Below are 57,269 nucleotides of genomic sequence, written 5' to 3'. Positions count from 1 at the left end.
TTTCGCGCATCGTTCCGGCTTGCCCGCGGCGGCGGGCGACGACCTCGAGGGGCTATATTACCAGCGCAGCGATATCCTTCTCCGCCTCAACCAGATGCCGCTCGATCCCTTCCGCGTCACCTACAATTATTGCAATTTCGGCCTGACGATCGGCGCGGAAGCCATTGCCAGGGCTGCGGGCAAGCCCTGGGAAGAGCTGGGCCGGGACTATCTCTTCAACCCTCTCCATATGTTCGCCACGAGCTACCGCTACGCCGAGTTCAGACAACGCGAGAACCGCGCCGCCCTCCACAGCTATGACGGGACGGATTTCGCGCCCAGTCCGTTTCCACGCAACCCCGATGCGCAGGCGCCGGCGGGTGGCGTGTCCTCCAATGTCGTCGACCTTGTCAGATGGATGGACCTCCTGCTGGCGCTCGGCAGGTCCGATTCCAAGCCTGCTCTCGACATCGAGCAAAAGTTCTTCGTCGAGTCGGTCACTCCGCAATCGGTGAATGCGCGATCCCCGGTCCAGAACGCCCGGTCGGGCTGTTACGGCTATGGCTTCAATGTCGGCGCGGGCGCGAATGGGCGCATGTCCATGAGCCATTCCGGCGCCTTCTTCGTGGGGGCGGCGACGGCGTTCCATGTCCTGCCCGACGCCGATGTGGGCATCGTCGTTCTCACCAATGGCGCGCCCGTGGGAGCCGCAGAGGCCATCGTCACGGAGTTCATGGACATCGTCCAGTTCGGCGACGTCACGCGCAACAACTGGTACGAGATCGCGCACGATCATTTCATGAATTTCTATAAGGCGTCCGGCGATCTGGCTGGCAATCTTCCGCCTCAAAAACCCAATTTTCCGCATCCGCTCGCCATCTATGAAGGCGTCTACAGCTCGGCCTATTTCGGCGAGGCCGAGGTCTGGGCGAATGGCGATCATCTGATCCTGCAACTCGGCCCCCGCAAGTTGCAGTTCGTGCTCAAACGCTGGGACGCAGACATCTTCCAGATGGATCCTGGCCGTGAGTTCACCGCCAAGGGATCCCTTTACTCGGTCAGGTTCGCGCTGTCCGGAGGAAGGGTGACGTCGATGACCGCCGCCTATTTCAACGACAATATCCTCGGCATCTTCCCGTTTGCGAGACCCAGGGGAAGCTGAGGCAAGGCGAAGGGAAACTGGAGTCACAGTCGATGCGTGATGCGGCGTCCACCGGTCAACGATTCCCGGTGGACGCGCGTTGACACTTCCCCGGATGGCGTCAGAACGACAATTGAACCTTCATCGCGCGGCGGCGGTCATTGGCCAGGGCGAAGGCCGCACCGGCATTGTCGAGCGCGAAGCTGCCGGTGAGCAGGGGACGCAGGTCGATCTTGCCGCTGTCGATCAGCCGTGTCGCCAGGGCGAATTCAGCATGGAAACGGAAGGAGCCGATCACCGACAATTCCTTGGCGACCACCAGGTTCTGGGGGAAGGCGACATCACCGCCCAGGCCGAGCTGCACGATGATGCCGCGCGGGCGCATCGCCTCCAGGCCGGCGCGCAGGGCCTTCTCATTGCCGGAGCACTCGAACATCACGTCGACCTGGCCCTTGTCCACCACCAATGCGGCGAGGGCCTCGGGCGTCTGCGCCGCGTTGATGGTGCGATCGGCACCGAGCCTTGCCGCAATGGCGAGCGGCTCGTCGACGATATCCGTGACGATGATTTCGGCGGCGCCGTGGAACCTGGCGGCGGCCACTACCAATGCGCCGATCGGACCGCACCCCGTCACCAGGATACGGCGCCCGAGCAGCGAGCCGGCGCGGGACACGGCATGCAGGGCAACCGAGAAGGGCTCGACCAAAGCGAGTTCGTCCGGGCCGGCATTGCGCCCGACCTCGCATTGGGCGGCATCGCAGACGAGGAGTTGGCGGAAGGCGCCCTGGACGTGCGGCATGCGCATGGCGCTGCCGTAGAAATGCATGTCCATGCAGTGATTGGGCAGGCCCTGCAGGCAATAACGGCACTGGCCACAGGGGCGGCTCGGATTGACGGCGACCCGGTCGCCGCGCCGCAGCGAGCCGACATCCGCCGCGACCTCGACGACCTCGCCCGAGACCTCATGGCCGAGGATCATCGGTTCCTTGAGCCTGACGACCCCGAAGCCGCCATGGTTGAAATAATGCAGGTCCGACCCGCAGATGCCGCCGGCCTGGACGCGGACCATGACCTGCCCATTCCGGAGCGGACCGGGGTCGCGCTCCTCCAGGCGCAGATCCTTGGGGCCGTGGATGACGAGAGCACGCATGGCTACCTCTCAAATGACCGGTGTCAAAAGGGGAACACCGGCGAAATGCGCGGCAAGATTATCCCGCACCAACTGGCCCATCGCCAGCCTGGTCTCGATCGTCGCACTGCCGAGATGGGGCTGCATCACGACATTGCCGAGCCTGGCAAAGCGGGTATCGATGTGCGGTTCGTTCCAGAAGACGTCGAGGCCGGCTCCGGCGATCGTCTTGTCCTCGAGCGCCTGCAGCAGCGCTTCCTCGTCGACGGTGGTTCCGCGCGAGACGTTGACGAGATATCCCTCGGGCCCGAGCGCCCGCAGGACCTCCGCGCCGACGACCTTCTGGGTCGCAGCACCGCCGGGAAGGGTCAGGACGAGCAGATCCGCCCAGGCTGCGAGCGCCGTCAGGTTATCAAAGAAACGATGGGGCGCATCCTTGTGCGGCGAACGGCCGAAATAGCCGATATCCATGTCGAAACCCGAAAACCGGCGGGCGACGGTCGCGCCGATGCGGCCGAGCCCGGCGATGCCGAGCTTCTTGCCGTGCAGCCGCGGCGCCAGCGGCGGATTTCCCTTTGCCCAGTCGCCCGAGCGCACATGGGCGTCTCCGGCCGGAATGCGCCGCATCGCGGCCAAGGCGAGGCCGACCGCGAGGTCGGCGACGTCGCCGTTGAGGACATCGGGCGTGTTGGTGACGCGAATGCCACGCCGGCGCGCCGTATCGAGATCGATGGCATCGACGCCGACACCGTAGCAGGCGATGATTTCCAGATGAGGCAAGATCTCCAGCGTCTGGGTGTCCACGCCCAGATCGCCGCGTGTGGCGATGGCGCGGATGAGGGGACGGGCAGAGGCGGAAAGCCCTTCGGGGCCGAACTCCCAGCGCTTGTGCAGCCGATAGGTGCTCGAGAGGACTTCCATATCCCGGTCGGGGTAGGAGCCCATCATCAGCAGGTCCGGTTTCGTCATTATCGCCTCAGGCAGTATTTTTGTTATCGATATCATAATTGATCAAGGGAGCAAGCATCTTTCGATTCCGTTCGGCGTTCGAAGGCAAAGGGAGGGGACACCCTGCAACCGCGTTGACAAGTTTTGTTATCGATATCAATTTGAAAGGGAAGAGCGTCGATGTCGAGCGGCGCCGGGAAGACGAGGGAGACCGACGTGACGCTGTTCGACCTGACCGGGCGCAGGGCCCTGATAACCGGGGCCAGCAAGGGCATCGGCTACGCCATCGCCGAAGCGCTGGCCGGTGCCGGTGCCAGCGTGGTGCTCAACGCCCGCAATCTCGATCGCCTTGAGGACGCCAAGGCAGCACTCGCCGCCAAAGCCTTTACCGTCGATATCGCGCCGTTCGACGCCGCCGATCCCGAAGCCGTCGAGGCCGGCATTGCCGCTATCGAGCAGACGCTGGGGCCCATCGACATTCTCGTCAACAATGCCGGCATGCAGCATCGGGCGCCGCTGGAGACTTTCCCGCTCGACGCCTGGAAGCGCCTGTGTGCCACCAATATCGACAGTGCCTTCCTGGTCGGGCAGGCTGTGGCCCGCCGCATGATTCCGCGAGGGCGGGGCAAGATCATCAACATCTGCTCGGTGCAGAGCGAGTTGGCGCGCCCCGGCATCGCGCCCTACACCGCGACCAAGGGCGCGCTGAAGATGCTGACCAAGGGCATGGCCACCGACTGGGCCCGCCATGGCCTGCAGGTGAACGCCATCGGTCCGGGCTATTTCAAGACCGAGCTCAATGCCGCGCTGGTCGCCGATGCCGATTTCTCGGCCTGGCTGGAGAAGCGCACGCCGGCAGGCCGCTGGGGTGAGGTGAAGGAACTGGCGGGCGCGGCGATCTTTCTCGCCTCGGACGCTTCCAGCTTCGTCAACGGGCATGTCCTCTATGTCGATGGCGGGATCACCTCGAGCCTGTAGGTTTTCCTGAGGCGGGCGAGGAGAGGGACGCTGCATCCCTCTCAGCTTCTTGCAGTGGGACGAAGGGGAGAACAGCCGATGACCGAGAGCGAGAAAGCCGCCGTTTCCGTGGTCGGAACCGGGATCATGGGATCGGCGATCGCGACGCGCCTGCTGGCGACGGGACATGCCGTCACCGTCTTCGACCTGGACACGGCCAAGGTCGCGGCGCTTGCCGCGAAAGGGGCCAGCTCCGCCGCCAGCGCTCGCGAGGCGGCGAGGGCGAGCCGCTTCGTCATCACCAGCCTCAACAGTGCCACGATCGTGCGCAGTGCCGTGTTCGGCCCGGGTGGCATTGCGGAGGGAGCGGATGCCTCGGGGCTGCTGATCGACATGTCTTCGATCGATCCGGCCTCGACGCGGGCGTTTGCCGAGCAATTGGCTACGTCGACCGGCATGCGATGGGTCGATGCCCCGCTTTCCGGTGGTGCGCCCGGGGCCTCGGCGGGCCGCCTCACCGTGATGGCCGGCGGGGCCGCCGACGATGTTGACCGGGCGCGTGCTGTCATGGACAGCCTGTGCGCCAACTATACGCATATGGGCCCCAGCGGCGCGGGGCAGACCACCAAGCTGGTAAACCAGGTCCTCTGCGCGCTCGGCTTCCAGGCGGTCGCGGAAGCCGTCAGGCTGGCAGAGGCGGGGGGCGTCGATGCGACCCGCCTGGCGGAGGCGCTCAAAGGCGGTCGCGCCGACAGCTCCATCCTGCAGGAGTTCGGGCCGAAAATGGCAAGGCGCGATTATTCGCCGACCGGCCGCATCGACAATATGATGAAGGATCTGGAGGCCGTACAGGCTTTCTCCGGCAGCCAGCGCCTGCCGCTGCCCCTGACCGGGCTGGTTGCCGATCTGCACCGTTCCCTGCTGGCCGCTGGCCTGGGCCCTCGTGATACGGCGGCCATCATGCTGCAGTTCTCCGGCTTTCGTGAGCAATCGGGGTGAAGGCTGACATCGGGATCGATCACCGAACTGGCGCCTTGACAGGATCATGTTTGTTATCGATAACATTGGAAAACCGGCCGTAGAGCCGGATGAGCTTTGCGGGGCTGAAAGGCCCTCGAAGTTGTGGAGGACGAGCGCGATGGCAGGGCAGGAAGCTCTCCGGTTCGAGAATGTCGTCAAGGCTTTCGGCGGCACCCGCGCGCTCAATGGCGTCAGCCTGGAGGTCGGGCGGGGCGAGGTCGTGGCCCTGCTGGGCGAGAACGGCGCCGGCAAATCCACGCTTATCAAGATTCTCGGCGGCATCTTCAGGGCCGATGACGGCCAGATCACCATCGGCGGCGAGGTCTATCGCCATCGCGCCAATGCGCGCGGCCAGCGCCAGAGCGTGGCTTTCATCCACCAGGACCTCGGCCTGGTCGAATGGATGACGGTGGCTGAGAATATGGGGCTGTCGCAAGGCTTCTCCCGACGCTGGCTGGGCGCCATCGACTGGCGCGAGGCGGAGCGCAAGGCCGAGACGGCCCTGAAGCTGGTCGGCTGCGACATCGATCCGACCCTGCGTGTGCACAGCCTCAGCCGGACCGAGAAATCGCTGGTCGCCATTGCCCGTGCTTTGGTGGTGGATTGCGATTTCCTGGTGCTCGACGAGCCGACGGCCAGCCTGCCGGCCGACGAGGTCGAGCGCCTGTTCGAGGCGGTCCGGCGCCTGCGCGAGCGGGGCGTGGGCATGATCTATGTCTCCCATCGCCTCGACGAGATCTTCCGCATCGCCGATCGCGTGGTGGTGATGCGCGACGGCCTCAAGGTCGGCGAAAAGCCGGTGGCGGAGACGACGCCGGACGAACTCGTCAGCATGATTGTCGGCCGCTCTACGCTGGAGCTTTTCCGTAAGGCCGAATTCCATTCGGGCCAGGCCCGTGTGGTCCTGCGCGATGTCGTCACCCCGGCCGCCGGCCCCGTCAGCTTCGAGGTCCGCCAAGGCGAACTGCTCGGCCTCGTCGGCCTGCGCGGCGCGGGCCAGGAGGATATCGGGCGCAGCCTGTTCGGGGCGGTGCCGCATCGCGGATCGATCACCATCGACGGGCAGGTGCCGGATCTCTCATCGCCCCGGGCGGCGCTGAACGCCGGTGTCGGGCTGGTTGCCCGGGACCGCATGGAGGAATCCCTCGCTCCCTCCCTCAGCATTCGCGAGAACGCCTTCCTCAATCCGGGGGCCGCCGGCCGGCCCTGGTATGCGCCGCGTTCACCCTCGCTCGAGGCCAGGCTGGCGAGCGAACTGGGAGAGGCCGTCGGGCTGCGCCCCAACGACCCGGACCTGCCGATCGAGGGGCTTTCGGGTGGAAACCAGCAGAAGGTTGTCGTCGGGCGCTGGCTTGCGACCGGCCGCAGGCTCCTGGTGGCCGAGGATCCGACGGCCGGCGTCGACGTCGGCGCCAAGGCCGAGATCTACCGCCTCATCGCGCGAGCCCTCGAATCCGGCCTCGCCGTGATCGTGGTGTCCACGGATTTTGAGGAAATCGCCCATATCTGCCACCGCGCCTTGGTGTTCAACCGGGGCCGGATCATTGCCGAGCTGGCCGGCCCAGCCCTGACCACGGAAGCGGTGATCTCGGCCGCCTCTGCCTCGGAAGCCGCGTGAGCGCAGACAGGAAAGCTCCATGTCCACCAACTCCATCAAGTCCGACGCCCTCGAGCCGACACGCGGCGAACTCAAGCAGGCCTCCGCCAGCGAACGCCTGCTGCGGCGCCTGCCGGTCTATGGCCTGCCCATCCTCACGGTCCTGTTGATCGTCCTGTTCTCGCTGCTCCTGCCGCAGACCTTCCCGACCATGCTCAATGTCCGCTCCATCATCGCGGACAAGGCGATCATCGCCATGCTGTCGCTGGCGGCCATGATCCCGATGGCAGCCGGCAAGATCGACCTCACCGTCGGCTACGGCATCGTGCTCTGGCACATCCTCGCCATCAGCCTGCAGACCATGTTCGGGCTGCCCTGGCCGGTGGCGGTGGTGGTGGTGATCCTGCTCGGCGCCCTGATCGGCCTGCTCAACGGCCTGCTGGTCGAGGTGGCGCGCATCGACAGCTTCATCGCCACGCTCGGCACGGGCACCGTGCTCTACGCCGTGGCGCTCTGGCACACTGGCGGGCGGCAGGTGGTGGCGAGCCTGCCCCAGGGCTTCCTGTCGCTCAACGGCACCATGGTCTTCGGCCTGCCGATCACCGGCTTTTATGTGCTGGGCCTCGCCCTGGCCCTGTGGTTCATCCTCGAGCACCTGCCGATCGGGCGCTACCTCTATACGATCGGGGCCAATCCCAAGGCGGCGGCGCTCAACGGTATCCCCGTCCAGCGCTACACCATGGGCGCCTTCGTGGCTTCTGGCGCCCTGACGGCGGTGGCCGGCGTCCTGCTCGCCTCCAAGCTGCGCATCGGCCAGGCCAGCGTTGGCCTCGAATATCTGCTGCCGGCCCTCGTCGGCGCCTTCCTTGGCTCCACCACCATCAAGCCCGGCCGCGTCAATGTCTGGGGCACGGTGGTGGGCGTTGCCATCCTGGCGGTCGGCATCGCCGGCATCCAGCAATTCGGCGGCTCGTTCTGGGTCGAGCCCATGTTCAACGGCGTGACCCTGCTGATCGCGATCGGCATCGCCGGCTATGCCCAGCGCCGACGCGGCTCGGCCACGCGAAACTTCAAGAAGACGGGCAGCTGACGACCCGTCGCATTCAGGAGGAGAGATCATGTTGAGACGAAGTGTGTTGATGGCGGCTGCCGGCCTGGCGGCCCTGGCCCTGGCACCCGCCGTGGCCCGGGCGGATGCCTTTGTCGACGAGGCGAAGGCGGTCGTCGCCAAGGCTGCGGCCCGCGCCGACAAATGGGACGGGCCGACCTCCGGTCCCAAGGCCGTGGCCAAGAAGACCGTCGTCTATGTGGCGGGTGACATGCGCAATGGCGGCATCCTGGGCGTGGCCCAGGGCGTCAAGGAAGCGGCCGGCGTGATCGGCTGGACCTATCGCGAGATCGACGGGCAGGGCACGGTATCCGGCCAGGCCGCAGGGCTGAGCCAGGCCGTTGCGCTCAAACCGGATGCGATCATCGTCGGCGGCAGCGATGCGGTCGAGCAGAAGGCGGCGCTGGAGGAAGCGGCCAAGCAGGGCATCACCATTGTCGGCTGGCACTCGGGTCCCAAGCCCGGGCCCCTCGACGGCACGCCTGTCTTCGCCAATGTCACCACCGACGCCATGGAAGTCGCCAAGGTCGCGGCCATGAAGGCGATCGCCGATTCCGACGGCAAGGCCGGCGTGGTGATTTTCGCCGATTCGACCTATGCCATCGCCATCGCCAAGGGACGGGCGATGGAGGAAGTCATCAAGAAATGCCAGGGCTGTGCCGTGCTGTCCTTCCAGGATACGCCGCTTTCGGATGTTTCGACCCGCATCCCCCAGCTGACCACCACACTCCTGCAGCAGCAGGGTGCCAAGTGGACCCATTCCCTGGCGATCAACGACCTCTATTACGACTTCATGCCGCCGTCGCTGGCCGCGGCCGGCATTGCCGGGGATGGCGATCCCCAGAACATCTCGGCAGGTGACGGCTCCGAGGCCGCCTATCAGCGCATCCGCGCCAAGGACCATCAGGCCGCGACGGTGCCCGAGCCCCTGGCCATGCAGGGCTGGCAGCTGGTCGATGAACTGAACCGCGCCTTCGCCGGCGAGAAATGGTCCGGCTACGTTCCCGGCGTGCACCTGGTCACGCCCGACAATATCGGCTTCGACGGCGGCCCCAAGAACGTCTTCGATCCCGACAATGGCTACAGGGATGCCTACAAGAAGATCTGGGGCGTCAACTGACCCGAAGACGTGGCGGGGGCGCGTAGGTGTCCCCGCAATTATACAGTTAGAACAACAGCTTACAGCGTCCGGTTCGCGCGTTGAAACGGATGCCTCGACTTTCGCTTCACCTCAATGGTAGCTCCGTCATGTATATACGCTGCGCCTTTTTTCGGGGCCAAGTCCGGCCAGGGTCGGAAGAGGCCTTCACGCAATTCGTGCGCGACAGGCTCGTGCCGCTCTGGACTCGCTTCCCGGGAGCCGAGGAGGTGCGTGTGCTGCGCCAGGAAGAGGCCGATGTGCAGGAGCCGCATTACGCCATGGTGCTGGCCATCCGCTACCCCTCGCGTGCCGCCATCGAGGAGGCTCTCGCCTCCGAGGTCAGGACCAAAAGCCGGGCGGTCACCGCCGAGCTGATGCCCCTGTTCGACGGCGACATTTTCCACACGATCTTCCGCGCCGACGAGTTCCCGATGTCGTCGGAACGGGGCTGAGGGATGAGCGATTACGAGATCCTTGACGATCGTTTCGCCGCCCTGATCATCGGCCACGCCCGGCTCGAAAAGCTCTGGACCGGATGCCGCTGGGCCGAAGGGCCCGTCTATGTGCCGGCCGCCAAATCCGTGTTGTGGTCCGACATTCCCAATGACCGTGTGATGCGCTTGGACGAGACGGACGGGTCGGTCAGTGTCTTCGAAAGCCCCTGCGGCTATCACAATGGCCACACGCTGGACCGGGCCGGCAGGGTGATTGCCTGCGAGCATGGCGGTCGCCGCGTGACGCGCCTGGAGCCGGACGGGCGCTGGAGCGTGCTGGCCGACAGCCATGACGGCAGGCGCTTGAACTCCCCCAATGACGTGGTGGTGAAGAGCGATGGCTCGATCTGGTTCACCGACCCGACCTACGGCATCGACAGCAATTACGAGGGCCATGCCGCCGTCTCCGAGATCGGGGCTTCGCATGTCTACCGGGTCGACGCTGCCACCAGCGCGGTCCAGCCCGTCATCACCGATCGCATCAAGCCCAACGGCCTGGCCTTCTCGCCGGACGAAAGCCTGCTCTATGTCGCCGATACCGGTGCCAGCCACGTTCCCGGGCTGCCGCGGGCCATCCATGCCTATGATCTGTCTGCGTCAGGCGAGGTCATAGGTCCGGCAAGGACCTTTGCCGTGTGCGAGGCCGGTTTCTTCGATGGGTTTCGTGTCGACCGCGACGGCAATCTCTGGGCCTCCAGCGCCGACTCTGTCCGTATCTATACCAGGGACGGCAGCCTGATCGGGCGCATCAAGGTCCCGGAGATCGTCTCCAATCTGTGCTTCGGGGGCCCGAAACGCAATCGCCTCTACATCACGGCGCAGAGCTCCCTCTATGCCATCTACGTTAACAATCACCCGCCGGGCTGGTAACGCTCCCGCTATGGCGATTGCGCCAGAACTGCCCTAACGGATTGCTTGATGCCGCGCGACAACGACAGACTGCCCAAAAGCCAGCCGACCATGGCCGATGTCGCCGAGCGGGCCGGTGTCTCGACCATGACGGTTTCGCGGGCCTTGAAGAAGGGCGGCTCGATCTCCGAGAAGACCCGCGGCAAGATCATGGCCGCCGTGGACGAGCTCGGCTATGTGCTCGACCAGATGGCAGGCACACTGTCCTCCAAGCGCTCCGGTTTCGTGGCCGCGCTGGTGCCCTCGATCAACAGCTCCAACTTTGCCGACACGGCGCGCGGCATCACCGAAGCCATCGAGGGTAGCGGCCTGCAACTGCTTCTCGGCTATACCGACTATCAGATCGAGAAGGAGGAACGGCTGGTCGAATCGATGCTGATGCGGCGTCCCGAAGGCATCATCGTCACCGGCGGCCGCCACACCGATCGCACCCGCAAGCTGCTCGAGGCCGCCGGCATCCCGGTGATCGAGACCTGGGACGTGCCCGACAAGCCGATCGAGCATGTCGTCGGCTTCTCCAATGCCGCCGCCACGAATGCGCTCGTGCATCATCTTCATGGCCGGGGCTATCGCAATATCGGATTCATCGGCGGCACCAGCAATCGCGACACCCGAGGCGCCGATCGGCGCCAGGGCTACATCCAGGCGATCGAGCAACTCGGCTTGCCGCGCGGTCGGGTCATTTCGTTCGGCAAGCCGCCGATCTCGATGGAGCAGGGGGCCCAGGCCATCGTGCACCTGGTGTCCCAATGGCCTGATGTCGATGCCGCGGTCTGCGTTTCCGACCTGTCGGCCTTCGGCGCCCTGATGGAGTGCCATCGCCGCGGCTGGGCGGTGCCGGGGCGTATCGCGATCGCCGGCTTCGGCGATTTCGAGGTTGCGCGCTGCGCCTACCCGAGCATCACTACGGTTTCCGTCGACGCCAAGGAAATCGGTCGGGCAGCGGGGAACCTCCTGCTGCGAGCGATAGAGGCCCAGCGGTCGCAGCAGCAAATTCCACCGGAAATGATGCTGATGCCGTTCGTGGTGATAGCACGCGAAAGCAGCTGACAGGCTTCTTCAGCGTCCGCCGGCCGGCGAGGGCTCTGTTGCAAACCCTATGCTGTCCGGCTCGGCACCACGAGATCCACCGCATGGCTCGATGGTCAATGGCAGGAAAACGAGGGCCGACACGTCCTAAGATTCCAGTCTTTCGGCAAAGGCTTCCTGCATCGCCCGCAGAATGATCAGGGCGGACGCTGCGCCGGGATCCATATGGCCCAGGGACCGTTCTCCAAGCCGGGCGGCGCGGCCGCGGGTCGCGACCATGGACCTTGTCGATTGCGCGCCTTCTGCGCCGGCCTCCACGATATGGCGCCACATCTGCCCGATGGTCAGGCCGTTTGCCTTGGCGTGAACGGCGACCTCCATTGCCGGAACCCATGTGTCGAGCATCGTCTTGTCCCCGCGCTGCCCTTTGCCACGCGATTGGATACCCTTGGTAATGGCTTCGACGATGGCGACCTGTTCCGGCAGGTCGAGGGACTGTTGGTTTTTCAGGGCCTTGGAGGCGTTTTGGAAGCCCGTTGCATAGAGGGGCCCGGTGGACGCGCCGACGGCATCGAGAAAGGCGGAGGCCGCTGCCGCGAAGACGTCGGAGGGCGATGCCTGCTCAAGGTCGAGTTTCGCTAGCGCGCCGTTGACGGCCGAAAACCCCAGCGCCATGCTGATGCCGTGATCGGCGTCGCCGATGGCGCCGTCGAGGTCGGACAGATATTCCTTCTCTGCCTTTATCGACAGGGCAATCAGCTGGAACATCCAGCTGAGGCGGCGCGCTGCGGTTTGCGGCATTGCATTGATCTCCCGATCAGCGTGGAATTCTCATTGGACCGCAGGTGGCGACCCTGCCGGTGACGCCCCTTTTTCGGTGACCCGAAGAAAGGCGGTATCGCAAGGATGCGACAGGAGATCGGACAGTTCCTGATCCAGGTGCAGGATGGATATGGATGCACCGTTCATGTCGAGCGACGTGCAGTAATGGCCGACCCAATTCGCCACGATGCCGATCCGCTTGGCGCTGAGGCGCTCTTCCACGCGCTTGAACAGGATGTAGAGCTCCATCAGGGGGGTCGAGCCGAACGAATTGACGAGAACTGCCACTCGGTCGCCCGGGCCGGCGGTCATCTCGGAAAAGACCTTGTCCATGATGCGGTCGACGATTTCGTCGGCTTGCATCATCTTCTCCCGAATGACACCCCGCTCGCCATGAATGCCCATGCCGATTTCCATCTCGTCAGGGCCTATCTCGAAGTTGTGTCGGCGGGTTTGGGGCAAGGAACACGGTTCCAATGCGACCCCCATCGTATAGGTGCGCCTGTTGGCCCTGCGTGCAATGGCTTCGCATTCCTCGAGCGACAACCCGCGGTCGCAGGCGGCGCCGGCGATCTTGAAGACAAAGAAATTACCCGCCACGCCACGCCGTCCGTCGCGATCCTCTACCGGTGAGGAGGAGATATCGTCAGTCGTCAAGACCGTACGTGTGGGTATGTTCGCCTCCTGCGCCAGTTCGGCCGCCATTTCAAAGTTCATCACGTCGCCGACATAATTGCCGTAGACGAAAAGAACCCCGGCTCCGCCCGAGGCAGCCTTTGCGCATTCGAGGATTGGAACAGGGGGAGGCGAGGAGAAGACGTTGCCGATCGCCACTGCGTCGGCCAGCCCCTTGCCGACATAGCCGAGAAAGCAGGGTTCGTGGCCGGAACCGCCGCCAATGACCAGGCCGACCTTGCCCGTACGCGGACCATTGCGCGCGACCAGTGCACGCTTCGAACCGTTGATCGGCGCGATATGAGCGGCATGCGCCTTGACCACCCCGTCAAGCATTTCATCGACAACGTCATCGGGGTTGTTGAGAAATTTCTTGATATGGGTGCGATTGTGGCTGGGCGGGGCGGCCGCAGCTTCCTGCCGCAAGCGGTGGGCAGGTTTGCTGTGGATCTGCGTTACGCCGTCGGCATTGAGGATGCCGCGTCCGGTCGCCGCATCGGTGATCAGCACGCTGACATAGCCGCCTCGCAGCGCCGCCAGAATTGCCGGCACCTTGTCGAAACCGCCGGCAACCGCAATGCGCATGTTGCTGTCTCGCAGCCGATCGAGGGAAATGCCGATGGTGCGGTCGTCCAGAGGTCCGGAAACGGGGTGGCCATGGGCGTCGATGAAACGGCCTGCAATCACGCCGACGGCATTTCTGGCCAGATAATCCTGGATCGACACGTCCTCGAAAAATCCGCTGGTGTGGATCGTCGAATTCGGCCGAAGGGACGAAATGCCGAAAAGTGCCTTGTTGGCCCGGGTCAGTGCTTGAAATTGCTCGGCAATGACCGGTTCGTCCAGAAAAGCTGATTTGACCTGCGCATTCGACACGATAGCCGGCGCGGTGATGTTGATGAGATGGGCATTCGTGGCTTTGGCGACCGCCGCCGCGCACAGCTCCGGCGTGTAGGCGAAACCGGCTCGAGTGCCGCCGGTGGCCTGGACGACCGTCACGTCCTGCAGATTGGAGATATCCAGGTTTTCGGCGATGGACAGGACTGTGCGCCCCCATGCGACAGCAACCGTATCGCCGGATTTCAGCAGCTTCGCAACGGCTTGCGCGCCGGCGCCTCCCAGGCGGTCGATCAACGTTCGCGATCCGTCGTCGTCGGGCACGACGAGGCAGTCGGTCAATCCGAAATGCTGTTTCAGCTCCTGCGCGACGACCAGCGAACTCAGCCGCGAAGGTTCGATGGAAATGCTGACGATGCCACGGCTGCGTGCTTCGGCAAGGTAGCTGTTGACCGTTGCGCGCGAGATTCCCATTATCTCGGCGATATCGCCCTGTGTGCGCCCGTCCTCGTAATAAAGCCAGCAAGCCCATACATAGGGATCGTCGCCATATCGCAGCGGTATGACATTGGCCAATTCCGCCTGACCAGGCTTGGCCACGGCGGTTTTTTTACTCGGCGCCATCTTGTTTGCCATTGCTCCTGCGTCGGTCGGGAAGGCTTGCAGGACAATGCCTTTGTCTCGTTTCGCGAAAATTCAAAACAAAGGGCGGCCCAACTTTCCAAGCATAAAGGGGGGCCGCCATGTTGCGCAAATCGGCCGTCTCTTATTGCAGTTTTTCGCGGGCGCGGAGTGACAATTCTCTGAGAATGATGGCGCAGGAGGTTGCTCCGGCGTCCAGGAAGCCGCGGGAACGTTCGCCCAGACGGCTGGCGCGTCCGATCCTGGCCACCAAATCTATTGTGGAATCTCGCCCCTTTTCTGCTGCTTCGACGAGCGCTTCCAGAGCTTCGGCAAAGGATCTGCCGGCAGTGTTCGCGTCATCGAACGCGGCAAGGGCCGGAACGAATGTGTCGAGAAGCGTCTTGTCGCCCACCTTGGCGGCGCCGATCGACTGAATGCCTTCGAGGCCCGCATGCAGCATGCGGCTGAAGGCGGCGGCATCGACGAGGGCGACGCCGTCGATCTTTTCGGCGAATTCCGTAAACATGACGCCATAGAGCGGTCCCATCGAACCGCCGATTTCGGTCATCAGGATGGTGCCAAGCGTGTCGAGCGCGCTTGAAAGGGACGCGTTCTTGCCCTTGAGCCGCTCGGCAGCCAGGTTGAAGCCTTTCGCCATGTTGACGCCGTGATCGCCGTCGCCGATCTTGCCGTCGATTTCGCTGAGATAGGCCCGATTTTCGATAATGCGTTCTGCCATGGCCAAAACGATGTCGCCGGCTTCCGCATTGTTCAGGGTTTGCATGAGGCGTTCTCTTTACAAGATTGCAGCGCAGCGCACGTCCGTATCGAGCAGTTCCTTCAGTTCGTCGTCAAGAGCCATGACCGTCAGGGTTGCCCCGATCATTTCCAGCGAGGTGAAGTAATTGCCGATATAGGTGCGGTGGATTTTCAGGCCGCGTTTGACGATCTCGGATTCGATCGTGTCGTTCAGGATGTAGAGTTCGTTGAGCGGCGTCGCACCGAGACCGGAAACCAGCACGGCGACTTCGGTGCCTTCGGGAAGATCGTGGTCGTCGAGAACGATCCCGCACATGTCGCGAGCGATCTCGGCCGCGGGTTTCAGCGGTTCCACGCGGACCCCCGGTTCGCCGTGATGGCCAATGCCGACCTCCATCGTACCCGGGGCGATCTCGAAATTCGGATGGCCGACGGCAGGCAGGGTACAGGGACCGAGGCCCACGCCGATCGAACGGCAATTGTCGATCGCCCTTTGGGCCGTCGCGCGAACGGCTTCGAGCGAAGCCCCCGTTGCCGCCTTGGCGCCACCAACCTTCCACATGAAGATTTCGCCGGCAACGCCCCGGCGTTTTTCGCGCTCTTCGCTGGAAGCCGAGCAGACATCGTCGTTGGCGACGACGGTCGCCACTTCGATGCCATCCTTGGCTGCGAGCCGGATCGCCATCTTCACGTTCATGTTGTCGCCGGCATAATTGCCGTAGAGCACGACGACCCCCTTGCCACCATCGGCTTCCCGGATGGCGTCATGGAAGCTTTTGGCTGTGGGGGAGGAAAACAGCTCTCCGACAGCGACGGCATCGAGCATGTTCTTGCCGGTATAGCCAATGAAGGCCGGCTCGTGGCCGGAGCCGCCGCCCGTGATGACACCCACCTTGCCGGCATGGGGGGCATTCCTGGCGGCGATGACACGGGGATTGTCGGCGAGGCGAACGATATCGGAATGGGCCTTGACGAAACCCTTCACCGTGTCTTCGACGACTTCGTCGGGATTGTTGACGAAACGCTGCATGATTTCTCCTATGGGTTCCTGGAGCGCTTCGGCTCAAAGGATCGTATAGCCGCCATCGATCAGTAGATCGGCGCCGTTGATCATATCCGCACCGGCGGAAGCGAGGAAAACGGCCGCAGCCGCGATTTCCTCGGGAAAGGCGAACCGGCCGGCGGGAATGCGTTTTCGGGCGGCATCGCCCTTCTCCCCCGCCCAGGCTTTCTTGCCCAGTTCGGTGAGTACGATGGTGGGAGAAAGCGTGTTGACGGTGATGCCGTATTTGCCCCATTCGGCCGCAAAGGTCTTGGACATGCCGATGACGCCGAATTTCGAGGCGCAATAGGCCACATGCTCCTCGATGGCGACAGTGCCCGCCTGGGAGGCGAGATTAATGATCCTGCCGCCCTTGCCGGCGCCGATCATTTCCCGGCCGACAGCCTGCGTGACCAGGAAGCTGCCCTTGAGATTGATGTCGATCGTCCTGGTCCAGTGATCCAGGGACAGATCCTCGGCCGGAGCCAGGAACACGACCCCGGCGCTGTTGACCGCGATGTCGATGCCGCCAAAAGCCGCCTTCGTACCCGCGATCGCGGCGTTGATGGACTCAGGATCGGTGACATCGCACGCGAACGCGTGCGCACCATTCCCAAGCTCGGCCGCCTTCGCGGCGGCAAGTTCGGCGTTGATGTCGAGAACGGCGACCCGGGCTCCCTTGGCGGCGAAAGCCCCTGCAATGGCCGCACCGATGCCGGAAGCGGCTCCGGTGACGAGGGCGACCTTGCCGGAGAGCGGGAAGGTCAGGTCGATTTGAGGCGCGATATCGGTCATGTCGATGGGTCCTGGCGGCGGAAGGCGCGGGGCAAGCCGATGCCCCGCGCGTAAAAATCACTTGCTGCGGTCGGCGAGCAGCTTGTCGACATTGTCGGCGGTGACCGGCGTCCACGGCACGTTATATTCCTTGGCCTTACCGTCGTTGAACGGCATGCTGGGATACTGGGCCCAGATATCGGATTGCGGCTTGTAGTCGCCCTTCCTGGCCTGGAAGATGGCAAGGTCCAGGGCTCCCTGCGCCTGAGCGCGGGCATCCTGCAGGATCGAGGTCATCGTGCCTTGCTTGACCGCATGGAGCGCATCGGTGACGCCGTCGATGCCGGCAATGGCGAAGTCCTTGACGTTCAGCTTGGCTGCCTTGATGGCCTCGATCGCGCCGAGCGCCATCTCGTCATTCTGGCCGATGACGCCGTTGATCTGGCCGGGATGGGCCGTCAGCCAGTTCTCCATCAGGGTCTGCGCCTCGGCACGCGACCAGTTGGCGGTCTGGTCCTCCAGGATCTTCACATTCGGGCATTCCGCCAAGGCCTTCTTGTTGCCTTCGAGGCGGGAGATCTGCGCCGACTGGCCGATCGGACCCTCGATGATGACGACATTGCCCTTGCAACCGATCTTGTCGAGCACGCTCTTGGCTTCCAGATAGCCCGAGACCGCGTCGTCGGAACCGACATAGGACGACAACAGGTCGGAGTGGACGCGTGTGTTCGAGCCGACGACGGGAATGCCGGCATCATGCGCGGCCTGGACGGCGGTGGCGCCGGCCTCGATGTCGATGGGCACGAAGATGATCGCGTCGAATTTCTGCGTGATCATCGTGTTGAACTGTTCCTGCTGCACGAGCGCATCATAGCGCCCGTCGAACACGGTCAGCTCCACCTCCCCGTTCTTGACGGCGGGATGCTCCTTCAGCGCCGCCGTCCAGATCTGCATGAACTCGGCGTTGAGGCCGTACGGGGCCGCGCCGATCTTGATCTTCTTGTCCTGCGCCAGGGCAGGCGTCACCAGCAACGCCGTGGCCGCGGCCAGGGCGACAAGCAGTTTCCTCATGGTCGTTCTCCTCCGAAAAATGCCGCAGCCATGTCGGCACGCGGTTCTGGATCGCGGGCGCGAGCGTCCGGATGGCGGGGGGCTTACTCGCCCTGGTTTCTCTTCTGATCCAGCATCACGGCACCGATGATCAGGGCGCCCTTGAGGACCTGCTGGTAGTAGGATTGGATGCCCATCAGATCGAGGCCGTTGTTCATCACGCCGATGATCAGGGCACCGATCAGCGTGCCGGTGATACGGCCGACACCACCCGACAGGCTGGTGCCGCCGATCACCACGGCCGCGATGGCATCGAGTTCGTAGGCGATGCCGGCTTGCGGCAAGGCGGAACCGGTGCGGGCCGCCAGCATCATGCCCGCCAGGCCCGAAAGTCCGCCGGAGATGACGTAGACGCTGAAACGGATGCGGGCAACGTTGATGCCGGACGTCTTGGCGGCGTGCGGGTTGCCGCCCACCGCATAGATATAGCGGCCGAAGCGCGTACGGTTCAGCACCCACCAGGACAGGGCGAACACCACAGCGAGCAGCACGACCGGCGCAGGAATGCCGAACAGGCTGCCGGTGCCGATCCAGCGGAACTCGGGCGTGAGAGCGGGCACGGGCCGGCCTCCACCATAGATCAGCGTCAGGCCGCGCGCCGCCGAGAGCATGCCAAGCGTGGCAACGAAAGCCGGAACTGCGAAACGCGAGACGATGACGCCGGCCACGGCGCCGCAGGCGATGCCGACGAGGAGGCCCGCCGCCAATGCGAGGTAGAAGGGATAAGGCGCGCCCGGCAGGCCCGCCGTTGCCGAAGTGGTGGCGAAGCTGGCGGCAACGATGCCCGTCAGCGCCGCTACCGAGCCGACGGACAGATCGATCCCCCGCGTCAGGATGACGAAAGTCATGCCCACGGCCAGCACGCCATTGATGGCCGTCTGCAACAATACGTTGGAAATGTTGCCCGCGGTGAGAAAGTACTGGTTGGAGACCGAAAGGACCAAGGCAAGCAACAAGAAGGCGATGAAGATGCCATATTCCTGGATGATCAGCCGACGATGTTCCCTGCCGGGCCAGATGCTGGTCGAGGGATTCTGGTTAGCGGACACGTGGATTTCCTTCTTGTGCCGGGCGATACGCCAGGACGCCGATCTCAGGTGGACAGATGCACGAGCGACTGCGCGTCGGTTTCTTCGCGCCGATGGATCCCGGCGGAGCGTCCCTGCCGCATCACCAGGATGCGGTCGGACATGCCGAGCACTTCATCTATTTCGGATGAGATCATCACGACCGTGCCGCCCGCCGCTGCGAAATCGCAGATGATGCGGTAGATCTCGCGCTTGGCGCCGACATCGACGCCACGCGTGGGCTCATCCAGCAGGAGAAGCTTGGGCTGGCGCAAGAACCACTTGCCGAGCACGACTTTTTGCTGGTTGCCACCGGATAGGCCGGAAACAGGCATGGTATCGCGCGCAGTCTTGATGCCGAAACGCGCGATCATGTCTGCCGAGGCGGCCCGTTCCTGCCGGCGCTGCATGGTGAAACCCGGGCTCAACTCCGGCAGGCTCGCCAGGCAGATGTTGTTGCGCACGCTGTCGGAGAGGTTGAGGCCGGTGAGCTTGCGGTCCTCGGTGACCAGCGCGATACCCGCGCGCATGGCATCGGCGGGACGGGAAATGGCCAGCTTCTCGCCGTCCAGGGTGATGCTGCCGGCCGTCGGCTTGTTCAGGCCAAACAGGCAGTCGAAGATCTCGGTACGGCCTGACCCCATGAGACCGTAGATGCCGAAGATCTCGCCCCGTCGCACCGAAAATGAAATGTCGTCGATCTTGCCGGGCGCTGAGAGGCCGCGAACCTGGAAACTGATCTGCTCGTCGGGATTGTTGGTCTTGACGTATTCTTCCCCGAGTTCCCGGCCGACGATCATGCGGATCAGGTCGGGACGGGTGATATCGGCCAGGGCCCCGCTGCCGACATAGCTGCCGTCCCGGAAGACGGTATAGGAATCGGCGATCTGGAAGATCTCCGACAGCCGGTGGGAGACATAGACGACGCCCTTGCCGGCGGCCTTGAGCCGCTCGATGGCCGAGAACAGATGCTGGGCTTCCTTCTCGCCGATGGCGGAGGTCGGCTCGTCCATGAAGATGACCTCGGCATCGTGACTGAGCGCCTTGGCGATCTCCACGAGCTGCATCTGCGCCACCGAGAGATTCATCATATATTGGCTGGCACGGATGTTGAAGCCGAGTTGGTCGAACAGCGCCTGAGCCTCCCGGTTCATCTTGCGGAAATCGATGCCGCCGAAGCGTGCCGACGGTTCGCGCCCGAGGAAGATGTTCTCGGCCGCCGTCATGTGGGGGACGGGGCTGAGCTCCTGTTCGATGATGGCAATGCCGGAGGCCAGCGCCTCGGCCGGACTGGAGAACTCCACGGCCTTGCCGCGCCGGCGGATCGCGCCGGCGTCTCTGCGATGCAATCCCATCAGGATCTTCAGGAAGGTGGACTTGCCCGCGCCGTTGCCGCCGCACAGGGCATGGACGGAACCCGCATGGAGCTTGAAGGCGCCATTTCGCAAAGCAGCAACGCCGCCGAAGGACTTTTTGAGCCCTTCCACCTCAAGCAAGAGATCCACGCTTCCTCTCCTCATTTGCGCTCGCCGCCTGACCGGCGGGGCACGTCGACGTCACGAGATCCAAATCCGAGCGTCGATATTGACAATTGTCAAATAAGGATCGACAAATGTCAAGAACTGCAAAACGAACAAGAGCCATGGCCGTCGGGCACCCGGCTTGCCTCGGGAGGGAACCACCAATGAAGATTGCGCTTGGCGCGGATGGCGCAGGCAGGCCCCTGCTTGAGGTCATCGCGGATCATCTGGCCGGTAGGGGCGACATTGCGGTTACGGATCTGAGCCGGCCGGGCTACTACGCGGACATCTCGAAGGTTCTCGCCGAAAGCGTGGTCAACGGCGAACATGATCGGAGGCTGTTGTTCTGCGGCACCGGAATCGGCGTATCGATTTCGGCCAACAAAGTGCCAGGCATCCGCGCCGCCCTGACCCATGACACCTATTCAGCGGAACGAGCCGCAAAATCCAACAATGCTCAGATCATCACCATGGGCGCCCGTGTGATTGGCCCGGAACTGGCTAAAGCCATCGTCGACGTTTTCCTCGCATCCAGCTTCGATCCAAACGGGCCATCGGCGGACAATGTCAAAGCGATCGATCGTTTGGACGCGAGGAGGGGAGATGCCTCCAGTACATGAGGCTGCTGCACCTCAGCGGGTGAGTTGACCCATCCGCATTTGTCATAGCGAACGATGGAGTGCGGCAATGGACTATTGCGCAATCGACAAAGAAGCTGCTCCGCCGGCGGAATTGGCCGGCCTCGCCGGTAAAACACGCCCTTCGGAGACGGGAGGAAAAAGTGTCGTCATATAGCCTGAACCGGCAGGCGCCCTTTCTGCTGTTGATCAATTGCGCGGTGCTCGCAGCCGGGGCTCTGTTGGCGGGCTCCAGTTTCATCGACAGTTACAATCTGCAATCCATGGCGTCGCAGGTTCCCGAACTCGGTCTTCTGGCGCTGGGCGTCATGCTGGCCATGGTCTCGGGCAATGGCGGCATCGATCTGTCGGGCATCGCCCTGGCGAACCTTGCCGGCATCGCCGCCTTTCAGGTGACAAGCCATTTCATCGTGGCCGATGACGCACCGCTGCTGTTCTTCTGGGGTTTCATCGGCCTGGCGCTTCTCGTGGGCCTGGTCGGCGGTTTCGTAAATGGCAGCGTGATCGCCTATGCGCGACTCACACCCCTGATCGCCACACTGGGGACGCAGCTGCTGTTCACCGGCATTGCGGTGTTCCTGACCAACGGCTCCGCGATCACCATGGGCTTTATCGAGCCGCTGGATGATTTCGGCAACATGCCGGTGCTCGGCATTCCCCTGTGCTTTGGGTTGTTTCTGGCAATTGCGGCCGGCCTGGCATTTCTTTTGAGATATACGCCGTTCGGCATGAAACTCATGTTGCTTGGAAGTAATTCCAAGGCGGCACGGTATGGCGGCATCAATGAAAAGCGCATGCTGCTTGTTACCTATACCCTCTGCGGCGTGCTGTCTTCCGTTGCCGGCGTCATTATCGCGGCCCGCAATTCCTCGGTGAAATGGGACTATGGCGGCTCTTATGTGTTGATCGCCATTCTGATTGCCGTCCTGGCAGGCGTTAAGCCCGAAGGCGGATACGGCAAGGTGATCTGCGTGCTGCTGGCTGCGACGGCGCTGCAGATTCTATCGAGCCTGTTCAATTTCATGAACATTTCGAATTTCTTCCGAGACCTTGCCTGGGGCGTCTTGCTGTTGGCCCTCCTGGCCTTCTCGAGGGTGCATCTGGGCGCCTGGCTTGCGCCGAAGCGACGATAGCTCGGTTCGCGATCGACTCGGTACCGTGAAGATCCCATAGGACCGGCAGTGCCGATCCCAAAAGACGATTTTGCTTAAAATGGAGGAAACTATGAGCAAAATTACCAAACTGGCAGCTTGTACGATGCTAGCAGGCGTGTTGATGGCCGGGGTTTCGTTCGCCCAGGACAAGCCATCCATCGTGACGGTGGTCAAGGTCACGGGCGAAAACTGGTTCATCCGCATGAACGAAGGCGTGGATGCGTTCGGCAAGGACAACCCAAGCTTAAGCGCCAGCCAGATCGGCCCCGCCAAGGCAGACGCGGCTCAGCAGACCCGCATCATCGAAGATCTCGTCGCCAAGAAAGTGTCGGCGATCGCGGTCGTTCCGATGGACCCGTCGGCACTCGAAGGTGTTCTTCGCCGCGCTTCCCAGCGCGGGATCAAGGTCATCACCCATGAGGGGGACAGCCTCAAGAACACCGATGTCGACATCGAAGCCTTCGACAACAAGGCCTTCGGTGCGCGTATCAACGAAAAGCTCTCCGCCTGCATGGGCAAGTCAGGCAAATGGACGTCGTTCGTTGGTTCTTTGGGCAGCTTGACGCATAACCAGTGGGTCGATGCCGGCGCGGAAAACGCCAAGAAATATCCGGGCATGGAACTGGTTGCCGCCAAGAACGAATCCTTCAACGATGCCAATCGCGCCTACGAAAAGGCCAAGGAGATTCTGCGGAAATATCCGGACATCAAGGGGTTCCAGGGCTCCTCTGCCATTGACGTGATCGGTATCGGCCGTGCCGTGGAAGAAGCAGGCCTTCAGGGCAAGGTCTGCGTCTATGGCCTCGGCCTTCCCAAGGATACCGGACCCTATCTCGAAAGCGGCGCGGTCAATCAGATCTTCTTCTGGGATCCCAAGGATGCCGGCTACGTCATGAACAAGGTTTCCGAAATGGTCCTGAAGGGCGAGGAGATCAAGGATGGGGTCAATCTCGGCGTGCCGGGCTACGAAAAGATGACCGTCATCAAGGGACCGGGCAAGGGCATCATCATGCAGGGCCAGGCCTGGGTTGATGTCGACAAGTCCAACTACAAGCAGTTCCCATTCTGACAACGAGCATCGCTCACTGACGCGTCTTCCCCCGGGCATCGATCCCGCGCCGGAAGACGCGTCGGGGAGTTCTGGAGCAAACCGCGTTCAGGTGTGAACGCCTATTTGCTCTATCTCTTTGTTTCGACGCGTCTTTGCGATTCTTGGTGCCTCCGTCTAGTCGCAAAACGCTATAGGATTTTTCCATGCACGCGACCGATCCTACGCCGCGCCCTTTGCCGCCGTTTCTCGAGGTCAGAAACGTCAGGAAATCCTTTGGCGGCGTCATGGCGCTGAAGGATGTCAGCCTGACGATCGAGGCGGGGCAGATCTATCACCTGATGGGGGAGAATGGCTGCGGCAAGAGCACGCTGATCAAGATCCTTTCCGGCGCCCAGCCTGCCGATGAGGGGCAGATTCTGATCGATGGTCGGCCGACCGGAAGCAGGGCCGGAGATCTGGGCGCGATCGGGGCGCTGCGGGCCGGTATCGAGACGGTCTATCAGGACCTGTCGCTTCTCCCCAATCTCTCGGTTGCCGAGAACGTCGCGTTTACCGAGCAACTCGTCGAGGCGTCGGGGCGTCTGGCCCGCAGGCTGAACGTCACGGCGCTGCATGAAACCGCGCGTCGGGCCTTGGCGGAGGTGCATCTTCCGACCGGCGGTGATTTCCTCACGCGTCGCACTGATACGTTGCCGCTCGCGACGCGCCAGTTGATCGCCATCGCCCGCGCTGTCGCGTCCGAAGCACGTATGGTCATCATGGACGAGCCGACGACATCGCTTACCCGGCAGGAAGTCGAAAACCTGCTTGGCGTTGTCGAGCGATTGCGCGGCAAGGGCGTCGCGGTTTTGTTCGTCACGCATAAGCTCGACGAGTGCAAACTGCTCGGAGGCCGCGCAATCATCATGCGCGATGGGTTGAAGGTCGCCGAACTCGACGTCGCCGATCACAGCAAGGCTGAATTCAGCCGGTGGATGACGGGCCGCGAAATCGGCGAGACGCGCTACCGCACCGATCCAAAGCTTGGCGACGTCCTGCTCCAGGTCGAGAATCTCGATGACGGCCGGGCTTTCCAGAATATCTCGCTGAGCGTGAGAAAGGGCGAGATATTGGGCGTCACGGGGCTGCTGGATTCCGGCCGCAACGAGCTGGCTCTCGCGCTGGCCGGCGTGAAGCCGGCGTTGAGCGGCCAGATACGCCTGGCCGGCAGGACGATCGCGCCCCAATCGGCGCTAGAGGCCATACAAAACGGCGTTGGCTATGTTCCTGAAGACCGGCTTACCGAGGGCCTGTTTCTTGAAAAGTCGATCCAGGACAACATAACGCTGCCGATCCTGGATCGCCTGCGCAATGCGCTCGGCATCATCAGTTCTCGCAGGGCTCGCCGCACTGCGGAAACCAGCGTTGCCGACCTGCAGATCGTCGCGCCGGATGTAACGGTTCCGGTTCAGTCCCTTTCCGGCGGCAACCAGCAAAGGGTGCTCATCGGACGGTGGCTTACCATCAACCCGAAACTCCTCATCCTGCACGGGCCGACCGTTGGCGTGGATGTGGGATCGAAAGACACGATCTTCCGGATCATCCAGCGTCTGGCCGACGACGGCATGGGTGTCATCATCATCAGCGACGACTTGCCGGAGCTCTTGCAGAATTGTGATCGCATTCTCGTCATGCGTCACGGCTGCATCGTGGCTACGCACAAGGCCGAAGGGCTGACCGAAGACGCGATCTATCAATCCATGGCCGGCACGTCGAAGGAGATTGCGCAATGACCGAGATTGCGTCCGCGACCACTGCCGCCTCCCAGCGCGGCGGCCTCTTGCGCCGCTGGTGGGACTTGATGGGCCGCCGGCCCGAGCTCTTCACCTTGCTGCTGACCATTGCGACCTGTTTGGTCGTGATCGCCGCCAATCCCGACTTCCTCCAGATGAGCAATATCGTCGACATATTGCGTGCGTCGGTGGTGCGCGGGCTGTTTGCGATGGGGGTGCTGGTCGTGCTGGCGTCCGGGGGCATCGACGTATCGTTCACGGCGATTGCCGCCTTCGTGATGTATGTCCTGACCATGGTCGTCACGAACTGGTTCCCGGGCATGCCGATGACGGTGATTTTGATCCTTGCCGCCTTCGGCGGTGCGGCTTTTGGAATCGTAAACGGAGTGCTCGTTCAAAAACTCCAGGCGCCGTCGCTGATCGTCACGATCGGCACCCAATATGTCATCCGCAGTTTCTTGCTGACATTCATCGGGACCGCCCTGTTCATGAACATCCCGTCCGCGATGGATGCTTTCGGCAAGGCCTCGCTGTTCACCCATCGCGCCTCGAATGGCGTTGTGTCCGTGTTGCCGGCGACCGTTCTGGTTCTGGCCGTTGCCGCTTTCGTCACGTGGTACATCCTCGAGCGCACGCTGATGGGCCGCGCCATCTTCGCCATCGGCGGCAATTCTGCGATTGCCGAACGCCTGGGTATCAATCTGTTCCGCGTGCGGGTGTTCGTGTTTGCCTATGCCGGGCTGCTCGCCGGCATTGCCGGTGTGATCCATGTCTCGAGCAACCGCCTCGCCAATCCATTCGATCTTGCCGGCATGGAGCTTGAAATAATCGCGGCCGTCGTTCTGGGCGGCGCCCGGATCACGGGCGGCTCCGGATCGGTGATCGGGACGCTGCTCGGCGTGCTCTTGATAACGCTGGTCAGCAACGTGCTGATCTTCGTGGGTATTCCAAGCACGCTGCAACTGGCCATCATCGGCATTTTCATCCTGATCGCAGGAACCATTTTCGCCCTGCGCAATCGCAGCTAGCGGCGCCTGCGGCGCTGCGATCGGGGGCGCCAGCCAATCACGTGTCTTGTTTCAAGAGGTTTCCATGTCTCATGATGTATCGGTCATCGGGCTGTATATTCTCGACGTGCTCGGGCGGCCGGTCGATGCCATTCCCGCCGGCGGCAATGTGGAGTTCATTGACGAAATCAGGCTGACGGTTGCGGGTACCGCCGGTGGAACGGTGGTGGATCTTGCAAAGCTCGGGCTGAATTGCCTTGCGGTCGGTGCCGTGGGCGATGACGAGAAAGCAGATTTCGTTCTTGCAACACTTCAGCGTTTCGGCGTCGATACGGCCCAGATGCAGCGCTTGGCGGGCGTGCCGACATCGGCAACCATTTTGAATATCCGGCGCAATGGCGACCGACCGGCGCTCCATGCTCGGGGGGCTTCCGATCATTTTGAGGTTGCCGAGAGCGCTCTCGATACGGTGCTGGCTCCGCCGATCATTCACCTGGGTGGTACCGGATTGCTGGCCAAGCTCGACGGCGAACCGAGCCGCAAATTGCTGGCCGAGGCAAAAGCGCGCGGGCGCACGACAACGTTCGACCTGCTCGGCGCCAACGACGGCACGCTCGATCTTATCGCGCCCCTGTTTCCCCATATCGACTACTTCATGCCCTCCATCGAGGAAGCGCGGCAGATTTCCGGCACGTCCGGTATCGAGAGTTCGGGCCGGTTCTTTCTCGATCGCGGCGTGAAACACTGCGTATTCACGCTAGGTGGCGATGGCGTGTGCTTCATGGACGCTCACGGCGAGATCGTTCGCCAACCGGCTTTCCAGATCGAGGTGGTGGACACGACCGGGTGCGGCGATGCGTTCGATGCCGGTTTCATCACGGCCCTGCATCGCAGGATGGATCTGAAAACAGCGTTGAACTTTGCCCAGGCATCGGCGGCACTGGTGGCGACGGGTCTCGGCTCCGATGCAGGCATTCGGTCGTTCGAGGACACCTTGGCCTTCATGAACACCATGCCGATCAAACACTGAAACTGAAAAGGAAGCGTGCCGGAAATCCGGCCCTTTACGACCTCCGAAGCCGACGGCCGCCTCGGGCAAGAATGTGCCTCGTTCGGAAGAGCAGGGGCGGTTGCCGAAAGGCTGGCCGCCAGGCTCGGATCCTCGCTATCGAGGATCCGCAGACCGTCTGCTCCGCGCCTGCTGTGCGGCCGGACGATGTGATTCCACACCACCCCGGTCAACGGCCGGCGTCGGATTGAAACGGTCTCGAAGCATCCGGCGCCGAGAGCAAAGCGCGATTTCTTCGAATCGCACTTTCTCACTAGCTCTTTGTTTTGACGCGTTTTCTTAATTGAAAAGTCTGTCAATTTTTCTGGAAAACGCTCCAGCCCGAGCAAGTCCGGCGAACGCGAACTTTCGCAACATTTCCAGAGCTTTGGCACGGACGTCTCGTGGCGTTGCCGCATTGATGGCGGCGTCGAGAACAGGACTCCAGCTTGGTACTTCGTATCCGCTCTCCATGGCGCCAGTCCGTCTGGGAAAACGTCAAACGCCCCTGCAAGGCCGCGGGTAGAGCGAGGCGATCCTTTGCCGAATCCTGCAACTCGACGACCCGGGCTTTCCTGCCGCGAGGCGCCTGATGGCTCTCCCGGACACCTCTATCGATGCGCTTCTATAACTCTTGTAAAAATGAAAATACATGTGTATCGATTGCTGAAGGCGGCCGGAACTGACTGCAGTCAGACGGCACGCCGCAGGCGGATTTGCCCTGCCTGTCGACCATAGAGGGAGGACTCCATGAATAAGCTCGCGACGCTGATCGCATGTGCCGCTTTTGCGCTGCCCGCTGCAGCCCTGGCCCAAAGCGCGCCCGGTACCGTCAAGAAGGACAGCTATCGCTTTGTCATCGTGCCGAAGGTCGTCCATCCCTGGTTCGACAAGGTAAATCAGGGCGCCCAGCAGGCCGCGGCGGCATTGAAGGCGCAAACGGGCGCCAATGTCGAAATCGTCTATTCCGCTCCCCAGTCCGCGGATGTCGTGCAGCAGAACCAGATCCTGGACAGTGCGCTCGCCACGCATCCCGATGGCCTGGCGATCGATCTTCTGGATCCTTCGGGCAATCGCGCTTCGCTGGAAGAAGCCCAGGGCCAGAAGATCCCGCTCGTCCTGTTCGATTCCGTGCCGCCCGAAGGCATGTCGATCACCCATATCGGATCGGATTTCTGTGAGCAGGCCAAGATCGCTTCGCGCCGCCTCGTCGAACTTCTCGGCGGCAAGGGCGAAGTTGCCATCATGATGGGTGTGCCGACGGCGCCCAATCATGCGATCCGGGCCGACTGCCATCGCAAGGTGTTCGCCGAAAACCCCGGCATCAAGGTTGTGGCCGAAGGGATCGACAACGACAGCATTCAGACGGCGCAGCAGCAGGCCGCTGCCATCATGCAGGCGCATCCCGATCTCAAGGGCTGGGTTGCCTCCGATGCCGCGGGGCCGATCGGCATCGGCCAGGCCATCGTCGAGGCTGGCAAACAGGGCAAGGTCACGCTTGTCGGGCTCGATAACCTGCCGGAAATGCTCGACATGATCCGCACCGGCGTCGCGGAGAGTTCTTCGGCGTCCCAGCCTGAACTGCAGGGTTACTGGTCGGTGATGATGCTGTGGGCCAAGGCGACCGGGGCGCCCGTTCCCGATTTCATCGACACCGGCAACGCCTTCCTGACCAAGCAGAACGTGGGCGGCTGAGTATCTCGCACAAAGAGTAGACAGGCGCGGGCTCCTTTGCCCGCGCCTTATTCGTCAAAAGTGAAAGACTTGGTCCATGGCCTATCTTGAAACCACCGGACTGGGCAGGGACTTTCCCGGCGTGACTGCGCTCAATGCTGTTGATCTCAAGGTCGAGCTCGGGCGCACTCATATCCTGGCCGGCGAAAACGGGGCCGGCAAATCGACCCTGGTCAAGATTCTCACCGGCGCGGAACACCCCTCGCGGGGGACCATCAGGATCGATGGCCGTGATCCCGCCGAAGAGCCCTCCCTCTATCGAAATATCGCCTATGTGCCTCAGGAGCTCACGCTGTTTCCCCAGATGAGCGTTGCTGAGAACCTCTTCATGCCCCTGAACCGCACGGGTCATGGCGGCATGCTGTTCAACCGTCGTGCCTTGATGACGGAGGCGCAGGCCTATCTCGACCGTTTTGGCATCGAGGCTCGCCCTCAGGATCTGGTGGCCAATATCTCGGTCTCGGATCAGCAACTGCTGCAGATCGCGCGCGCTTCCACGAACAAGGATATGAAGGTTCTCATCCTCGATGAGCCGACTTCCGCGCTGACCGGTGTGGAGGTCGAGCGGGTCTTCAAGGTCATGCGCGGCTTCCTCGATCGCAACCATGCGATCGTCTTCATCAGCCATAAGATGGACGAGGTTTTCGCCATCGGCGACGACTATACGGTTCTGCGCAACGGCGAGAAAATCGAAAGCGGACGGATCGCCGATATTTCGGAGCCGGATCTCATACGCGCCATGTCCGGCCGTCATTTGGCGCTGGACGAGCATTTTCGTCCCGAGGGCCATGCGACCGATACGATCATGGAAGTCAGGGGGCTGACCGGTCCGCGTTTCAGCGACATCTCATTCGATCTTCGCCGCGGCGAAATCCTCGGTTTCGCCGGCCTGGTCGGGGCAGGGCGCTCCGAAATCATGCAAACCATCTTTGGGTATCGCAAGGCGAGCGCCGGCAAGGTCATGGTTGCCGGCAAGGACTGGCGGCTCAACGATACGTCCCGCTCCGTCGAGGCGGGCATGCTCTATCTGTCCGAGGAGCGCAAGCTTCACGGCATATTCCCGCAGCTGTCGTTGCGCGAGAATGTCGGTATCTCGATCCTGTCTCTCACCGTCGGCCCCTTGGGCATCAGCCAGAAGCGAGAGCGCAGCGCGGTCCAGACCATCATCGACGACTACGGCATCCGCACCGCCGGCATGGGCAAGCGTATCTCCCATCTGTCGGGCGGCAATCAGCAAAAGGCGATCATCGGCCGCGCTTTGGCCACGCGGCCGCAGATCCTGATTTTCGATGAGCCGACCAAGGGCATCGACATTCGTACCAAGACGGAAATCTACCGGATCATGAAGAGGCTGGCCGAGGAAGGCGTCGGCGTCATCCTCATTTCGTCCGAGATCGCCGAACTGCGCAAATGTGCCAACCGCATCATAACCATGCATAACGGGCGCCTGACCGGTCAATATGTCACGGCCGACACGGCCACGGAAACGCTGGTGGGCGCCATATTTGGAACCGAGATGAACGCCGATGTCGTCTAAATCACTTGCCACGGTCCTGCGCGATCCGCTCGCGGGAGTCCTTGCGGCCCTTGCGGTCATCTTCGCCTTGTCGGCGATCGTCTCACCTTATTTTCTCACCTCCTACAACATGTCCGTGGTGGCGCGCGGCATCGCCTTCGTCGGGCTCATCACCATCGCGCAGTCCATGCTGATGGTGCTTGGCGAACTCGACCTGTCGCTGGGCGTGATAGGCGGCCTCTGCGGGATCGCCTCCGGCGTCCTGATGATGAAGTTCGGTATCGAGCCCTATACGGCAATGGTGCTCGCCATCGCGCTCGGGGCCACCCTGGGGCTTGCGAATGGGCTGCTCGTTACCGGCTTGCGGCTGCACTCGCTCGTCCTGACGATCGGCACGGCGGGCATTTACGGTGGCGCGAATCTGGTCCTGACGCGCGGCGTTGCCATCACCGGCATCCCGCAGCACATCCAATATCTCGGCCGCGGCGACGTCTTCGGCGTCCCCGTTCCCTTCGTGGCGATGATCGGCGCCCTCCTCGTTGCCACCTTCGTCATGGTGAAAACGCCGTTCGGCCGCTACATGTATGCGATCGGCAACAACCGGAGCGCCGCGCGCATGCTCGGGATCCGTGTCGACCTCGTCCGGCTGATCGTGTTCGTGGCGGCCGGCGCTCTCGCGGCGCTGGCGGGCGTCCTCATGGTGGCCCGCCTGGGAACGGCCCAGCCATCCATCGGCGATACCTGGGTGCTGGCACCCATCGCGGCTTGCGTGATCGGCGGCGTCGCCACCACGGGCGGCGTGGGCAGCCCCATCGGAGCCATTTTCGGCGCCGGCATCATTGCCATCATCGAAAACATCATCGTCCTGTTTGGCGTATCGCCCTACTGGCAGGGCATTGTCTCGGGTGCGATCGTCGTGCTGGCAATTTCCTTTGATGCCATCTCTCGTCGCTATCTGCGCGGCGAAGCTGCTTGAACGGACATGATTGAAGAATTCGCGGAACAAGAAACGATGAACGAACAAGTCTCCACCAAGAAGCTGATCAACGCGCCCGACCAGATCATCCAGGAAATGATCGAGGGCATGACCGGCGCACATCCCGACCTGCTGCGCGTGGAAGGAGAAACGGGCCGCGCCATCGTCGCCGTGGACGGACCGCGCGCGGGCAAGGTCGGCATCGTGATCGGCGGGGGATCCGGCCATGAGCCTGCCTTCGCGGGCTATGTGGGGCGCGGCCTGGCGGATGCCGCAGCGGTGGGCAATGTCTTTGCCTCTCCATCCCCGGCGCACATCGTCGAAGCGGCGCATGCTGCCGATGGGGGCGCCGGCGTGCTGCTGCTCTATGGCAACTATACTGGTGACGTGCTGAACTTCACCATGGCCGCGGAGGAACTGACCGGGGAAGGCATGAATGTGCGCCAGGTCGCGGTGGCGGACGACGTGGCTTCCGCGCCACCCGAACGCAAGAACGAGCGGCGCGGCATTGCCGGCGATTTCTTCGTGTTCAAGATCGCCGGCGCTGCGGCCGATCTCGGCGAACCCCTCGCACGGGTGGAAGCGCTTGCCCGCGCGGCGAATGACGCAACCTGCTCCATGGGCGTGGCGCTCAGTCCTTGCTCCCTGCCGCAAACGGCCAAGCCCAATTTCACCATCGGTGCCGAAGATATGGAAATCGGCATGGGCCTGCACGGCGAGCCGGGCATTCGGCGCCAGAAATTGGCGACGGCCGACGTCGTCACCGACGAACTGATGGACAATCTGGCCCGGGAGCTCTCACTCGCGCCAGGAGATCGTGTCAGCGTCCTGGTCAATGGTCTGGGCGCAACCTCGCAAATCGAACTCTATGTGATGTTCCGGCGCGTCAAGCAGCGCCTCGATGCCCTCGGTGTGAGGATCCACGCATCCTGGGTAGGCGAATACGCGACGTCGCTGGAAATGGCAGGTGCCTCGGTGACGCTGATGAAGCTCGACGACACGCTTCAGGCCCTGCTTGACCATCCCTGCCGGACTTTGGCCCTCACCGTCGGCGCAATGGACCCGGTCGCCGAGAAGGGCACGGTGCGTCGCCAGCCGGAACGGACAGCCGATCGTGGTGCGACGCCAACGGAAGCCGCTCCAGAACTCATCGCCGATGGCGACATCACGCCTGCCCTGTTCCGAGCCATGATGCAGAATGTCGGCAACCAGATCATCGCGGAAAAGGATTGGCTCTCCGAGCTCGACGGTGTCATTGGCGACGGAGACCACGGCGTCACCATGGAGGTCGGCTGGCGCGCCGTGCAGAAGGCCCTTGACGAAGGGCCGGACAATGAGGCGATCGAGGGCATATGCAAGCGCATGGCCAAGGCCTTTCTCGATGCCGTCGGCGCTTCTTCCGGGCCGCTTTACGCCACTGCTTTCCTGCGGGCCGGCACGGCAGTCGGCAACCGTCTCAATCTCGATTCCGAGGCCTTGGCGGCCTGGCTTTCCGCGGCCTGCCAGGGGATTCGGGATCGTGGGCGCGCCGAACCGGGCGACAAGACCATGATCGATGCCTGGGTACCCGCCGTCTCCGCGGCGCTGGAGCAAGCGCGGGAAAAAGGCTCGACGCTCGATATCCTGATCGCCGCCAGGGACGGCGCCAAGGATGGCATGGAGGCGACGGCTGCAATGGAGGCCCGACGCGGCCGTGCAGCCAAGCTCGGAAAGCGCTCGATGGGGCATATCGATCCGGGTGCGGCGTCGACCTATGTCATGCTGAGGGCCATGTCCGAAGCGCGCCAGCGCGCCCTCGGCTGAGGGCCGATGGAGCGGTGCGCACGCCTGGATCCGCTTGGCCGAAGAGTTGGAAGACGCGGAACCTTTGCCGCTGCCGGGCTTGCCCCGGCGGCCTTGCGGGTACCGTCTGGCCAAACGTCGCAGCGGCGAGATCTCGCACGAGCTGAATATCTGCCGTCTTCGTGACGGCCGGGCGTTAGCGTGGCCCCTGTAGCAGGGCTCGGGCAACCGATTCACTGGTTACGAGGCGGTTGACATATCCAGCCCGCAGGATCGCCCGGATAATCGGGATCTTGTCCGTGCCGCCCGAAACGAGCACCGAGATCGGCTTTATCTTGAGCTTGTCCGGCGGCAGGGCGATGATCGACTCGTTGAGAAAGTGGTCGACGGGGCGGCCCTGGTAATCCAGGAAGCATCCCATGAATTCGCCGACGGCGCCCAGATTGAGAATGGCATCGAGATGATCCTTCACGACCCGTATCTGCGTGAGCGAAGTGTCATGCGATAGCGGGCCACAGGAAACGAGGCCGATGTCGGCGATTTCCGTGCGTGCCAGGACGTCGGTCAACTCCTCGTTCAGGAGGACCGCATCGCGGCTTTCCGGATTGGCGCAATAGATCGGTGCCGTCAAATAGTGGCATTCCACGCCGAGGGAACGGGCGAAGGCCGTCGCCACTTCGAAGGTATTCGTCGACGAGCCGCTGGTAACGCCGCCCGTCAGTCCGACCACCCAACTCGTCGGCCGCAGTTTCGCCGTCAACGCACGCACCGCATAGCTCAGCGTGCGGCCCGAACCGATGCCCACGCCCATGTCCTGGCCATTGATCAGGGAACTGGCGAGCATGCCGGCCGCCTCGCCGATGACACGCTTCTGCTCGAGATAGTCCGCCACGTCCGGCACCACGACCGACTCGACCAGGCCGTATCGTGCCGAGACCCTTTCCGCGAGATCGATGCAGTCGCTCAGCGGCAAGCTGACACGGATCTGCACCTTGCCTGTATCCCGAACCTGGCCGATGATCTTGTTCACCTTCAGCCGGGTGATGTTCATGCGCTCGGCGATTTCCTGCTGGGTCTGGCCGCCCACGAAATAGAGCCAGGCCACGCGGGCGCGCTCAAGTTCCTCGGCAAGATTCGCCCCGGCTGGCATGGTGTCTTCGATCTCGCTGCTGGGCACGGATTGGTCCTGTAGAATGGGGCATTCGGTATAGCCGTGTGGCATGAGCCGTTGCAAACCTTGTCACAGGCGATCCAGTGCCGAAACAGGGTTTTCGCTTCTTTCTACCGATGCATCGCCCGGCCCGGCGCAACCTTTGCCGCCCAATATGCCGCCTTGCACGACGCGTTCCACGCCGAACGCCCCGCCCCCGGGGAAAGACCGTCGATCGGGTTGGTAACGAAGGATCCGCGATCTGGCTGTCAGAGCTGCAGCACATTCGCGCCGATCGCAGGATCGAACGCGCGCTCTAGTCGCGTGGGAAAGACCGACACCCGGATCTCCAGCGAGCCACGGCCGACCTCGAGCGCGAGCAGATGGCCGCCGAAGGCATGGAAGTGGTCGTCCGCCGCCACGCCATGGGCATGGATCGCGGGCTTGCCATCCTTCCACGCCAAGGTTCCGGTCATGTTGGCGAGCTCGAGATTCTCGATGGTTTTCGGACGATAGGCCTTGTCGTCGAAATCGAAGAACCCGAAGGTCGCCTGCCGGAGAAATCCGAAGCCGACAAAGCTGGCAGCCGGAACCGCTTTCTCCTTCATCAGGGCCTCGAGCCGCGCGAAGACGTCGTCGCCCTGCCGCAGGACCATGAAATAGCCGTCCGGCGTTTGTATGTAGCGCCTGTGCTCGGTCATCCCGGACCTCCTGAACCGTTGCTGCAGGCTGGTCGCGCCGTCGGCGCCAGGGCTGCCACCCCTATGATGCAGCCAGCGGCTGCAGGCTGCCTTCCAGGCGGAAGAACGTGCCATCCGGCGTCGTGAAAAAGGCGAGCGAGTGCCCCGCCTCGAAGTCGTCGATGTGGACGACCGTGGAGCCGTCGGCCTCCTGCCAGGAGATGGCATAGGACTGTCCGCACAGATGCTGCCACTCGAAGCCGACGGTCGCTCTGTTGCCGGTCAGCGGGCCCTTGGTAATCTCATAGTGGAGTAAAGGGGCGTCCGCCGCATGGGCATTGGTGGCGACGAGGTCGCCGTAGTCGACCTCGAAACGCTGCCCGGCCAGGGGAAATGCGATAGGGTTCATTTGGTTTCACCTTTGTGAGCGTTGCCTCAGGCATGGCAGGCGAGGGCCGTCCGCGTCCGGCCGAGCCACACCAGCGCCAGGCCGGCCGCGGCAAGCGCGCCACCGGCGACGGGAACCGCCGCGTAGCCCAAGCCAAGGCTGATGACGCCGCCGCCGACAGCCGCCCCGACCGCATTGCCGAGATTGAAGGCGCCGACATTGATGGAGGAGGCCAGGCCCGGTGCTTCCGCCGCCGCCTGCATGACCCGCATCTGCACGGGCGGGACGATGGCGAAGGTTGCAGCGCCCCAGGCAAGCAGCCCGATCGCCGCCCCGACATGGCTCGTCAGCACCAAGGGCAGCAGCACCATGATGAGCGCGAGGGCGGCGAGGAAGATCTTGGTGGCACCATCGAGCGACCAGTCGGCGAGCCGTCCGCCCAGGCCGTTGCCGAGGGTGAAGCCGACGCCGATCAGGACGAGCGCAAGCGTGACGAAGGTATCCGAGGCGCCGGTGAGGTCCGCCAGCACCGGCGCGACGTAGGTGTAGAGCGTGAACATGGCGCCGGCACCCATCACGGTCGTCGCCATCGCCAGCAGGACGGCCGGCCGGCTGAGCACGCCGAGTTCGCGCTTGACGTCAGGCACCGTGCCGGGCTCGCCCTTGGGCAGCGCCAGCCAGAGCGAGGCGATGGCGAGGAGGCCGAGTACTGCCGTACCGGCGAAGGCCATGCGCCAGCCGATCTGCTGGCCGATCCAGGTGGCCGCTGGCACGCCGCCTATATTGGCGATCGTCAGCCCCATGAACATGGTCGCGACCGCGCTCGCCTGCTTCTCCTTGGGCACGACACTGGCGGCAACCACGGCACCGAGGCCGAAGAAGGCGCCATGGTTGAGGCTGGTGACCAGCCGCGCGAGCAGCAGGGTGGTATATCCCGGTGCGAGCGCCGACAGGATGTTGCCGACGGTGAAAATGCCCATCAGCAGCATCAGTGCGGTGCGTTTGCCGAAGCGGCTGAAGGCGAGCGTCATAATCGGAGCACCCAGCATCACGCCGATCGCATAGGCGCTGACGAGCATGCCCGCCGTCGGGATCGAAACACCGACGCCGTCAGCGATGACGGGCAGCAGGCCCATGGGCGTGAATTCGGTCGTCCCGATGCCGAAGGCGCCGATGGCCAGGGCGAGCAGGGGCCAGTTGAACCCCTGCCGGGGCGCACCGCTTGAAGCGGCCGAACCGTTCGTGTTCATCATCGTCCCTCCTTAGTCGTCCCAGGCCGGGGCCAGACCCGGAGGACTGACGAGGCGGCCATCCGGGCGGGCGAGCGTGCCGATCGCCGCCATGTCGTCATCGCTCAGGGCGAAGTCGAAGATGGCGATATTCTCGGCCACCCGCTCGGGCCTGGCGGTCTTGGACAGCGCCACGAAGCCTTGCTGGACCAGCCAGCGCAGCGCGACCTGCGCGGCGCTCTTGCCATATTTCGCGCCGATGCGCTGGAGCAGCGGATCGCGAGGCACGGCGCCGTCGGCCATGCCGTAATAGGCGCTGACGGCCACGCCCATGGACCTGGCGGCCGCGGCGAGGGCGCGCTGGTCGAGATAGGGGTGCAGTTCGACCTGGTTGGTGACGATGGGTGCCTTGCTTAGCGCGATCGTCTCCTGCATCTGGGCGATATTCTGGTTGCTCACGCCGATGAAGCGGGTCTTGCCGGCAGCCTGGACGGTGTTCAGCATCTCGACCTGATCGGCGATGGCGACCTTGTCGCCCGGCCAATGCAGCAACAGGAGGTCGACCTGGTCCACTTTCAGCCGGTCGAGGCTTTCATCGACCGAGGCGGCGAACCTGGCCTGGCTATAATTGTCGACCCAGACCTTGGTGGTCAGGAACAGATCCTCGCGACGGGCGCCGGCGGCCTGGAGGGCGCGGCCGAGCGCGGCCTCGTTCTGATAGATCTGGGCGGTGTCGAAATGGCGAAAGCCGGCTTCGAGCGCGGCGGGAACGACGCGCTCCACTTCGGCGTCCGACATGCGGAACACGCCGAAGCCGAGGGCGGGAATGGCCGCGCCGTGGACATTGATGGTCTGCATTTTCGTCTCCTGGGAGTGTCAGGCGGCCAGCGCCGCGGGGTTCCTGGTCAGCATCGGCATGACATCCGATGCGAGTTCCTCGAGGACTTCGGCAAGCGGGCGGGCCGACTGCCGCAGATTGATGGCGATGTGGTCGATGCCTGCCGCAGCCAGCGCCCTGAAATGCGCGACCAGGCCCTCGCGGCCGACGCGGGCGCCGAAGCGGATCGGCGTGGCAGGCGCATCGGCCCGGTCGAGCAGGTCGAGATGGAATGCGCTGATGAAGGCGCCGCGCCCGGCCGTCGCGTCGGCCCAGCCGCGCGCCTGCTGGGCCGTCTTGTCGAGGCTGCCCGGATAGACGAAGCGACCGTCCATATGGGCGGCGAGCCAGGCGTCGTCCTGCCGGGCCTGGCCGGCCACGACCAGAGGGATCGTCGGCTGCACCGGCCTCGGCAGCAGGTCCAGCGCAGGGACACGCTCGCCGTTCACCGGCAGGCCGCCGGGCTGCCAGGCCGCACGCAGATAGGTGACCGCCTCCCGGAAAGCTTCCCCACGGGCCTCGAAATCAAGGCCGAGCAGAGGATATTCGACCGGCCGGTCGCCCGAGGCCACACCGAGGATCAGGCGGCCGCCGGAGAGGGCGTCCACCGAGGCCGCTGCCTTGGCCGTCATCAGGGGATGGCGGATCGGCAGGACGACCGCGGCGGTACCGAGGGCCGCCTTGCGGGTCACGCCGGCGAGAAAGCCGAGCAGGGTGAAGACATCGTGGACCGAGCCGGCATCGCCCATGTTCACCTGGTCGAAGACAGGCACGTCGCGCATCCAGATCGCCGAGAAGCCGAGATCGTCGGCCTTGCGGACGAGATCGGTCTGCGCATCGAGATCGGGAACGCCGCGCGGGCGCCCTTGCGCTGCCCGCTGGGCCTCGCCGGCAGGTGACCAGTCATTGTCGAGCGGCAACTCGATGCCGAGGGTCATGTGATCCGGCTTGCGGATCAACTCCAATGCGGAAATCTTTTTCATGAGTGGCTAGGTATCTCTTTAGATCCGACTTGATAATTGCCTCGCCTTCCACATTATCTGTGAAACCAGTTCATAGACGGAGCCTCGCATGGACAATCGCGTCGGCGAGATGCAGGTCTTCCTGCGCGTGGTGGAGAGCGGTAGCTTCTCCGAAGCGGCGCGATTGCTATTGATGACGCCCTCGACGGTCAGCAAGCTGATCGGCCGCATCGAGGAGCGCCTGGGCGTGCGCCTGCTCGAGCGTTCCACGCGCCGGCTGTCGCTCACGGCCGAGGGGCAGATCTTCTATGAGAAGAGCCTCGCTTTGCTGGCGGAACTGGACGAGATCGAGCGCAGCCTGTCCCAAGGCGCGGCCAGTGCCGGCGGCACCGTCCGGGTCAACGCCTCGGTCGCCTTGGGCGTGCTGGGCCTGGAACCGCTGCTGCCGGCGTTCTGGGCGGCCCATCCCAATATCGTCGTCGACGTCTCCCTGTCCGACGAGATGGTCGATCTCTATCTCGACCGTACCGATGTCGCCTTCCGGGTCGGCACGCTGCAGGATTCCGCCATGGTCGCTCGCCGCATCGGCGTAGCCCGGCGCAAGATCGTTGCTGCTCCGCGCTATGTCGAGCGCCGGGGCGAGCCCAGGACCGTAGAGGATCTCGCCGGGCACAATTGCCTCGGCTTCAATTTCCGGAGGGCCGCGCCGGTCTGGCCGTTGCGGGAAGGGGCGCGTATCGTCGATCGCGTCGTCGGCGGGCCCCTGCTGGCCAATAATGGCGAGACCGTTCGGCGCATGGCAGTGGCGGGAGCCGGGCTGGCGCGGCTCGGCGAATATCATGTCCGGGCCGATATCGCGGCCGGCCGCCTCGTCGAGGTTCTATCGGAGGCGGTCGAGGGGGACGAGGAACAGATCCACGCCCTCTATCTGGGCGGCCCGCATCTGCCCTATCGCGTCAGGGCCTTCCTCGATTTCATTTGTCCGCGCCTGACGGCGTTCATCACGGGCAAGGACGCGGCCGTGGCGTGACGAAGAGGTGCCTGGGCTGGAATGCTGACGGCAGGACCGCCGAGGAGTGCCAGCCCATTGGGATGATCAAATCTGATCAAGACTCCTCGTTCAATCCAATCGGTTTTCCTGCACATTTCGCGGCACGGAGAAGACGCCATCGCGTCGCCGGCGAAGGCGGAATGGAACCATGAGCGAGCATATGGTCATCATCGGTGCGGGCGAGGCGGGCTGCAGGGCTGCCTTCGCATTGCGCGAACTTGGCTTCACGGGCTCGGTGACGCTCATCGGCGAGGAGGCCCATCTTCCCTATGAGCGGCCGCCCTTGTCCAAGGATGCGTTGACTGGCGAGGCTGCGCCCGGTCCCAAGACCATCGCCACCGCCGCTCGCTTCGAGGCCTGCGCGATCAGGTGCCTCACCGGTATCAAGGTGCAGGGCATCGACCGCATGGCAAGGCAGGTGTATCTGTCCGATGGCCAGAGCCTTGCCTATCACAGGCTCCTGCTCGCCACCGGTGCGCATGCGCGGCGCATCGCGCTTCCCGGCGACGCCATTCATCACTGCGTGACATTGCGTCGCTTCGAAGATCTAGAGCGTCTGCGCAGCCATTTCCGGCCCGGCGCGAAGATCGCCATCATCGGCGGCGGTTTCATCGGGCTGGAACTCGCAGCCAGTGCAATCCAACGCGGTGCGGGCGTAACGCTGGTCGAAGTTCAGCAACGCATCCTCAGCCGGGGCGTGCCTGAAGAGATCGCCCGCATGGTGGAGGCGCGTCATTTGGCGGCTGGCGTCCAACTGGTGTGCGGGATCCCTATCCTGTCCTTGCAGGACAAGGGCAGGCAGGTCGTACTGCGTTTGGCGAACGGACAGGAGATCGCTGCCGATCTCGTGGTCGCCGGTGTCGGTGCCCTGCCGGCGACGGAGCTTGCCGAAGCAACCGGGTTGGCGATCGAAAACGGCATAGCCGTCGATGTCCGGCTTCGCACCAGCGATCCGTCGATCTTCGCCGGCGGCGATTGCTGTTCGTTCCCCTTGCCGGTCTATGACAACCGGCGGGTGAGGCTGGAGTCCTGGCGCAATGCGCAGGATCATGGTGCGCTGGCGGCCCGCAACATGCTTGGCGCCGATGACGCGATTTCCGCCGTGCCCTGGTTCTGGTCGGATCAATATGATCTCAGTCTCCAGGTGGCCGGATTGGTCGATCAGGGATGCTCGCTCGTGCGGCGCGACCTGGGACCAAATGCCGTTCTGCAGTTTCATCTGGATGAATCGGGCCGTCTCGTTGCGGCGAGTGGCATCGGGCCTGGCAATGCAGTGGCCCGTGATATTCGCCTGGCGGAGATGTTGATCGCTAGGCGTGCCAGGCCTTCGGTGGATGCCCTGTCGACGCCAAAGGTCAATCTGAAGAGCTTGCTTGCGGCGTGACCACGTCGGTCGGCCTGCAGGGCCGAGGCGGTGATATGCGACCGGGGAGGTCGCGAGCGCCTGATCAATTTTGATCAAGTAATCCGGCGACGGCTTTCGGTACGCCGGCTATCATCAATGCGAGAAAAAGGGAGGCAAGGCGATGGACCGTCGGCCGTCGGTTTACGATCTGCGGAGCCAGAAAGGCCTGCAAAAGTGGGTACAACTGCATGTCGATACGCCGGCCGAGGCCACCGCCGCGCAGGCGGCGGGTATCGTGGTTCTTTCCTGTGAGCCCGATCATCAACTCGAAGCCGTGCGCAAGGCCGCGCCCGGCGCTTTCCTGTCGGCCGGAATGCCGCATGGCTCGGTCTCTTCGCCCCGGGACGCCATCCGGCTCGGCTTCGAGATCCTGCGCCGCGGTGCCGATGCCGTCTACTGCTCGCACTCTCCGTTCTTCATCGAGGCCATGGCACGTGAAGGCATCCCGGTCACCGGCCATGTCGGCCTCGTGCCAAATCGAGCAACCTGGACGAATTTCCGTGCCATCGGCAGGAAAGCCGAAGAAGCGGCCCAGGTTATGCGCGCCGTCAAGGACATCGAGAATGCGGGAGCGGCCTTCATCGAGGTCGAGGTGGTCCCCGTGCGCCTTGCCGACTTCATCACGCGTTCAACCCGATGATCACGATGGGCATGGGATGTGGATCGGCCTGCGACACGCAATATCTGTTTTCGTCCGATGTGCTGGGGACGAATACTGGGCACTACCCCCGTCACGCGAAGAAATATGCCGATTTCACTGCCCTCGAGGCGGAGTTGCAGCAAAAGCGAGTGATGGCGTTCCAGGCCTTTGCCGCTGATGTCGAGAATGGCGCCTATCCGGAAGCCGGGCATCAGGTCGACATGGACGATGACGCCTTCGAACGTTTCCTGACCCTTTCCAACAAGCTCTGAAAGGAGGCCGCCATGGACGACCTTTCCTATGGCGCGCGCAACAAGCGCGGCGACTGGGCTCCGAACGAGCCTGCCTCAACCGCGCCGGTCTTCGTGTTCCCGCCGCAGCCGCTGAAACTCCTGAAGTGGCTGCCACATTATTTTCTCCCCTACAACGTCCTGTTCGCGCTCTCGGCCGTCGGCTGGTGGTACTTTGTCCTGCCTGAACCCGAGGTGATGAAGACTTTGGCCTGGGGCTGGGTGCTGAAGCTCTTCGCCGCCAACGTCGTCGCCGTCTTCCTGTTCTTCGGGGCTTTCGAACTGAAGCTCTATGTTCTGCGCAGCCAGAGCAATCGCTTCAAATATAACGGAAAGTTTCCGGCCGAGCAGCGTTCGAAGGCCTTCTTCTTCGAGCGCCAGAATGTCGACAACATGCTGCGCACCTTCGGAACCGGCCTGCCGATCTGGACGGGCATCGAGGTGTTCGTGCTCATGGCCTTCGCCAATGGCTGGGTGCCATGGCTCGCCTTTGCACAGAACCCGATCTACCTGTTCGTGCTCGCGCTTCTGGTGCCGATCATCCACGAGACCCATTTCTTCCTGCTGCACCGGGCGATCCATTGGGCCCCGCTCTACAAATGGGTGCACTCCGTCCACCACAATTCGGTGAATCCTTCGCCCTGGTCGTCCCTCTCGATGCATCCCGTCGAGCAGTTCTGCTATCTCGGCACCATGTTCTGGCACCTGATCATTCCATCCAACCCGATCATGGCGCTCTACCAGCTGCATTTCGCCGGCTTTGGCGCCATTCCCGGCCATGTCGGCTTCGACAAGGTGGAACTGGGCGAGGACACCGCCGTCGATAGCCATGCCTATATCCATTACCTCCACCACAAATATTTCGAGGTGAATTATGGCGACGGGCTGATCCCCTTCGACCGCTGGTTCGGCACGTTCCACGACGGCAGCAAGGAAGGCGAAAGGCAGATGCAGGTTCGCTACGAGAAGAAGAAAGCCCGCCTCAATGCGAAGGCCGAGGCCAAGAAGTCCAATCCCGACCAGGCAGGAGCATAGAGATGGCCGACTGGATCACCGCCTGCAAGCTTGCCGACATCGAAGCTGAGGGCGTCATTCGCTTCGACCATGGCGGCAGGACGTATGCGATCTATCGCTCGCCCAGCGACGAGGTCTTCTGCACCGACGGGCTCTGCACCCATGAGGCCATTCATCTGGCCGATGGTCTGGTCATGGACTACGAGATCGAATGCCCGAAGCACTCGGGCGCCTTCGACTATCGAACCGGCGAGGCGTTGCGGATGCCGCCTTGCGTCAATCTGAAGACATATCAGGCCGAGACGGACGGCACCGATGTGAGGGTGCGCTTGTAAGGTTGTCAGCGCTTGGCGCTTTCATTCGAATGAAAAGGCCGGCACCTCGCGTGACCGGCCTTTTTCAATGGCGCCATTCCTTGCTCGCCCCATAGCGTTTTGCGATTTGATGGAGTCACCAAGAATCGCAAAGACGCGTCGAAACAAGACACGAAAGCAAAGCAGCGGTTACGTGTAAACGCGCTTTGCTCTGGGCAGCTTCGACAGCCTGCCTACCAAGATCAAATTTGGTCAAATCATGCGTTGAGCAGCCTTGGAGCCCCTCTAAACTGAACAACTGAGCGCGGCTCCATACCGAACACAAACGGGCCGGCCGATCCAAGGGAGGGTTCAATGAAGGCATGGCTCAAGGCCGCCATCGGCGCTTGCGCGCTGTTGATGTCGACCGCATCCGGTTTTGCTGCGGAACGGATCGTGTTCGTCGGCCATTGGTCGGAATCGGATTCGGCCTTCAACGTCATCCGCAATTCGGCCCAACTGGCCGCGGATCAGCTCGGCGTGAAGATCGAATTCCGCAATCCCACTGGCGGCGATCTCTCCGAAATGGGACGGCTGATCGATCAAGCGGCGGCGTCGAAGCCGACGGCCATCATCGCTACGGTTCCCGACGAGAATATCGTGAGCGACCCGCTCTCCAATGCCGTTGCTGCCGGCATTCCCGTGGTGATCGTGAATTCCGGCTCGGCCGAGATCGCCAAGAAGATCGGTACGTTGCGCTATATCGGCCAGGCCGAATATGACGCCGGCAAGGCTGCCGGCGAACAGGCCAAGGCCGCGCAGGTCAAGAGTTTCCTGTGCGTGAACCATTTCTACCAGCACCCGGTCTCGCACCAGCGCTGCAAAGGCTTCGCCGATGGGCTCGGCGTGCCACTTGGCGACCAGGAGATCGATTCCGGCACCGATCCCAATGACGTCGTCAATCGTTCGGCGGCCGTCCTCAAGGCACATGCCGACACCCAGGTCATCCTGACGCTCGGCCCGACCAGTGCCGATCCGATGATCAAATGGGTGAAGGACCAGGGCGCCGGCGACAAATATTTCTTCGCACGCTTCGATCTCAGCAAGGATATCGTCGCAGCCATGAAGGATGGCAAGGTCAAGGTCGCCATCGACCAGCAGCCCTTCCTGCAGGGCTATGACGCGGTCACCGTTCTGACGAATTATGCGCGCTACGGCGTGCTGCAGGCGAACGACGTCGCCTCGGGGCCCGGCTTGATCACCAAGGCCAATGTCGATCAGGTCCTGGCGCTGGCCGGCAAATATCGCTGATCAATTATCGCGCGAAAAGCGGGGGCGTATGCTGCCCCTGCTCATGGCCCCTAGAGCAAAGCGCGTTTAGACGGAAACGGCGCATTGCTCTCACTCGTTGGTTGGACGCGTCTTTGCGATTCTTGGCGATTCCGCCAAATCGCAAAACGCTTTAGAGGTTCTCGGCGGTGATCGTATAGAACCGCACGGGTTCGGAACTGACCTCGGCCGTAATGAAGCCGATCTTCCTCAAGACCGTATCGATGGCGCGCCGGGCCTGCGTCTCCGGAGCCTGGTCCAGGACGATATCCATCAATCCCGATTGCAGCCAGAGTCGGGATTCATCCGTCAGTTCATGGCCGACCCACATCAGGGGCGGGGCGGATTTGCGGCGTTCCAGCACGAAGGCCACGCCGGCATTGGCGCCACCCGCATTGTAGAGGCCGATGATCTCGGGATCCCGTTTCAGCGCCGTATCGAGAACCTCGGCCGATCGCTGGTCCTGGTCGAGCCCGAACAGCGTTTCCGAGAACAGGAGGCCACCGCCCGCATGCTCGGCGAGGTAGTCCGAGAAACCGCGGATGCGTTCCCGGTGCACTTCGTAGACGCCGCTGTGGCAAAGCGCAGCCAGATGCCCGGAAGAGCCTTTCAGCATTCTCGCCATCAGCATGGCGGCCGTTCGGCCCGCCGCATAATTGTCGATGCCGACGAAGGCATCGTGGGAGCCGTCGATCCGGGACACGATCTGGACGATGGCGACGCCCTTTTCGCGCTCTTGGGCGAGCCTGGCCCTGACCTCGGGATGGTCGGGAGCGACGATGATCAGCCCGACCCGGCGAAAGCCGGGCTCGGCGATCCGCTGGGCCACGCTGGCAGGGGCGTTCTCGTCCACGAAGGTGCGGTGTAGCAGGATGCTCGGATCGAGCGACTCCGAGATGCGGATGAAGGCTTCGTTCAACCGCGTGAAGAAGGGAGTCTCGCGGCGCACCATCAGGACCTCGACACGCAGGACGCCGCTATATTTCTGCGGCAAGGCGCGCGTGCTGCCGAGCTGGCGCATGGCCTGCACGACTTTTTCAATGGTGGCAGGCGTGACATTGCCGCGCGAGTTCAGGACGCGCTCGACCGTCGCGGTTCCGACCCCGGCTTCGCGCGCAATGTCCGCCAACGTCGCCTTTTTCATGGCAGCTCCGGGATTGACGGGCTGTTCCGTGTCTCTTGATCAAATATGATCATAATTGTTGTCGCCTGGGAAGGGACCCCTCCCTACCATGATCCCATGCCCGGACAGGAAGATCTCAGCGGGAAAACTGCAGCGAACCGGGCATCCATGGTGGGATGCAAGGATCCTGGAAGATGTTTCGGGCTGACGTTCCGTACAGCTCCAAAGCAAACTCGACTGATTACAGCCGAACGCCGTTCCGACCGGCAAAAATTACAAGGCTGAACTTTCGAAGGTTCAGACGGCTTGTCCGCCTGACGGATCAGGGAGGAAGTAATGAACGACGCCAAGGGGGCCGCGCCGCTCATGGCCGATGCCCGACTGCGTCGCGTCTCGCCATTTCGCAGGGCCTTGATCAGGCCCGAACTCGGAGCGATCTGCGGCACGATCGCCGTGTTCTTGTTCTTTCTGACGCTCGCGCCTGCCTCCGGTATATTCTCCCTGGAAGGGACGATGAATTGGGGCACGGTCTCGGCTCAGTTCATGATCATTGCCGTCGGCGCTTGTCTCTTGATGATTGCGGGCGAGTTCGATCTTTCCGTCGGCTCGATGATCGTCTTCTCCGGCATCGTGATCGCCTTGCTGTCGACCTCGTTCGGCTTTCCGATGTGGCTGGCAATTCTCGCGGCCTTCGCCGTTTCGCTGGCGATCGGGGCGCTCAACGGCTTCCTGATCCTGCGCACGGGACTGCCCTCCTTCATCATCACCTTGGCGGCACTCTTCATCCTGCGCGGCCTGACGACCTACATCCCGATCCTGACCAACGGCTCGACCATCATCGACGGGCTCAAGGCCGCATCCGCCGGCAACTGGCTGGCGCCGGTCTTCGGAGGCAAGATCTTGCAAGGCCTGTTTGTCTGGTTGGCCGAGCACGGCGCGATCGGCACCTTCAAGGCAGGCCCCAAGGCCGGCCAGCCGATCGTCGACGGCATCCCGATGCTGATGGTCTGGGCGCTTGGCCTGGCCATCGTCGCCCATGTCGTTCTCACTCGCACCGTGTTCGGAAGCTGGATCTTTGCCGCCGGCGGCGATGCCAATGCCGCGCGCAGCGTGCGGCAGACCGCGAACGTCCTGGCCACGATCGACAGGGTGCGGTCCAAGGGGGTAGGCGTGGTGTTCATCACCCATAATGTCCGCCATGCCCTGGCGATCGGCGATCGCTTCACGGTGCTCAATCACGGCAAGACGCTGGGTACGGCGCTGCGCGGCGAAGTCAGCCACGATGAATTGCAGAACCTGATGGCCGGTGGCCAGGAACTCGTCGAGCTCGAAAGCTCCTTGCGGGGCCGCGTCTGAGCGAGATCGATGTCGCTTCGCTTCCCTCGATCTCACGCAGATAAGTCAATTCGCGAGGCAGGACATGGAACGGCCAGAGCATCCAAGAGACCTTGCCGAACTGTGCCAGCGGTTTGCGGAGATGCGCGTAGGGTTGAAACCCTGGGCGCAAACGGCCATGGACTATGCTCTCGACAATTGCCTTCAGGTCGCCTTGGGTTCGGCGCGTGACATGGCAAAGGCTTGCGGCATCCCGATATCGGCCGTCAGCCGCCTCGTGAGGCTGTTTGGATTCCGCTGCTTTGCGGATTTCCGCAATGTCTTCAAGCAGGAGATCCGCTTCCATCTCAGTCTTCAACGTCGGTGTTTTGTCGAACGGTCGTGATCAGTCTCAGTTCGTCGGCAGCGATGGCCGGCAGGAGAATGCGTAAACATGTGCTTGGATTGAGTTTCGATGCCGGTGATGGCGCGCCGGCGCTTCGTTGCCGCTGCTCAGACCGCTCGACCTCCGCTATCTAGGCCCGTGTTTCTGCCGCCAAGGGAAAGTCTCTCGGGCCTCGCCAGCGCAGCGCTTCGATAAAAAGGGCAAAGGCAGCCGAGTGTTGCCGCCGGCTCGGGTAATAGAGGTGATAGCCCGGAAAGGGGGGGCACCAGTCTTCGAGCACCCGGACAAGCTGCCCGGCAGAGATGGGATCCTTCACCATGTCATCCGGCAGGCAGGCAAGTCCAAGCCCATTCGATGCTGCGTCGATGATTAACAGAACATCGTTGCAGGTGAATTGCCCCTCCACCCTGACATTGAGCGGCCTGCCATTCTTTTCGAATTCCCAGGCATAGAGCCCGCCTTTGGTGGGCAAGCGCAGATTGATGCAGTTGTGGCTGGTCAGGTCATGGGGCATTTGGGGCTTGGGGTGCACTTCAAAATAACCCGGCGACCCGACGACCGCCATCCGCAAGTCCGGGGAGATCCGCACGGCGATCATGTCCTTCTCGAGCTGCTCGCCCAGGCGGATGCCGGCATCGAAACCGTCCCCGACAATGTCCGTAAGCCTCTGGTCGATTGAAATCTCGATGTTGAGGTCGGGGTAATCCACCATCAGCTTGCGAGCCGCAGGCATCAGAATGGCATCGGAGGCACTTCGGCTCGAAGTGATGCGGATCGTGCCGGCCGGCTTCTCGCGCAATTCGTCCAGGACCGCCAAGCTGCCGCGAATATCATCGAAGGCGGGAGTCAGTGCGGCATATAGCTTGGCCCCGGCCTCGGTCATCGAAATATTCCGCGTCGTTCGACTGAGGAGGCGCAGCCCCAGCCGTTCCTCCAAGCGTCGAACGGTATGGCTCAGCGCAGACTGGGATGTGCCCAATTGTGCAGCGGCGCGGGTGAAACTGCGTTCCTCGGCGACGGTCAGGAAAGCGGCAAGATCGCCGTACTCGCTGCGATGCATTCATGAAAATCCAATATAGGCCTATACGCAACTTTGCATCTAATGAAGGTAATGCACCAGTCCTATTCTTTGAAAAAGGGAACCGGCAGGAACACGCTTCCACCTGCCGGCGCCGAACGCGCTCTTGTCATCGCGGCGGTCGAGCGCGGGCCTGTGGCGCGTCCCCTTTTTGAAAAGGAGAGAAGACATGCAAAAGCGTATGCTTGGCAAAAGCGGCCTTGAGGTTTCGGCTCTCGGCTATGGCTGCATGGGGTTGGACTTCGGCTACGCCCACAAGCTCGGCAAGCAGGAGGGCATCACGTTGATCCGCCAGGCGGTGGATCGCGGCGTCACCTTCTTCGACACGGCGGAGGTCTACGGACCATTCACAAACGAGGAAATGGTCGGCGAGGCGCTGCGTGCGGTTCGCGACCAGGTCGTGATCGCCACGAAGTTCGGCTTCAACATCGTCGATGGCAAGCAGTCGGGGCTGAACAGCAGGCCAGATCACATCAAGGCGGTTGCCGACGCATCCCTCAAGCGGCTCGGCGTCGAGCAGATCGATCTCTTCTACCAGCATCGGGTCGATCCCGGCGTGCCGATCGAAGACGTGGCGGGTGCGGTGAAGGAGCTGATCGCAGCCGGCAAGGTAAAGCACTTCGGACTGTCGGAACCGAGTGCGCAGACCGCTCGTCGCGCCCATGCGGTACAGTCCGTGAGCGCTTTGCAAAACGAATATTCGCTTTGGACGCGGGGCGTTGAAACGAACGGGATCCTGGAGACCTGTCAGGAGTTGGGGATTGGCCTCGTGCCCTACAGCCCGCTCGGCAAGGGCTTCCTGACGGGTGCGATGGACAAGGACACCAAGGTCGCTGATGGCGATTTCCGCAGTATTTTGCCGCGCTTCACGCCCGATGCGATGGCAAAAAACCAAGCTTTGGTGGATCTTCTGAAACGGATCGCAGCCGACAAGAACGCCACACCCGCACAGGTTGCGCTTTCGTGGCTGCTGGCACAAAGGCCCTGGATCGTGCCGATTCCCGGTACCACCAAGCTTAGTCGTCTCGAAGAGAATCTCGGTGCTGTCGATGTCGATCTGACGGCTGCAGACCTTTCCGAAATCCAGGCTGCCGCAGCCGCAATCCGGATCGAAGGCGAGCGCTATCCCGAGCAGCTTCTCAAGACGACGGGGCTTTGAAGGGCAGTCTACACAATCGAGCCGAGAACGGTCGTCGTCATCGCGGGCGCCGCGAGCGGCCTTGCGGACGAGACAGCGCTCCGCTCGCCAAGGAAGGCCTGAAGGCCGACCTAGCCGCTACTGTGTATCGAACAACAACGAGGTCCCTCCATGAAGAAGATCACCGCATCCATCGCCATTTCAGCGCTGGCCGCGACCGGAGCCGGGGCCCAGGAACCTCGCCGCGAGCGTGTTGCACCCGCAGTCGTCTACGAGGTCGCTCCGGGCCTCGGTCACTTCACTGACGACGTGTTGTTCGGCGAGGTCTGGAAACGCGCCGAACTGCCTCCGCGCGACCGTAGCCTGATTACGGTCGCGGCCCTGGTTTCGACTGGAAAGGTGGCGCAGATCGGCAGCCATGTCGCTCGTGCACTGGACAAAGGCGTGAAGCCGGAGGAGATCGGCGAACTCATCACCCAGCTCGCCTTCTATTCCGGCTGGCCGAACGCGATGTCGGCTGTCGGCGAAGCAAAGAAGGTCTTCGACGCGCGCGGGATCGGCGCTGCCGCCAACAGCCATGCCGCGCCGATTGAGCTGGATGCAGAGGCGGAAGCGGCTCGCGCCAGCGCGGTGAAGGGCGCGGTGGGGCCGACCTCTCCGATGTTGGCTGAGTTGACCAATCGCGTCCTGTTCGGCGATCTGTGGCGGCGGCCAGATCTATCGCCGCGCGATCGCAGCCTCGTCACCGTCGCCGCCCTCATCGCCATCGGGCAGCCCGAACAGCTTCCTTTCCACGCCAATCGCGCCATGGACAATGGCTTGACGCAGGCGGAAGCCGCTGAGATACCTGCGCATCTTTGTTTCTATGCCGGCTGGCCTCGCGCCATGTCTGCCATTCCCGTGCTGGAAAAGGTGTTTGCCTCTCGCCGGGAAGAGCAGCGCTGAGAGGTAGGGAAGGGCCGGCCGATCATGTTGCCGGACAGGTGCAAGCCGGATCTCACCGAGGCTGCGGGCCCGCGAGACCCGCACTGGCTTCCTTGATATTGCCGCCGCCTCTCTTGGCACCGGTTTTGTGGATGCGTGCGTCCCGAATGAGGGCCTTGTCGCCCGGGTCCTGAGCCCGTTGCGCGGAAGCGACCAATGCATTCCGCCTCTCTGCGGGAGGCTAGGGCAGGGCGGCACCGGCATGCCGCAAAAATAATCCGCATTGCTTGTTGACAATATATGTTTTTTGCAATGATCATTGCAAAAAATCAGGGAGGATTTCCGTGCTCAGGATTGCCGTATTGGGATGCGGACGGATCGGACGGATGCATGCTGCCAATATCGGGGCCCATCCCAGGACCCGGCTCGCGGGTGTCTTCGACGTTTCAAGGGAAGCTGCCGCCGAGGTGGGAGCCAGAGAGGCAGTACCCGTCTTCGCCACCGACGACGAGGTTATTGCCTCCAAGGAGGTCGACGCCGTGCTCGTCGCCAGTTCCACCAGCACGCATGCCGACTACATCGAAAAGGCCGTGGCGGCCGGCAAACCGGTGTTGTGCGAGAAGCCGATCGACCTGAGCCTGGAAAGGGTCGATCGCTGCGCCAGCATCATCGGCAAGACATCTGTGCCCATCATGCTCGGCTTCGTCAGGCGTTTCGACCCCACGCATAGGGCGACGAAGGCGGCGATCGCGAATGGCGATATCGGCGATGTACACCAGATCGTCATCACCTCCCGCGACCCGGGAATGGCTCCCGCCGCCTATATGGAAGTATCGGGCGGCATTTTTCGCGACATGACGATCCACGATTTCGACATGGCCCGCTTCCTCCTGGGCGAGGAACCGCAAACGGTGAGCGCGGTCGGAAGCCGCCTCGTCAATCCGGGGCTGATGGCACGCTGCGAGGACTGGGACACCGTCTCGGTGGTTCTTGCCACGTCCTCGGGAAAGCAGTGCGTGATCTTGAATTCGAGGCAGGCCGTCTATGGCTACGACCAGCGTGTCGAGGTGTTCGGCAACAAGGGCATGGCCATTTCGGAAAACCGGAGAGTGCATGATTCCGTACGCTTCGCCGCGGAATTCACGGCCCGCGGAGCACCCTATCTCGACTTCTTCATCGAACGCTATGCGGAAGCCTTCAATGCCGAGATCGGCGCCTTCGTCGACGCGGTCGAAAACGCCACGGCGCCGGAAGTCGGATTTGCAGATGGCCGTGCGGCCCTGGTCCTGGCCGAAGCGGCCGGCCGGTCGATCCGCGAGGGACGGCCGGTGAACACCAGCGAGGTCGGGTGAGCATGTATCAGGATTTCGGCCTTTTCATCGACGGTCAATGGCGCCAGGCCTCCGACAAGGGCAGCTCTCCGGTCATCAGCCCCGTCCACGAGCGCGCGTTGGGCGAAGTCCCGCTCGCGACTTCCGCCGATACTGAAGAGGCCCTGGCCGGCGCCGCTAAGGGCTTTGCGCTGTGGAAATCGAAGACAGCCTTCGAGCGTGCGGACGCCCTGCATAGGGTCGCCGACGAGATGCTCCGCCGCAAGGCCGACGCCGTCCGCATGATATCGAGCGAAACCGGAAAGCCCCTTGTGCAGGCCGAGCGCGAATGGGGCCTCGCCACCGACCAGTTCCGCTGGTACGCCGAGGAGGCGCGCCGCATCTATGGCCGCGTCATCGAGAGCCGGGTGCCCGGCGGACGCTTCGAGGTTCTGCACGAGCCCGTCGGCATCGCCGCCGCTTTCACGGCCTGGAACTTCCCGGCTGCCCTGGTCGCGCGCAAGGTCGCACCGGCGCTTGCAGCCGGTTGCTCGATCATCGTCAGGCCCTCCGGCCAGACGCCGGGAACGGCCATGGTCATGGTTGACTGCACCCGGGCGGCGGGCATTCCTGCCGGCGTCGTGAACCTCGTCGTCGGCCCGACCAATACGACCTATGATCCGATCATGGCTTCCGCGGCGGTGCGCAAGGTTTCGCTGACGGGCTCGACGCGCGTCGGGCAGCAGATGATCCGGGATGCCGCCGAAACGGTGAAAAAGGTTTCGATGGAGCTCGGCGGCAATGCCCCTCTCATCATCTATGAGGATGCCGACCTGGAATTGGCCCTCACCCTGTCGGTGCCGACCAAATACGCCAATGCCGGCCAGGTTTGCGTGACCCCCGATCGCTTCTTCGTGCATGAGAGCCTGCACGACGCCTTCGTGGAGGGTTTCGTGGCCAGGGCCGGCGCCCTCAGGCTGGGTGACGGCCTCGACGGTGAAACGCAGATGGGGCCTCTCATCAATGCCAGGCGTCGCAGCGAGATCGAGGCCATCGTCGCCGAGGCCGAGAAGGCCGGTGCTAGGCTGGCTTGCGGCGGCCGCGCTCCCGCATCCTTCAACACGGGCTTTTTCTTCGAGCCGACGGTGCTTACCGAGGTCGAGGACGGCATGCGCGTGTTCGCCGAGGAGAATTTCGGGCCGATCGCCGCCATCGCTGCGTTTTCCACCGATGACGAGGTTATCGCGCGGGCCAATGCCAGCGACATGGGATTGTCGGCCTATGCCTTCACGCGCAGCCCTGCACGTGCCAGGCGGACCGTCGCCGAGTTGAAGGCGGGCATGGTCGGCATCAACAGCTTCGCCCTGGCAGCCGCCGAGGCCCCTTTCGGTGGCACCCGGTATTCGGGGATGGGGCGCGAGGGGGGCACCGAGGGTATCGCCGATTATCTCGATACCAAGCTGGCCCAGATCGTATTTTGAGGAGGCGCCGTTGATCAGGAACAGGCTGAAGCAGAGCTGGGCCGAAGGGCGGCCCACCATCAATGGCTGGCTCTCGATCGGAAATCCGTTCACCGCTGAGATCATGGCCGCGCAGGGTTATGACAGCCTCACGGTGGACGTGCAGCATGGCGCCCTCGACTATTCCATGCTGTTGCCGATGCTGCAGGCCATGCGCGCTTCCGGCGTCGTCCCGATGGCGCGCGTGCCCTGGCTCGAGCCTGGCATCATCATGAAGGCACTGGATGCCGGCGCCTATGGCATCATCTGCCCGATGGTGAACACGGCCGAGCAGGCGGCCGAGTTCGTCAGCTACATGCGCTATCCGCCCCACGGCCAGCGCAGTTTCGGGCCGACACGAGCCAACTTCTCGGCCGGCGCCAACTATGCGGCCGAGGCCAATGACGAGATCCTCGGTTTCGCCATGGTCGAAACCGCCCAGGCCATGGCCAACCTTGAGGCCATCGCCGCCACGCCCGGACTGGACGGCATCTATGTCGGGCCGGCCGATCTCACCTTCAGCCTGCATCAAGGGCGTCTCGCGCCGGGCTTCGACCGCGAGGAGCCGGAGATGATCGACGCCCTGCAGAAGATCGTCGCGGCATGCAAGAAATCGGGCAAGATCGCCGCCCTGCATTGCGGTACGCCCGACTATGCCACGCGCGCCATCGCCTGGGGCTTCGACATGACCACGGTGTCGGGCGATTCCAGGTTGCTCGCCGCTGCCGCGCAGGCCAGCGTCGCCCGCTTTCGCGAGCTCAACGGCAAACCGGCTACGGCATCCCCGGTGGTGAAATCGGCCTATTGATCGCGTGCCTGCAAAGGTCCCATGCCAGGGAACATAAAGGCTGGCCCGTCATTGCGAGCAAAGCGGTCCGAGTTTGAAGGCACAGAGTCCACCGCCCTCGGATTGCTTCGCTTGCAATTACGGCGCTGGTGTATCAGCCATAAAGTCGAGCTACAGGCGTGGCGGGAATATCCTCGCGGCGCCCGGAGGCGAGCGACCGCAGTCCCGCCTCGGCCACGAGAGTGGCGGCATATCCGTCCCAGGCACTCGCACCGGTGAGCTTGCCGTCCCTGATGCCGTCGATCCACCCCTGCGCCTGCAGGCGGTAGGCATCCTGAAAGCGTGGGCGCCAGTCCAGCGGATAGCTCGCACCCTGTGACAAAGCGTGATTGACGAGCGCGTGCACCGGCCGTTGCAGCTCGACCGTGCCCTTCTCGCACACGAGTTCGCCCCTGACGTCATAACCATAGGCAGCGTCGTTGAAGACCTCGATGGTCACCAAAGTGCCGCCGGCGCCGTCCAGCACCAGAAAGACGGGTGCGCCGGGCGATTGGGCGGAACGATTGCCGGGCCGGAATACCGAAATGGTGGTCAGCTCGCCGGCAAGCATCCAACGCACGATGTCGAATTCATGCACGGCCGAATTGGCAATGGCCATGCCGCCATCGAACCACGGTGGCGCTGCGACATTGCGATGAACGCAATGAAACAGCAGAGGTTTGCCGAGCCTGCCCGCCAGGAGTTGCTCCTTCATCGCGACATAGGAGGGATCGAACCGGCGCATATAGCCGACCTGGACGAGGCGCACGCCTGCGGCCATCTCGGCATCGATCAGTTCGAGGCATTCCTGCGAGGTCGAGGCCAGGGGCTTCTCGCACAGCACCGGCTTGCGGGCCATGATGCAGGCAAGGGACAGCTCCTTGTGGGTGCTGTCCGGCGAGGCGATCAGCACGGCATCGACCTGAGGATCGCCGATGAGACGGAGAGGGTCGCCGGCAACATCGGTAGCGCCGACCTCGTCGGCAATCTGCCTGGCGCGCTCGGCATTGGCATCGTAGATGCTGCGAATGCTGGCTCCCGCCACCTGCGATGCGATCGTGCGTGCATGATCGGCGCCCATCACGCCAACGCCGACAATCCCCAACCTGACACTCATTCCTTCCTCCCGATTCCACCGTGGCCCTGCAGCACCGGACTCGATTTCGGAATCGAGTCCGGTGCTGCAGGTTATTGCTGTCGCATCGCTTTTGCCGAATACCGGCGTCCACTTTTCGGCACGATGCTTTAGGCCAGCCAGCACGGCGCCCAGACACCACCTTTTTCATGCGATTCCACGGCAGCGTGGATGAAACCCACACCGCGGGCGCCATCCTGCACGGTGGGAAATTCGAGCATGCCCTCCGGCAGTGAACGCTTGGCAGCTCTCGCCTCGATCGCCACGGCGAATTCGGTGTAGAGATTGGCCCAGGCATTGCTAAGCGCCTCGCCATGCCCGCTCGGCAGCGTGGACATTTTCCCGACGCCAGGCAGCATCGCCCCTTCCTTGCCGCGGACGATTACCTCATCCGGTCGCCCGAGGGAGCTGACCCGCAGATATTCGGGCTTCTCCTGGTCCCATTCGATGCCGCCGCGCTCGCCATAGACCCGCAAGCGCAGCGCGCAATAATTGCCGGGCGCGACCTGCGTTACCAGGAGCGTGCCGGGGGCGCCACCGGCAAGTCGGATATTGATGAAGGCCGTGTCCTCCAGGCCGCGCGCGGGGCCGCACACATGCAGATCCGCTCTCAGTTCGACGATCGGTTCGGCCGTGACATAGCTCGCCAGATGAAAAGCGTGCGTGCCGATGTCGCTGATCGCCGACGCCCTGCCGACCCTTGCCGGATCCTGGCGCCAGGGCAGCTCTCCGCCAGCCGGCTTTTCTTCCAGGCAGGACCATTCCTGGAAATACTCGACATGGACCTGGCGGACCCGCCCGATCCGGCCTGCGAGGATCATGTGCCGCGCCTGCCGTACCATGGCGTGAAACGCGAAGGCATAGGTCACGCCGAAGACCAATCCCGTATCCCTCTCGAGGGTCATCAGGGCCTTGGCCTCGTCCAGGCTCGTCGTCAGGGGCTTGTCGCAGATGACGTTGACGCCCGCCTCGAGGAAGGCACAGGCGATGTCGTAGTGGGTGTGGTTGGGCGTACAGATGGAAACTGCATCGATGCCGTCCGGGCGGGCTGCTTCATGCCGCGCCATGGTGCGATAATCGTCGTAGATGCGGTCGTCGGCCAGGAACCAGTCCCGGCCCGATGCCCGGGCTGTGGCCGGATCGGCCGAGAGCGCTCCTGCGACGATGTCCCACCGGTTGGAGAGACGAGCGCCGGCGGCGTGCCAAGCGCCGACCTGGCCACCGCGCCCGCCGCCGACGAAGCCAAGCCTCAGTCGACGATCGGCCCTGGGATAGGCCTCCATCCGAGATTGCCTGGCTGTCATGGTTTCCTCTCCCTGCACCTGCTGGTGCGATTTTTGCAATGATTATTGATAAAAATAATTTTAGTCAATTATCATTTCGACAGCCCTTGACGGCCGCGCCGGCTTTGCAATAATTGTTGCAATCAATGTAAAAATGAAATAGAAATTGCAAAAAACAATAACAACTGCAGCAGGACGGGGAAATTCGCAATGCGTGCCAGGCGTCACGAAGGCATCCTTGCTTCCAGCAGGATCGCCGAGCGACGGATCTTTCGATCCCCATGAAATCGATGCTCTTCCAGCCCGGGCGGCTGCCTTTTTCCGGTGGCATCTGCCGGCTGATGCGTCATGAATAGGGCAACAAGAAAAGAAAGAGGGAGCGAGGCATGACATTGCTGCAGCTGAAGTCAGTCTCAAAGAGCTTCGGCGCCATCAAGGCATTGACAGACGTCGAATTGACGATTGGCAGGGCCGAGATCGTCGGCTTGATGGGCGACAATGGCGCCGGCAAATCCACCTTGGTCAAACTGATCGCCGGCAACTTCCCTCCGACCTCCGGCGAAAT

The 57,269-nt window shown here is 63.0% G+C and carries 52 protein-coding genes and 1 pseudogene (2 of these 53 running past the window's edge); 33 read left to right on the top strand and 20 right to left on the bottom strand.

All coding sequences use genetic code 11. The annotated features are described in order from the left end of the window. Positions 1-1,141, top strand: partial view of a serine hydrolase gene (locus U1R88_RS20815; protein ID WP_322432958.1) — the 3' portion only. It extends 371 nt beyond the left edge of the window; 1,141 of the gene's 1,512 nt are visible here — the last part of the coding sequence; the start codon falls outside the window, past its left edge; its stop codon occupies positions 1,139-1,141. Positions 1,142-1,241: 100 nt separating this feature from the next. On the opposite strand, the gene U1R88_RS20810 is transcribed toward U1R88_RS20815, so the two are convergent. Together U1R88_RS20810 and U1R88_RS20805 are read right to left on the bottom strand one after the other, a co-directional pair. Further along, positions 1,242-2,270: an L-idonate 5-dehydrogenase gene (locus tag U1R88_RS20810; protein ID WP_322432957.1), complete on the bottom strand. Its 1,029-nt coding sequence runs from the start codon at positions 2,268-2,270 to the stop codon at positions 1,242-1,244. Between the two features lie 9 nt (positions 2,271-2,279). Beyond that, positions 2,280-3,218 (bottom strand): 2-hydroxyacid dehydrogenase, encoded by a 939-nt coding sequence (locus U1R88_RS20805; RefSeq protein ID WP_322432956.1) that lies wholly within the window; start codon positions 3,216-3,218, stop codon positions 2,280-2,282. A 159-nt stretch (positions 3,219-3,377) separates the two neighbouring features. On the opposite strand from U1R88_RS20805, the gene U1R88_RS20800 reads away from it, so the two are divergent. The 8 genes from U1R88_RS20800 (at position 3,378) to U1R88_RS20765 (ending at position 11,473) form a co-directional block, all read left to right on the top strand. Continuing rightward, the gene (locus U1R88_RS20800; protein WP_322432955.1) at positions 3,378-4,175 is read left to right on the top strand and encodes an SDR family oxidoreductase; all 798 of its coding nucleotides are present in this window, start codon (positions 3,378-3,380) and stop codon (positions 4,173-4,175) included. Positions 4,176-4,253: 78 nt separating this feature from the next. Then, positions 4,254-5,153 carry an NAD(P)-dependent oxidoreductase gene (locus U1R88_RS20795; protein ID WP_322432954.1) on the top strand — a complete coding sequence of 300 codons (900 nt, stop codon included), beginning with the start codon at positions 4,254-4,256 and terminating at the stop codon, positions 5,151-5,153. A 139-nt stretch (positions 5,154-5,292) separates the two neighbouring features. Then, positions 5,293-6,792, top strand: a complete 1,500-nt coding sequence (locus U1R88_RS20790; RefSeq protein ID WP_322432953.1) for a sugar ABC transporter ATP-binding protein — start codon at positions 5,293-5,295, stop codon at positions 6,790-6,792. A 19-nt stretch (positions 6,793-6,811) separates the two neighbouring features. Continuing rightward, on the top strand, positions 6,812-7,861 hold the full coding sequence (locus U1R88_RS20785; RefSeq protein ID WP_322432952.1) for an ABC transporter permease: 1,050 nt from the start codon (positions 6,812-6,814) through the stop codon (positions 7,859-7,861). 28 nt (positions 7,862-7,889) lie between these two features. After that, positions 7,890-8,999, top strand: a complete 1,110-nt coding sequence (locus U1R88_RS20780; RefSeq protein WP_068281698.1) for a substrate-binding domain-containing protein — start codon at positions 7,890-7,892, stop codon at positions 8,997-8,999. 128 nt (positions 9,000-9,127) lie between these two features. Further along, positions 9,128-9,472 (top strand): hypothetical protein, encoded by a 345-nt coding sequence (locus U1R88_RS20775; RefSeq protein WP_322432951.1) that lies wholly within the window; start codon positions 9,128-9,130, stop codon positions 9,470-9,472. A gap of 3 nt (positions 9,473-9,475) precedes the next feature. Continuing rightward, complete coding sequence (locus tag U1R88_RS20770) at positions 9,476-10,384, top strand: SMP-30/gluconolactonase/LRE family protein (RefSeq protein WP_322432950.1); 909 nt, start codon at positions 9,476-9,478, stop codon at positions 10,382-10,384. Positions 10,385-10,474: 90 nt separating this feature from the next. After that, the gene (locus tag U1R88_RS20765; protein WP_322433075.1) at positions 10,475-11,473 is read left to right on the top strand and encodes a LacI family DNA-binding transcriptional regulator; all 999 of its coding nucleotides are present in this window, start codon (positions 10,475-10,477) and stop codon (positions 11,471-11,473) included. 126 nt (positions 11,474-11,599) lie between these two features. Here U1R88_RS20765 and dhaL (U1R88_RS20760) read toward each other — a convergent pair whose 3' ends face one another. The 8 genes from dhaL (U1R88_RS20760) to U1R88_RS20725 form a co-directional block, all read right to left on the bottom strand. Beyond that, a complete protein-coding gene (gene dhaL, locus U1R88_RS20760) occupies positions 11,600-12,253 on the bottom strand; it encodes a dihydroxyacetone kinase subunit DhaL (RefSeq protein ID WP_322432949.1) in 654 nt (217 codons plus the stop codon). Between the two features lie 30 nt (positions 12,254-12,283). Further along, the gene (locus U1R88_RS20755; protein ID WP_322433074.1) at positions 12,284-14,410 is read right to left on the bottom strand and encodes a bifunctional sugar-binding transcriptional regulator/dihydroxyacetone kinase subunit DhaK; all 2,127 of its coding nucleotides are present in this window, start codon (positions 14,408-14,410) and stop codon (positions 12,284-12,286) included. Between the two features lie 142 nt (positions 14,411-14,552). Continuing rightward, positions 14,553-15,194 (bottom strand): dihydroxyacetone kinase subunit DhaL, encoded by a 642-nt coding sequence (gene dhaL / locus U1R88_RS20750; protein WP_322432948.1) that lies wholly within the window; start codon positions 15,192-15,194, stop codon positions 14,553-14,555. A 12-nt stretch (positions 15,195-15,206) separates the two neighbouring features. Continuing rightward, positions 15,207-16,199: a dihydroxyacetone kinase subunit DhaK gene (locus U1R88_RS20745; RefSeq protein ID WP_322432947.1), complete on the bottom strand. Its 993-nt coding sequence runs from the start codon at positions 16,197-16,199 to the stop codon at positions 15,207-15,209. A 33-nt stretch (positions 16,200-16,232) separates the two neighbouring features. Beyond that, positions 16,233-17,006, bottom strand: a complete 774-nt coding sequence (locus tag U1R88_RS20740) for a GolD/DthD family dehydrogenase (RefSeq protein WP_322432946.1) — start codon at positions 17,004-17,006, stop codon at positions 16,233-16,235. 57 nt (positions 17,007-17,063) lie between these two features. After that, on the bottom strand, positions 17,064-18,056 hold the full coding sequence (locus tag U1R88_RS20735) for a substrate-binding domain-containing protein (protein ID WP_322432945.1): 993 nt from the start codon (positions 18,054-18,056) through the stop codon (positions 17,064-17,066). Positions 18,057-18,139: 83 nt separating this feature from the next. Beyond that, positions 18,140-19,144 (bottom strand): ABC transporter permease, encoded by a 1,005-nt coding sequence (locus U1R88_RS20730; RefSeq protein ID WP_322432944.1) that lies wholly within the window; start codon positions 19,142-19,144, stop codon positions 18,140-18,142. A gap of 44 nt (positions 19,145-19,188) precedes the next feature. Then, positions 19,189-20,667 carry a sugar ABC transporter ATP-binding protein gene (locus U1R88_RS20725; RefSeq protein ID WP_322432943.1) on the bottom strand — a complete coding sequence of 493 codons (1,479 nt, stop codon included), beginning with the start codon at positions 20,665-20,667 and terminating at the stop codon, positions 19,189-19,191. A 179-nt stretch (positions 20,668-20,846) separates the two neighbouring features. Between U1R88_RS20725 and derI the strand changes: the two genes are divergently transcribed. From derI to dhaL (U1R88_RS20675), 10 genes are all read left to right on the top strand, one after another. Further along, a complete protein-coding gene (derI, locus tag U1R88_RS20720) occupies positions 20,847-21,302 on the top strand; it encodes a D-erythrulose-4-phosphate isomerase (protein WP_322432942.1) in 456 nt (151 codons plus the stop codon). Between the two features lie 161 nt (positions 21,303-21,463). After that, a complete protein-coding gene (locus U1R88_RS20715) occupies positions 21,464-22,453 on the top strand; it encodes an ABC transporter permease (protein ID WP_322432941.1) in 990 nt (329 codons plus the stop codon). Between the two features lie 91 nt (positions 22,454-22,544). Beyond that, positions 22,545-23,543: an autoinducer 2 ABC transporter substrate-binding protein gene (locus U1R88_RS20710; protein ID WP_322432940.1), complete on the top strand. Its 999-nt coding sequence runs from the start codon at positions 22,545-22,547 to the stop codon at positions 23,541-23,543. A 185-nt stretch (positions 23,544-23,728) separates the two neighbouring features. After that, positions 23,729-25,297 (top strand): sugar ABC transporter ATP-binding protein, encoded by a 1,569-nt coding sequence (locus U1R88_RS20705; protein ID WP_322432939.1) that lies wholly within the window; start codon positions 23,729-23,731, stop codon positions 25,295-25,297. After that, positions 25,294-26,325 carry an ABC transporter permease gene (locus U1R88_RS20700; protein WP_322432938.1) on the top strand — a complete coding sequence of 344 codons (1,032 nt, stop codon included), beginning with the start codon at positions 25,294-25,296 and terminating at the stop codon, positions 26,323-26,325. The genes U1R88_RS20705 and U1R88_RS20700 overlap by 4 nt, the downstream gene beginning before the upstream one ends. A gap of 64 nt (positions 26,326-26,389) precedes the next feature. Next, positions 26,390-27,334: a carbohydrate kinase family protein gene (locus U1R88_RS20695; protein WP_322433073.1), complete on the top strand. Its 945-nt coding sequence runs from the start codon at positions 26,390-26,392 to the stop codon at positions 27,332-27,334. A gap of 768 nt (positions 27,335-28,102) precedes the next feature. Further along, positions 28,103-29,047: a substrate-binding domain-containing protein gene (locus U1R88_RS20690; protein ID WP_068281669.1), complete on the top strand. Its 945-nt coding sequence runs from the start codon at positions 28,103-28,105 to the stop codon at positions 29,045-29,047. Positions 29,048-29,123: 76 nt separating this feature from the next. Then, positions 29,124-30,623 (top strand): sugar ABC transporter ATP-binding protein, encoded by a 1,500-nt coding sequence (locus tag U1R88_RS20685; protein WP_068281667.1) that lies wholly within the window; start codon positions 29,124-29,126, stop codon positions 30,621-30,623. Next, positions 30,613-31,578: an ABC transporter permease gene (locus U1R88_RS20680; RefSeq protein ID WP_322432937.1), complete on the top strand. Its 966-nt coding sequence runs from the start codon at positions 30,613-30,615 to the stop codon at positions 31,576-31,578. Before U1R88_RS20685 ends, U1R88_RS20680 begins: the two co-directional genes overlap by 11 nt. A 36-nt stretch (positions 31,579-31,614) precedes the next feature. Continuing rightward, positions 31,615-33,381: a dihydroxyacetone kinase subunit DhaL gene (gene dhaL / locus U1R88_RS20675; protein WP_322432936.1), complete on the top strand. Its 1,767-nt coding sequence runs from the start codon at positions 31,615-31,617 to the stop codon at positions 33,379-33,381. 175 nt (positions 33,382-33,556) lie between these two features. On the opposite strand, the gene U1R88_RS20670 is transcribed toward dhaL (U1R88_RS20675), so the two are convergent. The 6 genes from U1R88_RS20670 to U1R88_RS20645 all read right to left on the bottom strand — a co-directional run bounded on the left by U1R88_RS20670 (position 33,557) and on the right by U1R88_RS20645 (position 38,667). Next, positions 33,557-34,537 carry a sugar-binding transcriptional regulator gene (locus tag U1R88_RS20670; RefSeq protein ID WP_322432935.1) on the bottom strand — a complete coding sequence of 327 codons (981 nt, stop codon included), beginning with the start codon at positions 34,535-34,537 and terminating at the stop codon, positions 33,557-33,559. Between the two features lie 242 nt (positions 34,538-34,779). After that, positions 34,780-35,211 (bottom strand): PPC domain-containing DNA-binding protein, encoded by a 432-nt coding sequence (locus U1R88_RS20665; protein WP_322432934.1) that lies wholly within the window; start codon positions 35,209-35,211, stop codon positions 34,780-34,782. 61 nt (positions 35,212-35,272) lie between these two features. After that, positions 35,273-35,599, bottom strand: coding sequence for a MoaF-related domain-containing protein (locus U1R88_RS20660; protein WP_322432933.1), 327 nt, complete (start codon positions 35,597-35,599; stop codon positions 35,273-35,275). A gap of 26 nt (positions 35,600-35,625) precedes the next feature. Next, positions 35,626-36,828: an MFS transporter gene (locus U1R88_RS20655; protein ID WP_322433072.1), complete on the bottom strand. Its 1,203-nt coding sequence runs from the start codon at positions 36,826-36,828 to the stop codon at positions 35,626-35,628. A 12-nt stretch (positions 36,829-36,840) separates the two neighbouring features. Further along, the gene (locus U1R88_RS20650) at positions 36,841-37,665 is read right to left on the bottom strand and encodes an aldo/keto reductase (protein WP_322432932.1); all 825 of its coding nucleotides are present in this window, start codon (positions 37,663-37,665) and stop codon (positions 36,841-36,843) included. A gap of 18 nt (positions 37,666-37,683) precedes the next feature. Continuing rightward, the gene (locus U1R88_RS20645; RefSeq protein ID WP_322432931.1) at positions 37,684-38,667 is read right to left on the bottom strand and encodes a TIGR03571 family LLM class oxidoreductase; all 984 of its coding nucleotides are present in this window, start codon (positions 38,665-38,667) and stop codon (positions 37,684-37,686) included. 88 nt (positions 38,668-38,755) lie between these two features. On the opposite strand from U1R88_RS20645, the gene U1R88_RS20640 reads away from it, so the two are divergent. From U1R88_RS20640 to U1R88_RS20610, 7 genes are all read left to right on the top strand, one after another. Then, positions 38,756-39,676, top strand: coding sequence for a LysR family transcriptional regulator (locus U1R88_RS20640; protein WP_322432930.1), 921 nt, complete (start codon positions 38,756-38,758; stop codon positions 39,674-39,676). Between the two features lie 169 nt (positions 39,677-39,845). Then, positions 39,846-41,081: an NAD(P)/FAD-dependent oxidoreductase gene (locus U1R88_RS20635; RefSeq protein WP_322432929.1), complete on the top strand. Its 1,236-nt coding sequence runs from the start codon at positions 39,846-39,848 to the stop codon at positions 41,079-41,081. A 142-nt stretch (positions 41,082-41,223) separates the two neighbouring features. After that, positions 41,224-41,742, top strand: a complete 519-nt coding sequence (locus tag U1R88_RS20630) for a 3-methyl-2-oxobutanoate hydroxymethyltransferase (RefSeq protein WP_322432928.1) — start codon at positions 41,224-41,226, stop codon at positions 41,740-41,742. Further along, positions 41,739-42,014: a 3-methyl-2-oxobutanoate hydroxymethyltransferase gene (locus U1R88_RS20625; protein ID WP_322432927.1), complete on the top strand. Its 276-nt coding sequence runs from the start codon at positions 41,739-41,741 to the stop codon at positions 42,012-42,014. Before U1R88_RS20630 ends, U1R88_RS20625 begins: the two co-directional genes overlap by 4 nt. Positions 42,015-42,026: 12 nt before the next feature. After that, a complete protein-coding gene (locus tag U1R88_RS20620; protein ID WP_322432926.1) occupies positions 42,027-43,067 on the top strand; it encodes a sterol desaturase family protein in 1,041 nt (346 codons plus the stop codon). A 2-nt stretch (positions 43,068-43,069) separates the two neighbouring features. Continuing rightward, complete coding sequence (locus U1R88_RS20615; protein ID WP_068281649.1) at positions 43,070-43,381, top strand: MocE family 2Fe-2S type ferredoxin; 312 nt, start codon at positions 43,070-43,072, stop codon at positions 43,379-43,381. A 333-nt stretch (positions 43,382-43,714) separates the two neighbouring features. After that, positions 43,715-44,650, top strand: a complete 936-nt coding sequence (locus tag U1R88_RS20610; protein ID WP_322432925.1) for a substrate-binding domain-containing protein — start codon at positions 43,715-43,717, stop codon at positions 44,648-44,650. 151 nt (positions 44,651-44,801) lie between these two features. Here U1R88_RS20610 and U1R88_RS20605 read toward each other — a convergent pair whose 3' ends face one another. After that, positions 44,802-45,812: a LacI family DNA-binding transcriptional regulator gene (locus tag U1R88_RS20605; protein ID WP_322432924.1), complete on the bottom strand. Its 1,011-nt coding sequence runs from the start codon at positions 45,810-45,812 to the stop codon at positions 44,802-44,804. A gap of 315 nt (positions 45,813-46,127) precedes the next feature. Here U1R88_RS20605 and U1R88_RS20600 point away from each other — a divergent pair, with 315 nt between their 5' ends. Then, positions 46,128-47,147, top strand: a complete 1,020-nt coding sequence (locus tag U1R88_RS20600; RefSeq protein WP_322432923.1) for an ABC transporter permease subunit — start codon at positions 46,128-46,130, stop codon at positions 47,145-47,147. A 494-nt stretch (positions 47,148-47,641) separates the two neighbouring features. Here U1R88_RS20600 and U1R88_RS20595 read toward each other — a convergent pair whose 3' ends face one another. Then, a complete protein-coding gene (locus U1R88_RS20595) occupies positions 47,642-48,571 on the bottom strand; it encodes a LysR family transcriptional regulator (protein WP_322432922.1) in 930 nt (309 codons plus the stop codon). 187 nt (positions 48,572-48,758) lie between these two features. On the opposite strand from U1R88_RS20595, the gene U1R88_RS20590 reads away from it, so the two are divergent. The 5 genes and pseudogenes from U1R88_RS20590 (at position 48,759) to U1R88_RS20570 (ending at position 54,268) form a co-directional block, all read left to right on the top strand. Further along, positions 48,759-49,748 (top strand): aldo/keto reductase, encoded by a 990-nt coding sequence (locus U1R88_RS20590; protein WP_322433071.1) that lies wholly within the window; start codon positions 48,759-48,761, stop codon positions 49,746-49,748. 150 nt (positions 49,749-49,898) lie between these two features. Next, positions 49,899-50,657 (top strand): annotated as a pseudogene (locus U1R88_RS20585) (carboxymuconolactone decarboxylase family protein); the annotation flags it as partial. A gap of 338 nt (positions 50,658-50,995) precedes the next feature. Then, positions 50,996-52,003, top strand: coding sequence for an inositol 2-dehydrogenase (gene iolG / locus U1R88_RS20580; protein ID WP_322432921.1), 1,008 nt, complete (start codon positions 50,996-50,998; stop codon positions 52,001-52,003). 2 nt (positions 52,004-52,005) lie between these two features. Next, the gene (locus U1R88_RS20575; RefSeq protein ID WP_322433070.1) at positions 52,006-53,442 is read left to right on the top strand and encodes an NAD-dependent succinate-semialdehyde dehydrogenase; all 1,437 of its coding nucleotides are present in this window, start codon (positions 52,006-52,008) and stop codon (positions 53,440-53,442) included. Between the two features lie 10 nt (positions 53,443-53,452). Then, positions 53,453-54,268: an HpcH/HpaI aldolase family protein gene (locus tag U1R88_RS20570; RefSeq protein WP_322432920.1), complete on the top strand. Its 816-nt coding sequence runs from the start codon at positions 53,453-53,455 to the stop codon at positions 54,266-54,268. 133 nt (positions 54,269-54,401) lie between these two features. Here the strand turns inward: U1R88_RS20570 and U1R88_RS20565 are convergent, their stop codons facing one another. Then, entirely contained in the window at positions 54,402-55,403 is a 1,002-nt protein-coding gene (locus U1R88_RS20565) for a Gfo/Idh/MocA family protein (protein ID WP_322432919.1), read from the bottom strand. A 128-nt stretch (positions 55,404-55,531) separates the two neighbouring features. After that, positions 55,532-56,725, bottom strand: coding sequence for a Gfo/Idh/MocA family protein (locus U1R88_RS20560; RefSeq protein WP_322432918.1), 1,194 nt, complete (start codon positions 56,723-56,725; stop codon positions 55,532-55,534). 365 nt (positions 56,726-57,090) lie between these two features. On the opposite strand from U1R88_RS20560, the gene U1R88_RS20555 reads away from it, so the two are divergent. Next, a protein-coding gene (locus U1R88_RS20555; protein WP_322432917.1) for an ATP-binding cassette domain-containing protein crosses the window boundary here: on the top strand, positions 57,091-57,269 show its 5' end (the start). Its footprint extends 562 nt past the window's final position; 179 of the gene's 741 nt are visible here — the first part of the coding sequence; the start codon lies at positions 57,091-57,093; its stop codon lies off the right edge, out of view.

The organism is Labrys sedimenti (assembly GCF_034424805.1).
GTDB lineage: Bacteria > Pseudomonadota > Alphaproteobacteria > Rhizobiales > Labraceae > Labrys > Labrys sedimenti.
Note: the sequence above shows the minus strand (reverse complement) of the source record. Positions and strands in the feature narration are given on the sequence as shown.

Coding starts and splice junctions, on each gene's coding strand:
- U1R88_RS20810 (WP_322432957.1), bottom strand. CDS start 2,270: ATGCGTGCTCTCGTCATCCACGGCCCCAAGGATCTGCGCCTGGAGGAG.
- U1R88_RS20805 (WP_322432956.1), bottom strand. CDS start 3,218: ATGACGAAACCGGACCTGCTGATGATGGGCTCCTACCCCGACCGGGAT.
- U1R88_RS20800 (WP_322432955.1), top strand. CDS start 3,378: ATGTCGAGCGGCGCCGGGAAGACGAGGGAGACCGACGTGACGCTGTTC.
- U1R88_RS20795 (WP_322432954.1), top strand. CDS start 4,254: ATGACCGAGAGCGAGAAAGCCGCCGTTTCCGTGGTCGGAACCGGGATC.
- U1R88_RS20790 (WP_322432953.1), top strand. CDS start 5,293: ATGGCAGGGCAGGAAGCTCTCCGGTTCGAGAATGTCGTCAAGGCTTTC.
- U1R88_RS20785 (WP_322432952.1), top strand. CDS start 6,812: ATGTCCACCAACTCCATCAAGTCCGACGCCCTCGAGCCGACACGCGGC.
- U1R88_RS20780 (WP_068281698.1), top strand. CDS start 7,890: ATGTTGAGACGAAGTGTGTTGATGGCGGCTGCCGGCCTGGCGGCCCTG.
- U1R88_RS20775 (WP_322432951.1), top strand. CDS start 9,128: ATGTATATACGCTGCGCCTTTTTTCGGGGCCAAGTCCGGCCAGGGTCG.
- U1R88_RS20770 (WP_322432950.1), top strand. CDS start 9,476: ATGAGCGATTACGAGATCCTTGACGATCGTTTCGCCGCCCTGATCATC.
- U1R88_RS20765 (WP_322433075.1), top strand. CDS start 10,475: ATGGCCGATGTCGCCGAGCGGGCCGGTGTCTCGACCATGACGGTTTCG.
- dhaL (WP_322432949.1), bottom strand. CDS start 12,253: ATGCCGCAAACCGCAGCGCGCCGCCTCAGCTGGATGTTCCAGCTGATT.
- U1R88_RS20755 (WP_322433074.1), bottom strand. CDS start 14,410: ATGGCGCCGAGTAAAAAAACCGCCGTGGCCAAGCCTGGTCAGGCGGAA.
- dhaL (WP_322432948.1), bottom strand. CDS start 15,194: ATGCAAACCCTGAACAATGCGGAAGCCGGCGACATCGTTTTGGCCATG.
- U1R88_RS20745 (WP_322432947.1), bottom strand. CDS start 16,199: ATGCAGCGTTTCGTCAACAATCCCGACGAAGTCGTCGAAGACACGGTG.
- U1R88_RS20740 (WP_322432946.1), bottom strand. CDS start 17,006: ATGACCGATATCGCGCCTCAAATCGACCTGACCTTCCCGCTCTCCGGC.
- U1R88_RS20735 (WP_322432945.1), bottom strand. CDS start 18,056: ATGAGGAAACTGCTTGTCGCCCTGGCCGCGGCCACGGCGTTGCTGGTG.
- derI (WP_322432942.1), top strand. CDS start 20,847: ATGAAGATTGCGCTTGGCGCGGATGGCGCAGGCAGGCCCCTGCTTGAG.
- U1R88_RS20710 (WP_322432940.1), top strand. CDS start 22,545: ATGAGCAAAATTACCAAACTGGCAGCTTGTACGATGCTAGCAGGCGTG.
- U1R88_RS20705 (WP_322432939.1), top strand. CDS start 23,729: ATGCACGCGACCGATCCTACGCCGCGCCCTTTGCCGCCGTTTCTCGAG.
- U1R88_RS20700 (WP_322432938.1), top strand. CDS start 25,294: ATGACCGAGATTGCGTCCGCGACCACTGCCGCCTCCCAGCGCGGCGGC.
- U1R88_RS20695 (WP_322433073.1), top strand. CDS start 26,390: ATGTCTCATGATGTATCGGTCATCGGGCTGTATATTCTCGACGTGCTC.
- U1R88_RS20690 (WP_068281669.1), top strand. CDS start 28,103: ATGAATAAGCTCGCGACGCTGATCGCATGTGCCGCTTTTGCGCTGCCC.
- U1R88_RS20685 (WP_068281667.1), top strand. CDS start 29,124: ATGGCCTATCTTGAAACCACCGGACTGGGCAGGGACTTTCCCGGCGTG.
- U1R88_RS20680 (WP_322432937.1), top strand. CDS start 30,613: ATGTCGTCTAAATCACTTGCCACGGTCCTGCGCGATCCGCTCGCGGGA.
- dhaL (WP_322432936.1), top strand. CDS start 31,615: ATGAACGAACAAGTCTCCACCAAGAAGCTGATCAACGCGCCCGACCAG.
- U1R88_RS20665 (WP_322432934.1), bottom strand. CDS start 35,211: ATGACCGAGCACAGGCGCTACATACAAACGCCGGACGGCTATTTCATG.
- U1R88_RS20660 (WP_322432933.1), bottom strand. CDS start 35,599: ATGAACCCTATCGCATTTCCCCTGGCCGGGCAGCGTTTCGAGGTCGAC.
- U1R88_RS20655 (WP_322433072.1), bottom strand. CDS start 36,828: ATGAACACGAACGGTTCGGCCGCTTCAAGCGGTGCGCCCCGGCAGGGG.
- U1R88_RS20650 (WP_322432932.1), bottom strand. CDS start 37,665: ATGCAGACCATCAATGTCCACGGCGCGGCCATTCCCGCCCTCGGCTTC.
- U1R88_RS20645 (WP_322432931.1), bottom strand. CDS start 38,667: ATGAAAAAGATTTCCGCATTGGAGTTGATCCGCAAGCCGGATCACATG.
- U1R88_RS20640 (WP_322432930.1), top strand. CDS start 38,756: ATGGACAATCGCGTCGGCGAGATGCAGGTCTTCCTGCGCGTGGTGGAG.
- U1R88_RS20635 (WP_322432929.1), top strand. CDS start 39,846: ATGAGCGAGCATATGGTCATCATCGGTGCGGGCGAGGCGGGCTGCAGG.
- U1R88_RS20630 (WP_322432928.1), top strand. CDS start 41,224: ATGGACCGTCGGCCGTCGGTTTACGATCTGCGGAGCCAGAAAGGCCTG.
- U1R88_RS20625 (WP_322432927.1), top strand. CDS start 41,739: ATGATCACGATGGGCATGGGATGTGGATCGGCCTGCGACACGCAATAT.
- U1R88_RS20620 (WP_322432926.1), top strand. CDS start 42,027: ATGGACGACCTTTCCTATGGCGCGCGCAACAAGCGCGGCGACTGGGCT.
- U1R88_RS20615 (WP_068281649.1), top strand. CDS start 43,070: ATGGCCGACTGGATCACCGCCTGCAAGCTTGCCGACATCGAAGCTGAG.
- U1R88_RS20610 (WP_322432925.1), top strand. CDS start 43,715: ATGAAGGCATGGCTCAAGGCCGCCATCGGCGCTTGCGCGCTGTTGATG.
- U1R88_RS20605 (WP_322432924.1), bottom strand. CDS start 45,812: ATGAAAAAGGCGACGTTGGCGGACATTGCGCGCGAAGCCGGGGTCGGA.
- U1R88_RS20600 (WP_322432923.1), top strand. CDS start 46,128: ATGAACGACGCCAAGGGGGCCGCGCCGCTCATGGCCGATGCCCGACTG.
- U1R88_RS20595 (WP_322432922.1), bottom strand. CDS start 48,571: ATGCATCGCAGCGAGTACGGCGATCTTGCCGCTTTCCTGACCGTCGCC.
- U1R88_RS20590 (WP_322433071.1), top strand. CDS start 48,759: ATGCAAAAGCGTATGCTTGGCAAAAGCGGCCTTGAGGTTTCGGCTCTC.
- U1R88_RS20575 (WP_322433070.1), top strand. CDS start 52,006: ATGTATCAGGATTTCGGCCTTTTCATCGACGGTCAATGGCGCCAGGCC.
- U1R88_RS20565 (WP_322432919.1), bottom strand. CDS start 55,403: ATGAGTGTCAGGTTGGGGATTGTCGGCGTTGGCGTGATGGGCGCCGAT.
- U1R88_RS20560 (WP_322432918.1), bottom strand. CDS start 56,725: ATGACAGCCAGGCAATCTCGGATGGAGGCCTATCCCAGGGCCGATCGT.